Below are 50,451 nucleotides of genomic sequence, written 5' to 3' on the forward strand. Positions count from 1 at the left end.
ACGGGGCGGCTCACAGTTCTGGATGAGGAATCCGGGCGGCAGAATATCCTGTAAAACGCTTTGCGCCATCTGGCGCTGTTCAGAGGAATCGAGCTGAACCACTAAACCGTCATTAAGTGGCGTAATGCTTTTGATGTGGATCCCACGCTGGCTAAGCCCCTGATAAACAAAAAAGCCGTCAGGCAGCGAAATCCCTGCTTTAGCCGGGCGAATTTGCAGCGCATTGCCGTTGGCGGGGATCCGTGAAATAGCCAGCCCGATCATGGCAGCGGTGGCCAGCAGCATGATCATCACCGGCAAGAGAAGAGAACGTTTCATAAACCTGCGGCTCATTATGCGCTTTTGCCTTTGTTCTGGCGGTCGGCGTGTTTTTTACGCCACAGCACGACAATCGAACCGACCAGCCCGCCGACCAGCAACAGCACCGGCAATAACATCAGACAGTTCATCACCTGATCTTCGTATTTCAGGAACAGCGGCGTTTTACCGAGAAAATAGCCCAGCGAGGTCAGGATCATGATCCACAGGAATCCGCTGACCCAGTTGAAGAACTGAAAGCGGCTATTGCTCAGCCCGGATAAACCGGCGATGGTCGGCAACAGGGTGCGAACGAAGGCCAGAAAGCGCCCCACCAACAGAGCCGAAAGACCGTGTTTATGGAACAGCGCGTGGGCACGTTCGTGATAATGGACAGGCAAATGCCCGAGCCAGCTTTGGACTATCCGCGTATTGCCCAGCCATTTCCCCTGCACATAACTGAGCCAGCAACCCAGGCTGGCGGCGGTGGTGAGCAGGAAAATGGTGAGCGGGAAATTCATCGCGTCTTTGGCGATCAGCACGCCGACCAAAATTAACAGGCTGTCGCCGGGCAAAAACGCCGCAGGTAGCAGGCCGTTTTCAAGAAAGATGATCATGAATAAAATCAGGTACAGCGCCCAGACCAGGGAAGGGTCAGCCAGGGTTTTATAATCTTGTTGCCAGAGTGCATCGATGAGAGAACTGATAATTTCCATCTGTTTCCTAAAACTCCATCATGTTCAGTGAGTCAGCGAAATACATCAGCGGAGAAACTGTCTCGACGCTGCCTGTAAGACTGATGTTGGTCGCCTCTTCCCTGGCGTGCGGTCTGGTTGCGTGTCTTGTGCGTTCCTACGCGTCATTTTGCCGTGTTTCACCTGGCGCAAACGGGTAAGAAAAGTCGTCTAACTGTAACAAAATAACAATAGCTCAGACAGGTAAATATAGCGCGTCGGGGCCGATCATTTAAGCCTGAAGCACGTTATGGAAAAGGGTTTTACATTGACTGACACTACTCGACAGTGACTGACAGGGAAGGGAAGTTTCATGCAGAGGCAGGAAAATGGCAGGTTGGGAGAATGAACCTGCCGTAATGCGGCTTTATTTATTATTCACTAATGGCTGATCGAGATGAACCACCGGATTTTCTGAATACAGGTAACGGTCTACATTAAACTCGAAATCATCACTGGTGGCGCGGAAAAGCATTTGTTTGGTGTTTTCCAGATGCTGCCACATGGCCAGTTTTGCTGCGTGCGGATCGCGGCGGATCAACGCCTTGAGGATCAGGTCATGATCTTCACACCAGCTTTCGATCGACTTTTCGTCGATATGTTCATGCAACTTGCGCCAGTACGGATTGTGTAAGCGCTGGCTCCACATCTTTTCGACGATGGTGGCGAGTGCGCTGTTTTGCGTCGCCTGCGCCACCTGCACGTGAAATTTAAGATCCCATTCTGAATCACGGAACCGGTCTTCCTGCCGCGCATGCTCCTGAATTTCCATCAGGCGCATGATGTCCTGCTTGGTGACCTGCGTGGCGGCAAACTCCGCGATATTACTTTCAATCAACTGGCGCGCCTGCAATAACTCAAACGGACCCGCGGTGCCAAATTCACTGCCGCAGTCCGGCACGACCAGATGGCGTTGCTGGTTGGACATCACATGAATGCCCGACCCTTTACGGACTTCCACATAACCTTCCACTTCCAGCATGATTATCGCTTCGCGCACCACGGTACGGCTGACGTTCATTTCATCGGAAATCAGACGTTCGGCGGGAAGTTTCTCGCCAACCGGATAGACTCCGGTCTCAACGCGTTCCTTAAGCGTGGCAGCCAGTTGTTGATAAAGGCGTCTGGTGTCTGTGGATTCCATGTGAGTGCTCTTTAAAGTAGTGAACCTGCAACGAATGAGTCTGACAGATCCCGGGACCTGTTATACAAGTACCAGTATACGGTTTAAGAAGAGGGGATGCACCGTGCATTGGTCAGAAAGGCTGGGGGGATATCTCAGAAAAAGCAAAGCCCGGCAAAGGATCTTACCGGGCGGCAATCAGCGGATCAGGCTTTCGCGGTTTTTAGCGGAGCCGGAACAGGTTCTACTGCGGAACGGTTTTGCAATACTGTCCAGATGATGATGGCACCCAGCAAGTCGAAGACGGCGAGCGCCGCAAACAGCGGGCTGAAACCGATGGTATCGGCCAACGCACCAACGACCAGCGCAAACAGGGTACTTGCCGTCCAGGCGGCCATCCCCGTCAGTCCGTTAGCTGTCGCCACTTCGTTACGACCAAACACGTCAGAGGAGAGTGTAATCAGCGCGCCAGACAGTGACTGGTGAGCAAAGCCACCCACACACAATAAAGCGATAGCTGCGTACGGGCTGGTGAACAGGCCGATCATGCCAGGGCCTATCATCAGGACTGCACCCATGGTCACGACCATTTTTCTGGAAACGATCAGGTTCACTTTAAAATGTTTCTGGAAGAACGGCGGCAGATAACCACCAAGGATACAGCCGAGGTCAGCAAACAGCATCGGCATCCAGGCGAACATCGCGATTTCTTTCAGGTTGAAGCCATACACCTTGAACATAAACAGCGGGATCCAAGCGTTGAATGTACCCCAGGCCGGTTCAGCCAGAAAACGTGGCAGTGCGATACCCCAGAACTGACGGTTACGCAGGATATCCCAGGCAGACATTTTCTTGCCGTTGGTGGTTTGGTGCTGTGCTTCCTGACCTTCCAAAATGTAATCGCGTTCTTCGTTACTGAGTTTTTTCTGATCTTTCGGGTGTTTGTAGAGAACTAACCAACTGATCGCCCAAAGCATGCTGAGCGCACCGGTGATGACGAACGCGAGCTGCCAACTGTGCATGATGATGCACCAGACAACCAGCGGTGGCGCAATCATCCCGCCGATAGAAGAACCTACGTTAAAGTAACCGACGGCAATTGAACGTTCTTTTGCCGGGAACCATTCGCTGCTGGCTTTGAGGCCGGCAGGGATCATCGCGGCTTCTGCCATACCGACAGCACCACGCGCGATGGCGAGGCCACCCCAGCTGCTGGCCAGCGCGGTCGCCATACAGAAGATGGCCCACATGATGGCAAACATGGCGTAACCGACTTTGGTGCCCATCACGTCGAGAACATAACCGGCTACCGGCTGCATCAGGGTATAGCAGGCGGAATAGGCGGCGATAATATAAGAATATTGCTGTGTACTGATGTTGAGCTGACTCATCAGTGTCGGTGCTGCAGCGGCTATGGCGTTACGTGTTAAATAACCTAGTACAGTCCCGACGGTGACCAGCCCGATCATGTACCAGCGTAACCCTTTGATCTTACCCATTTAACTCACTCCCAGTAAATAATCCGGCAATGACAGCTAAGGCTGTCATCGCACATTTCGCGCCATCTGACTCAGCATGGGCTTCTGGCTTTTCCTTAAAGTGTTTTCCGGGAACATCGCCGCCAGAGGATTTCGCTGGGGGGAGCTGCCCGATGACTCACGCACTGCTTTATTCTTATCTGTGCGTAAGGGTCCGATGAACTTCCTGCACACCAGAACAACTGCTTCACCTTTCGGCTGACTGCACCTGAGAAGTGTTGTCCGGCAACAGCGAAAGGACGTGGCAGGTAATCTCTGACGCTCTTGTCCGGACGCAGCAAAGATAACTTGTCATACAGATTTAAAATTTGAATGACATCACAAAACCACATTTAAACTGTGTGCTTACTTAACTTTTTTAACTTCACTGTTATTTACTTGATTTTACAGACTTAATGGATTTTTTATCGACCGCCGTCACACTTTTAGCTGATTACGTAACAACCAGTACCGGAAAATTCAAACCAAAGTGGTGTAACAACTTTACGATTCGTTCACAAACGGGGAAAAGAGAGTTAAAACGGCTTTAGGCAAGCCATCAGCGGGTGGTGGGGATTGCTGGCAGAGAAATAACTTGTCATACCGATTTAAAGTTTGAGTGACATCACAAAATCACACTCGGAATGTGAGGATAATAGCGGCCAGTGCTTAAAGACTCTAAAGTTTTTGTTTTACAGAGAATTAGTATGTGTTTTATAACGGAAATCGCCCACTTTCGCACAAGAGTGCCCCTAAAAAGAGCTGGACGATAAACTGAATTGGTGTGATAACTTCGCACCATTGAGAGACAACTCTACAGAATTCATGATGAGGAACCTAAGATGGCGCAGTTTTTAACGGAAGACTTCCTTCTCGACACAGAATTCGCACGTCGCCTGTATCACGACTACGCGAAAGATGAGCCCATTTTCGACTACCACTGCCATTTGCCACCTGAGCTGATTGCCCAGGATTATCATTTTAAAAACATGTACGACGTATGGCTTAAAGGCGATCACTACAAATGGCGCGCGATGCGTACCAATGGTGTGCCTGAGCGTATGTGTACCGGTGATGCCACTGACCGCGAGAAGTTTGACGCCTGGGCGGCAACGGTTCCGCACACCATCGGAAACCCGCTGTACCACTGGACCCACCTCGAGCTGCGTCGTCCGTTCGGCATCACCGGTAAATTGCTTTCTCCGTCTACCGCAGGCGAAATCTGGGAGCGCGGCAATGCTTTGCTGGCGCAGGATGACTTTTCTGCCCGTGGCATCATGAAACAGATGAACGTGAAAATGGTCGGCACCACCGATGACCCTGTCGATTCTCTGGAACACCATAAAGCCGTGGCGCAGGACAGCAGTTTTGACATCAAAGTGCTGCCAAGCTGGCGTCCGGACAAAGCCTTCAACATTGAAGCAGCGACCTTCGTGGATTACATGAAGAAACTGGAAGCGGCCTCTGATGTGTCTATTAGCCGTTTCAGCGATCTGCGTGATGCCCTGAAAAAACGGATGGACCACTTCGCGGCGCACGGCTGCAAAGTTTCCGACCACGCGCTGGACGTTGTGGTGTACGGCGAAGCGGACGACGCGACGCTGGATGGCATTCTGGCCCGCCGCCTGAGCGGTGAAACGCCAACCCCGGCAGAAATCGCGCAGTTCAAAACCGGCGTTCTGCTGTATCTGGCTTCTGAATATCAGCGTCGCGAATGGGTACAGCAGTACCACATTGGCGCGCTGCGTAATAACAATACCCGGATGTTCCAGCTGATCGGTGCAGACGTCGGTTTCGATTCCATCAATGACCAGCCGCTGGCAGAACCGCTGTCCAAATTATTGGGTGCGCAGGGCATGGCTGGTGGCCTGCCGAAAACCATTCTGTACTGCCTGAACCCTCGTGATAACGAAGTGATCGGCACCATGGTCGGTAACTTCCAGGGTGAAGGGATGCCGGGCAAGATGCAGTTTGGTTCTGGCTGGTGGTTCAATGATCAGAAAGACGGCATGCAGCGCCAGATGACTCAGCTCGCCAACCTCGGTTTACTCAGCCGTTTCGTGGGCATGCTGACCGACAGCCGCAGCTTCCTGTCTTATACACGTCACGAATACTTCCGCCGCATTCTGTGCCAGATGATTGGCCGCTGGGTGGAAGAGGGCGAAGCGCCGGCAGATATCGAACTGCTGGGCAGCATGGTGAAAAATATCTGCTTCGACAACGCCAAACAGTATTTCCAGATTGAACTGAACTAAAAACGCACGACGGGGCGCAGGTTCCTGCGCTCCGATAATAAACAGAGCAATAACAACTAATTATCCCATTTAGCACGGCGGCCACAGGACACATTCTTTGTCCTCAAAGACCGGCGTCTGAGCAAATTAAGGTAAATGTGAGATGCAAAGGTTAAATCGCCGTGACTTTCCAGGCCGTCATCATCCCGACAAAATTATTCAGTTCGGTGAAGGTAACTTTTTGCGGGCGTTCGTTGACTGGCAAATCGACCTGTTAAATGAACATACCGATCTGAACGCCGGTATCGTGATCGTTCGCCCGATTGACACCGATTTTCCGCCTTCGCTCAGCACGCAGGATGGCCTGTACACCACCATCATCAGCGGCCTGAACGAGCAGGGCGAAACGGTGCGTGATACGCGCATCATTCGTTCCGTCAACCGCGAAATCAATATTTATCATCAGTTTGACGAGTATCTGGCGCTGGCGCGCGATCCCAATATCCGCTTTGTGTTTTCCAACACCACCGAAGCAGGGATCAGCTACGTCGAGAGCGATCGTCTGGAAGACGCGCCACCGGCCAGCTTCCCCGCCAAACTGACCCGTTTGCTGTTCGAGCGTTTCACTCACTTCTCTGGCGCTGCCGATAAAGGCTGGGTTTTACTGCCATGTGAACTGATCGACTACAACGGCGAAGCCTTGCAGGAACTGGTGCTGCGCTACGCACAACAGTGGGCATTACCTGCTTCCTTTACCCAATGGCTGGAAACCAGCAACACCTTCTGCTCAACGCTGGTTGACCGCATCGTGACCGGTTATCCACGCAGCGAAGTGGACAGTCTGCAGCAGGAACTGGGCTATCAGGACAGCTTTTTCGACAGCGCGGAACACTTCTATCTGTTCGTGATCCAGGGGCCGAAAAGTCTGGCTCAGGAGCTGCGTCTGGACAAACTGCCGCTGAACATTCGTTTGGTTGATGACATCAAACCGTACAAAGAACGCAAAGTGGCGATCCTCAACGGTGCGCATACCGCGCTGGTGCCGGTGGCATTTCTGTGTGGTCTGAACACCGTCGGCGAATCGATGAATGATGCGCAGTTAAGCCGCTATGTTGAGCTGGCTATTTCTGAAGAAATCTCGCCGGTACTGGATCTGCCGCAGGATGAACTGACCTCCTTCGCGCAGGCCGTGCTGAGCCGTTTCCGCAACCCGTTCATTCAGCTTCAGCTGTTGTCGATTGCCCTGAACGGCATGACTAAATACCGCACCCGTATTCTGCCGCAACTGCTGGCGAGTCAGGAAAAACATCAGATCCTGCCGCCACGCCTGACCTTCGCGTTGGCCGCGTTGCTGGCATTTTACCGCGGCGAACGTAATGGTGAAATCTATCCGTTGCAGGATGATGCCCACTGGCTGAGCCGTTTCTCAGAACTGTGGAGCAGCGTACGTAACGGCGAATTACCGCTGGCCGGGCTGGTGGAAACCGTGCTGGCCGATGAAGAACACTGGGGACGGGATCTCAACACCGTGCCTGGCCTGACCGCTAAAGTGACCGAACAGTTACAGGCGATCGAAGACCGTGGCATGCGCGATGCGCTGGCGGCTTACAGCTAAGAGGGCGACTATGCAAAGTATCATTCAAATTCATCCTGCTGATAACGTTGCCGTGGCACTGCGCGACATTGAAGCCGGTGAGCGCGTCGAAGCGGGCGATTATCAGGTCGTGTTGCCAGAAGCGGTTGCCCGTGGTCACAAATTTGCCCTGCGCCCGATTGTGGCCGGGGAAAATATTGTCAAATACGGCCTGCCGATTGGCCATGCGCTGTCCGTGATTGAACCGGGCGTGCATATCCATTCGCAAAACGGCAAAACCAATTTAAGCGATCTGGATCAGTACCAGTATCAGCCGGAGTTTGTGACCGTGCCTGAGCAGATGGCCGATCGCGAAGTCCAGATCTATCGCCGAAAAGACGGTCAGGTGGGGATCCGCAACGAGCTATGGTTAATCCCGACCGTCGGCTGTGTGAACGGTATCGCCCGTCAGATCCAGACGCGTTTTCTCAAAGAGACTAATGACGCAGAAGGCACCGACGGTGTTTATCTGTTCACGCATCCGTTTGGCTGTTCGCAGCTGGGTGACGATCACATTAATACCCGCACCATGCTGCAAAATATGGTGCGCCACCCGAACGCCGGTGCGGTGCTGGTAATCGGCCTGGGTTGTGAAAACAATCAGGTGGACGTATTCCGCGAGACGCTGGGTGACGTCGACGAAGACCGCGTGCGTTTCATGACGCTGCAAAAATTCGATGACGAAGTGGAAGCCGGTCTGGAGCGTCTGCGCGAGCTGTATGCCGTCATGCGTAATGACAAACGCGAGAGCGGTAAACTCAGCGAACTGAAGTTTGGTCTGGAATGCGGTGGCTCCGACGGACTGTCCGGTATCACCGCCAACCCGCTGCTGGGGCGCTTCTCTGACTATGTGATTGCTAACGGCGGCACCTCCGTGCTGACCGAAGTGCCGGAAATGTTTGGCGCAGAACGTATCCTGATGAGCCGTTGCCGTGACGAATCAACGTTTGAAAAAACCGTCCACATGGTGAACGACTTCAAGCAGTACTTCATCGAGCATAATCAGCCGATTTACGAAAACCCATCTCCGGGCAACAAAGCCGGGGGTATCACTACGCTGGAAGAGAAGTCGCTCGGTTGTACGCAGAAAGCCGGTCAAAGCCCGGTCATGGACGTACTGAAATACGGCGAACGCCTGACCACGCCTGGGCTTAACCTGCTCAGCGCGCCGGGTAACGATGCGGTGGCGACCAGCGCATTAGCCGGTGCCGGCTGCCACATGGTGCTGTTCAGCACCGGACGCGGCACGCCTTATGGCGGTTTCGTTCCGACGGTTAAACTGGCAACCAACAGCGAGCTCGCGGCGAAAAAACCACACTGGATCGATTTCGATGCCGGTCAGCTGATCCACGATGTCACCATGGATCAACTGCTGGGCGAATTTGTGGATCTGATCGTGGCGATCGCTGATGGCCGCAAAGCCAAAAACGAGCTGAATGATTTCCGTGAATTAGCGATTTTTAAAAGCGGTGTCACATTGTAACCCTGCGGCTTTATCGTTAGGATGAAACGGCGTTTCAATTATGAAGCGCCGTTTTTACGTTACAGCTTTGCGTAGCAGCGATACGTGAAAAAACGACGAAGTCTTCTACGCAGAGAGCCTGATAAATGACGTATTACTGGTTTGCCCAGTCGATTGGTGTGGTGGCTTTTGTTGTCGGCATCACCATGTTTTTCAACCGCAGCGATCGACGCTTCAAACAGCAACTTTCCGCCTACAGCGCCATTATCGGCGTGCATTTCCTGCTGATGGGCGCCGCACCCGCAGGCATGAGCGCCTTGCTCAACTCTATCCGTACCCTGATTTCCCTGCGCACCCGTAACCAGTGGATTATGGTGATTTTCATCGTCCTGACGCTGTTCTTAGGCCTGAGCCGCGCGCATCACTGGATGGAGTTATTGCCGGTCGGTGCCACCGTCGTCAGTACCTGGGCGCTGTTTCGCACCAGCGGGCTGACCACGCGCTGCATCATGTGGTGCTCAACCTGCTGCTGGGTGGCGCATAACGTCTGGCTCGGCTCGATTGGCGGCTCGCTTATCGAAGGCAGTTTCCTCGTCATGAACGGTTTTAACATCATTCGCTTCCGCCGCCTGCAACTGCGTGGCATCGATCCTTTCCTGGTGGAAAAGAAGATTGTGAAGAAGATGGATCAGAACAAAGCGGCGGAGTGAGATTTCACTCCGTCTCAGGAAAATTACTCTTCCAGCTTAAGCGGCGGCAGCTGCGCGAAGATGCTCAGCAAGCCTTCGCCCCAGCCTTTGCGGATCATGTCGAAATACGGGTGCGTTTCGGTGATCCGATATTGTTGCGCGGTACTGTAGCTGTCGGTTGGGTAGGTCAGGACGTCGAGCGGCAGACCGACGGACAGATTGCTGCGCAGCGTGGAATCCATTGAAATCAGCGCGCACTGCATCGCCTGATCCAGCGGGGTATCGAAGCTCAGCACGCGATCGATAATCGGCTTGCCGTATTTGCTTTCACCCACCTGAAAATAGGGCGTGTCGTGCGTGGCTTCGATGAAGTTGCCTTGCGGATAGATGTGGAACAGCCGCAGGCCTTCGCCCTTTATTTGCCCGCCGAGCAGCAGGTTGCAGCTGAAATCCGTGGTGCCGCCCTGATTCGCGCCGCTGTCGCGGGCAATCACTTCGCGCACCGTTTCACCGAGCAGGCTGGCGGCGTCATACATCGACGCCACGTTGAGCAGGTTTTCCCGTTGATCATCCAGACAGCGGCGATGGAGCAGACTGATAATGCTCTGTGTGGTCGCCAGATTTCCGGCACTTTGGAGCACCAGTACGCGTTCATCGCTTTGATGAAAAACGTGCAGTTTTCGGAAAGTGGAAATATGGTCCACCCCGGCATTGGTGCGCGAGTCTGATACAAACACCAGGCCAGAGGACAAGCGCATGGCCACACAGTAAGTCATAGAAAAATCTTCCTATTTCAAGCAGTCAGGATTATTGCGGAATGTCGAACATTTCGACCGCCGCGACAGTGCGCATGTCTTCGCATCCCCCACCTAACCGGATACCGCGAACCGGACATGCATCAAGATAATCTATGCCGATAGCCAGTTTCAAATGCTGATTGGGCTGGCAGGTATTATTCGTGACATCGAAGCTTTGCCAGCGGTCATCCAGCCAGGCTTCGGCCCACGCGTGCATCGCCACATGGGCGGAGTCTTGGGTATAGAGATAACCGCTGACGTAGCGCGCCGGAATGCCCAGACTACGGCAGCAGGCGAGGAAAACGTGGGTGTGATCCTGACACACGCCCTGCTGCGCAGAAAACGCTTGTGAGGCGCTGTCTTTTACCGTGGTGGTGCCTGGGCTGTAGGGCATTTTCAGCAACAGCTCACCCATCAGGCTGCACAGACTTTCGTGTTGTGCCTGTGGCCGGTAATAACGGTTGGCAAAATCGCGGATCGCGCCATCGGCCAGCGTCAGCGGGCTGGTGCGCAAAAACACCAGTGGCGAGAGATGCCCGCAGTTGTCGTCCTCGGTATTGTCTTCAATTTCGACCACGCCGTTAGCTTCAATGGTGATCGCCTGATGCGGCTGATCCAGCGTCAGCACATGCAGCACGTTGCCGTAAGCATCGAACGTGCGGGTGGCGTATTCCGGCAGCGTTAAATCCCATGACAGGATTTTCTGATGGCTGGAGTTCTGCGGCGTGAGGCGCAGATATTGCGTGCTGTGTTTGACCTGTTGCGCATAAGTGTAATGCGTCTGATGACTGACATTCAGTTTCATTATTGTGCCTCCAGATAGGTCTGATGGATGCTCTCTGCGATAGCGCCGGTCTGGTCGAGGAACTGCATCAACCAGGGGCTGAGACCCATTTCGACAATTTCTTCCATTTCGGTGAAGCGTAGCTGCGCGTGCAGGGTGTGAACGCGCCGGCGTGGCAGATTGCCCGCTGTACCGCCGATTTCTTCTAACTGCTCGGCCATAATTTCCACGCATGACAGCAGGGATCGCGGCAACTCACGGCGCAGGATCAGCAACTCGGCGATGCGCTTCTGGCTGAGTTGCTGTTTGTACAGTGTATGGAATGCCTCACGTGCACTGACGGCGCGCAGCAGCGTGTCCATCCGGTAATATTCGCGCACCGGATCTTCATCCGCGTTAAGCAGCTGATTTTTGGCATCCAGCAGGCGCGCAGTGCTGTCTGCACGTTCCAGCATGGTGCCGAGGCGGATGAAATTTTGGGCGTCGCTGCGCAGCAAAGTGCCGAACATCGCGCCACGGAACAGATGTGAGCGCTCCTTAACCCAGTCGAAGAAGGAATCCGCACCGGCGGAACCGACGCCCTGACGGCGGATCAGTTTCATCTCAATCCATGTGGCGTTGATGCTTTCCCAGACTTCAGAAGACAGGCTGCCGCGCACCGCGTGGGCGTTGTTCCACGCCATTTGCAGACAGCTGTAAATACTGCCGTGATTGATGTTATCGAGCGCGAAAAAGTTGAGCAGATTGCTCATGGTCAGCTGCGGATAATGTTCATTGAACAGCGTGCGGGTACCGGTCATGGTCAGCGGCACCAGCAGATCGTTATTTTCATCGCGCGCCATGACGTCACGGATCGACATCATCGACAGCTTGTTGGTGACGTCCAGCAGACGGGCGATATTCTCGGCGCGTTCCAGATAACGCGCCATCCAGTACAGCTCACTGGCGGTTCTGCTTAGCATGCGTCATCCTCCGTCGAATCTTCTTCTTCCAGCACCCAGGTATCTTTCGTCCCGCCGCCCTGCGATGAGTTGACCACCAGCGATCCTTCGGCCAGCGCCACGCGGGTTAAACCGCCGGGAACCAGACGGATCTCTGCGCCGGTGAGCGCGAAGGGCCGCAAATCGATATGGCGGGGTGCCAGACCATTTTCGACAAACGTCGGGCAGGTGGAGAGCGCGAGCGTTTCCTGTGCGATGTAATTTTCGGGGCGGGTTTTCAGTAAATCGCGAAAACGTGCCAGTTCCTCAAGGCTGGCCGTCGGGCCAATGAGCATGCCGTAACCGCCCGCGCCGTGAACCTCTTTCACCACCATTTTGTCCAGATTCGCCAGCACAAAAGACAGGTCAGATTGCTTACGGCATTGCCACGTTGGCACGTTATTGAGGATAGGATCTTCGCCCAGGTAGTAGCGGATCATCTCAGGCACGTAAGGGTAGATGGATTTATCGTCAGCAACGCCGGTGCCGATGGCATTCGCCAGCACCACGCCACCGGCGCGGTAGACCGACAGCAGGCCGGGTACGCCCAGCATGGAGTCGGCGCGAAACGCCAGCGGATCCAAAAACGCATCGTCGATGCGCCGGTAGATAACGTCGATCTTGCAGGGACCCGCGGTGGTACGCATCAGCACTGCACCGTCTTTAACGAACAAATCGGCGCTTTCAACCAGTTCAACGCCCATTTGCTGCGCAAGAAAACTGTGTTCGAAATAGGCACTGTTAAAACGCCCCGGTGTCAGCACGACGACAGTAGGATCGTTAACTGGCGTGCTTTCACGCAAAGTTTGCAGCAGATGAGAAGGGTAGCGCGAAACCGGTGCGATGCGCTGCTCGGCAAACAGCTCCGGGTACAACCGCATCATCATTTTGCGGTTTTCCATCATGTAGGAAACGCCGGACGGTGTGCGCAGGTTGTCCTCCAGCACGTAGTATTCACCATCGCCGCCGCGCACCATGTCGGTTCCGGCGATGTGAGCGTAGGTATCACGATGAAGATCGATGCCCTGCATACAAGGCTGATACTGATCGTTGGCCAGCACCTGTTCGGCAGGCACCAGTCCGGCTTTGAGTATTTTCTGGTCGTGATAAATATCATGCAGAAATGCGTTCAGCGCCTGAACCCGCTGGCGGATCCCGCGATCGAGCATTTTCCATTCCCCGGCGGGAATAATGCGCGGCACGCTGTCAAACGGGATCAGCCGCTCTGCGCCATCATCTTCGCCGTAAACATTAAAGGTAATCCCCACCCGGTGGAACAGCAGCGCTGCTTCCTCTTTTTTGCGCTGTACGGCCTGTTGATCGGCCTGCTGCAACCACTGCCAGTAAGCCTGATAATGGCTGCGGTGTTTCCCTTCAGCCATTAACATTTCATCAAAGAAGGGTGAATCGGAAAGGTCAATCTTAATCATCATCACCTCACAAACTGGACCGGCTGCAATTGAATCGTTCAATAACAATGAAGATCACGCATAAAGTGTGCCATCGTGCAAAATGGGTTGGAAATCGGGGAAAAAGTGGTTGGTCTGCCTTCTTCGGGTGCAACCGGTTTTCAAGCTGAGTCAAAAGAGTGCAGAAATGATTAGGTTACTGTAAGTATGATCTTTGATGAGGCAATTACCATTAATGATATGAAAACGGCAAAAAGCATATGGATACATTAATTATGTTTAGTATTTCCGCGCATCATCACATTCACATTTTCGGGATGCTGATATACACACACCCACAATTTCACCATGTGAATACAGTCTCCTCACACTCCGAAAAGCAGGATGCTTTTCACATGCCAACCAGGGACCGGAATGGATACACTTTCCCGCTATTCTCTTGATATCTGGAACAGCCCGTACAGTCTGGACGTGCTGAACTTTCGTGGCGAGGAACAGCTCAGCGAAACTTTTACCTACACTGTTGACGTCACCAGCCCCGAACCGGATATCGATGCCGCCTGGATGTTGCGCCAGTTCGCCAGCTTTACCATGGGCACGCCTTTACAGCCCGAACGCGCCGTGTACGGCGTTATCCGTGACTTTCAGCGCCTGTCGACCTCCGCCGACGAAACCCTGTACCGCCTTGAGCTGGTGCCGCGCCTGCGGCTGCTGGAAAACAGCACCAACAGCTTTATTTTTCAGAACCAGTCGGTGCCTGAAGTGGCGGAGTTTATCCTGCGCAAGCACGGGCTCGAGGGGCAGGATTTTGAGTTTCGCCTCAGCCAGACCTACCCCGACCGCGAGCTTATCACCCAGTGGGGCGAGACCGACCTGCAGTTTATAAAACGCATTCTGGCCGAGGTCGGTATCTGGTTTCGCTTTGAGGCGGACAACCGCCTGACGTGTGAAAAGGTGCTGTTCTGCGACGGCCCGGAGCAGTACCAGTTTGCTGTCACGCTCCCGTACTGCGAGCCTTCGGGGATGAGCGACGGCCAAACCGAAAGCGTCTGGGGGCTGAAAATCCACTGGAACGCCGTGACCGGCAAAATCTTCAAACGCGATTATAACTACCGCGAGGCGACCACGCCGCTGGACGCCAGCGCGCAGGTGCAAAGCGCTGCGCCGGTGACCGGAGAAAACTACCTGTACGCCAGACCTTACCGCGAGGCCGGTGAGGACGTGGACGCCGCCGCTGAAACCGGCGCGTTTTATGCCCGCATCCGGCATGAACGTAAACTGAATCATCAGTGCCGCATCTTTGCCCGCACCACCGGCAGCGGGCTGGCGCCGGGTCAGGTGCTGGAGCCGCAGACCTACCCGTTCAGCGACCTGCCGGAGGGCATCTTCATTACCCGCATCGTCGCCAAAGGCTCGCGCACCGACCACTTCCGCCTCAATATCTGGGGCATTGCGTACCGCGAAACGATTTGTTTTCGCCCCGAACCTCCGGCACGGCCGGTGCTCAGCGGCACGATACCGGCGCGGGTGGAAAGTCCGACAAAAGGCGACACCTACGCGTGGCTCGATAATCAGGGGCGTTACCGCGTGCGCATCAACGGCGACCGCGTCTCGGCGGATGCTGGTTATGCGTACCTGTGGGTGCGCCTCGCCAAACCGTATGGCGGCGACGGCTACGGCTGGCATATGCCGCTGACCGACGGCACCGAAGTGGCCATCGCCTTTGACGGCGGCGACCCCGATCGGCCTTATATCGCCGCCGCGCTGCATGACTCCGAACATCCCGACCACGTGACCGAACGGAACCACACCCGCAACGTCCTGCGCACCCCGTCAAATAACACGCTGCGGATGGAGGACCGGCGCGGTGAGGAGCACATCAAGCTCGCCACCGAATACGGCAAAACCCAGCTGAATACCGGGCATATCGTCGATGCGCAAAACAAGCCCCGTGGGCAAGGCTTCGAGCTGCGCACCGATGAACATGGCGTCCTGCGCGGCGGCAAGGGCGTCTTTCTCAGCGCGGACGCACAGCCGCAGGCACAGGGTCAGGTGCTGGATAACCGCGCGGCGATGGCTGAAATCGACTACCTGCAGCGTCAGGTGAAAGCACTGAGCCAGGCCGCCGCCGAAGCCAAAGCGCTGGAGGCCGACATCGCGGCGCAAATCGCCATGTTCAGCGAAAGGCTGAAGCCGATCAATCAGGTGGTGCTGGTCAGCGCCCCGGCAGGCATGGCGCTGACCAGCGGCGAGCACCTGCAACTGGCGGCGACCAAAAACATGATACTGAACGCCGGTAAAAATGCGGATATCGGGGTGATTAAGAACCTGACCGTCAACACCGGTGAGAGAATGGGCATCTTTGCCCTGAAGGGTGAAATGAGCCTGAAAGCCAGCGAAGGCAAGGTCGACGTTCAGGCGCAGAACAACCAGTTGTCGCTTGCGGCGGGCAAAAAACTCAGCATCACGGCGGTGGACGGCGACATCCTGTTCAGCGCGAAAAAGCACATCACGCTGATTGGCGGCGGCAGCTACCTCATCCTGCAGGACGGCAAAATTGAGTACGGCACGGCCGGTGAGTATTTCAGGAAAACGCCGCACACGGTGCTGACGGTTGTGGAAACGATGCCGCATGACTTTCCGTCGGTTCCTCCGGTGATCAGCGGATTAACGGAACAGGAAGCAGAGAATGAGCCTGCAAACGATATAACCCTCGCCGGGATTTCCTGAACACAGGGTATATATAACCTACGAATATCGCATTCAACATTACAGCAAGCGGAAAGCTGAACAAGGATGAACATATGTTATTAGCGCCCCCGATTTTATTTTCACAGCGAAAAACAGAAGCTAACGATGACTGGGTCAGGCGATGTATTCACGTCGATAAAAACAGGGACTTCCCCGTAAATAATCTCGGGGCCTGGCACGGTGGTGTGCATATTCCTCATACCGATGCGGGGGGGACTGCCAATCCGGTCAGGGCGATTGCGGAAGGAGAAATTGTCTTTTGTCGCTATCCTTCCGACAGAATTAGTGAGGATCCGTTGTGCTATCTGGGGGCGACAGACGACGGGGTGGTGCTATTGCGTCACACCTTGACGCTGGGTGACCCCGAAGTGAACATCGTTTTCTATTCGTTGTGTCAGCACCTGAAACAGGTGAGAAGGAATGTTCTGGAGGGCGTGGGAACCCCCATTAAAAAAGGCACGATATTAGGCACATCCGGACGCGTAGACGGCAAGAACGGATTCCATTTTCAGATTTGCTGTGATGATAAGAACCTGCAAAAGCTTGCGGGGAGAAGCACAGGCAATCTTGATATCAGCAAACCTGGGCGCAGCGATATCACCTATGGTGATAAGCATTATTATTTACCCTCAGGCACGCCTTTTATGGCCGCTCCTGACGAAAAGAAAGCGACAAGACCCCCGCTGTATATCAGCGACACTGAGCTTTTCGTCACTTTTACGGATAAGAAGGTCTTTACCCGTCAGGAAAATCCGGCAGGTAGCAGCATTTACACGAAGCTCAGTGAGGCGGGTGTCCGTTTGCCCGCCGCACCGGCAAGGGATTACGGCGAAACAGTGACCTGGAATGAAGCTGAATGGATTTGTGCTAATTATCCCGGCGGTTCGGGGTGGGTGAAAATGACTGCACCGGGTATTAATCAATACTCTGATGCTGATTTTCCTCACTGGATGGGGTGGTCACTTGTTGATGATGACAGTAATGCAGACAGCCAGTGTGATTCACCGGTTATTCAGCAATGGCAGCAACAAATAAAAGATGAAAAAAGTTTAAAAGAAAAATATTTTTACGCGATTTGCCGGTTCCCGTTTGAATGGGATGAAACCACTCTTGACTCACGGTTCAATTGGTTAAAGCAGGATAATAAATTCGTGCAACCTGCTTTTAATCCTCCTTCCTGGGATAAATTTATTAATCATGCCAATGCACTCAGCTTTTTTGACAAATTAACTGCTGACGCTCGGACAGCATTATCAGATCGGATCTGGCACTTCAATCCTGCTGCTTTTATTACGCATATCAATAAGGCCTCACAGGTTGAGTATATTGCTGTGGTTGGGACGCAAATACATGCTGACCCAGCAAATAAACTGTCTTTTATCGGTCAGGCGGTAAGGTATATGAGAAGGTATAAGGCTATTGAAAGTAATTCTAAGTATACAATATTGGTTTTTGATATCGGGTATAAATCTGAACATTTTAAATTACTTGAACTATCATGTAGGAAATTCGGCTTTGAGTATAAAAAGGTTGATGGTAGTTTCGAATTTTTTGCCCACTTAAATAATGGTAGTGACAGGAGCATTATACCAGTAAAACAGCTCTCTGTTTTTTGTCACGGGTTGCCCAGTGAGTTTGCATTCGGTTATGGGTATCCTGATGCAGAAAGGTTGAGTGTAAATTTACATAATTTCACAGAAATTCAATCTGATATTTTCAATCAATCAGGAAGGATTAATTCGTATGCATGTCGTACAGCTATGGGGAGAATTGACGGTCATAGCGAATTCGAATTGACACCTCAAGAGGAAGACAGTTTAGCTCAAAAAATGGCGGAATATTTTAATATCCCCGTTAGTGCATATGTCGTCAGGAGTGATTATGCAGACACATGGGGTTCAAAATTACAACGCTTTGCTCATAAATTAAATAAGATGGACTGGTTTGAGGAATTGTCTTTAGAAAGAGCTGAGAACATAAAATATTGTGGTGCTGCCTATAATATTGATGGGGCATTGAATGATGTTGGAGTAGGTACTACGCCCTATAATCTTTCAAAGGAATATAAGGATTATCTTCCAAAATGAAAGTAAATATTAAAATAGCACTGGGGTTGGTTTTTTTATTGCTAGGCCTATATTATATTTGGCCAAGATTTATTATATCTTCTGGCCCATTAGGCTATAAAGCGGTTGATTCATATAGTAAGGGCTATTATATAAATTGTGAAATAGACACACTATATAAAAAGGATGGGGCTGGAATGAGTATAATGGATAGGGAGTGGATCGAAAATAACTTAGAAAACATTTATAAGATTAGTTTGTTAGAATTTGATACAAATGGGGATGCATTAAAAATAATAAGCGCACCGCATTGGGTTAACAGTTTTATTTATAATTACAGCATATTTAATGAAGATGGTATTTTAACTGACACGTATGAAAGTATTATTAAAATCAATGGGATTTATTATAGGTTCGATTATACTTTGATTCCTGGCGAGGTTGAAAAGGGAAGATTGTCAAGTTATCCTCCAACAAAAAGAAAAACTGATTATAGCTATGGCTTTTATGTGAATTTAGCAAAAAAAAGTTGCTCACATCCGCAATGATGTTAATTAAAGTCATTGTCAGGTGTTGATTTCGGCAAAAAAAACCAGCCCGAAGGCTGGCTCATCAAAACCTGATGCTTTCGCGAATTAACGGCGAACAGCGATGGCTTCGATTTCGATTTTTACGTCTTTTGGCAGACGGGCAACTTCAACGCATGAACGCGCAGGGAAAGGTGCTTTATGCTCGGTAAAGAATGCTTCGTAAGTGGCATTAACGGTGGCGAAATCATTCAGATCTTTCACGAAAACGGTAGTTTTCACGATATCTGAGACTTTCAGGCCAGCGGCTTCGACGATAGCCTGCACATTTTCCAGTGACTGACGCGCCTGAGCGGCGATGTCTTCGGCGACGGCACCGGTTTTAGGATCCACAGGGATCTGACCGGAGGTGATGATCATGCTGCCCAGATCCACGCCCTGAACATAAGGACCGATGGCGGCTGGAGCGTTTTCAGTACTGATTTCGCGGGACATAATGTCTCCTGATTATTGAGTAGTTGGAACGAGATTCGCGCCAGTATAATCGGTCAGTCGTTGTTGAGCACGACCTGATGCTCAAACTCTTTCTCGCAATACTTACATTTCAGATGCACGCCGTCAGCGCGCTGTTTCACCGCAAAGCTCGAATCCACCGGCTCAAAACGACTGATGCAATTGCCATTCGGGCAACGCAGCACGCCGACGATCCGGTCCGGAAGCGTCGGCATCAGCTTCTTCACCACTTCGTAATCATCAATGCGGTTCACCGTCGCGCGCGGAGCGTAGACCGCCAGCTGATTGACCTGTTCATCGGTCAGGAAGGTGTTCTCGATTTTGATGATGTCTTTGCGGCCAAGTTCACCGGACGGCAGATTCAGGCCGACGGTCACGCGCTGTTCCGTCTGGGTAAATTTGAACAGCGACAGCAATTTAAACCCAACCTGCGCCGGAATATGGTCGATGACCGTGCCGCATTTGATCGCTTCAACCTGAAGTTTATTGTCGTGAGTCATAGTCGTTTTCTCCTCAAGTTTACTGTGCAGTATCTGCGTTCAGAACCAGCGCCAGCAATGCCTGACGCGCGAAAATTCCGTTACCGGCCTGCTGGAAATACCAGGCGTAAGGCGTCTTATCAACGTCCGGGGTGATTTCGTCGATGCGCGGCAGCGGGTGCAGAACTTTCAGGTGCGGCTGTGCGTCCGCCAGATCGGCGGCGCGCAACACAAACTGGGCTTTGACGTTGGCGTACTCGGACGGATCCAGACGCTCTTTCTGCACACGGGTCATGTACAAAATGTCAATTTCCGGCACTACTTCGTCAATGCTGCTATGCAGACTGTATTCAATGCCTTTCTCTTCAAGCAGCGCCAGAATGTATCCCGGCATCGCCAGCGCGTCGGGCGCGATGAAGTAGAAACGGTTACCGTTGAATTTCGCCAGTGCCTGCGCCAGAGAGTGGACGGTGCGACCATATTTCAAATCGCCGACCATCGCGATTTTGATGTTATCCAGACGCCCCTGGGTTTCCTGAATGGTAAACAAATCCAGCAGCGTCTGCGTCGGATGCTGGTTCGCGCCGTCACCGGCGTTAAGAACCGGAATGCCGCCGGAGAATTCTGTCGCCAGGCGCGCCGCGCCTTCCTGCGGATGGCGCATCACGATGGCATCGACGTAGGTGCTGATGACCGAAATGGTGTCGGCCAGCGTTTCACCTTTTTTGCCGAGCGAAGTGTTGCTGCTGTCGGAAAATCCAACCACCGATGCGCCGAGGCGATGCATGGAAGTCTCGAAGGACAGACGCGTTCGTGTTGAGGCTTCGAAGAAACAGCTGGCGATCACTTTGTGTTTCAGGAGCTCGGGCTGCGGCGTGGCTTTCAGGCTGGCGGCGGTGTCTAGCACCAGCTCCAGCTCTTCGCGGCTGAGATCGTTGATTGAAATGATGTCTTTTTGATACAGCGGGTTCGCCATCGTCATTCTCCTGTTTCTTTGTTCTTAAAAGATGCGCTTTCCGACAGGTGCGCACTCAAATTTCAGACAAAAAAAAGCCCCTGCAATGAGGGGCCTTTCTTTTTGATCAACTGAACGCTGACCGGCAATACAACGGAAGAACAACGGCAGCGGGCTGCCTGATGGCACGGCGTTTGGTCGATCGTCTGAGCGCAAAACGTGGCAATTGTTCATGGGTTCTCCCGGCAAATTGTGGCGCATTATACGCGCGTAACCGACGACATCAAGCGGAAAAATCACTCACAGGCAATCGGTTGGCTGCGCGCCTCTTCGCAGGTGAAAACTGTTAACTGGATCAAATGGCGGACAACCGCAGTGCTTTATCATGAGACGACATTGAAACATCATTTCATTTTTAACTTAACGAAGGGAAACTCATGATCACCGGCAACATTCATCAACTGCACTTAGTGCCTTATCTGCCCGCCGCATTGCGCGAAGCCATCGAGTTCGTTAAACAGAACATCACCGCCGACACCTCGCTGGGTAAACACGATATCTGCGGCGACGACGTATTTGTACTGATTTCTAATGATTCCACCGCGCCCCAGGCGGAGCGCCGCGCCGAATTCCATGCGCGTTATCTGGATATCCAGATTGTCCTGAACGGCACCGAAGGGATGACGTTTAGCAACTTACCGGCGGGTTATGTCGATACTGACTGGCTGGCTGATAAAGACATCGCGTTTCTCGCCGCCGGCGAACAGGAAAAAACCATGATCATGCAGGCCGGTGACTTCGTGGTGTTCTATCCTGGCGAAGTCCATAAACCGCTGTGCGCCGTCGGCGAACCGGCCAACGTGCGCAAAGCCGTGGTCAAAATGGACGTCAGCGTTTTACCCGTTTAAGTTTTTGTGGGTTAGCGCTTACTTCGCTTAAATAACTTCATCCGCCAGCGACGCAGCCTGCCAAGACGTTCTGGCGCTTTCAGTTTATGTTTGATCCACACCACCTGCCATGGTTGGAGTCGCGTCTGGCCGGCGAACGCGTTTCCGCTGATCAGATCCTTACCTTCCACTGCCAGTTTCAGTACCTGTGAATGGCTGCTGATGTTGAACACGCAGGTAATGCGATCCTCGGTTTTTGGATCATAACGCTCCATCGCAAACAGCGATTTTCCGAGATCAAAAACCCGCTGACCGGCCTGCGGAGAGAACGCAGGATGGGCGCGGCGGTGCTTAATCAGGTCCTGCAATCCGTTGAATATGCGGGCGCGCAGGCCGTCTTTTTTCTCCAGCTCGGCTTCAAGCTTGTCCAGATCCAGCTTTTTGCGATTAATACGCCGGTTGATGCCCGACTGGTGCATCCCCTCGAGATCGTTTTCACTGCCCAGCAGGCTGTGGATATAAATTGCCGGCACGCCGATGAATGACAGCAACAGCGCCTGCGCCGCCAGGAACTTGCGCGCTTTCATCTCGATGTCATCTTCCGGCTCTGTCAGGGCGCTCAGGTAATTAATATTCAGCTCGTAAGGCGAATGGGTGCCGTCACCGTTGTCTTTATAGGAGACGCGACCTTCTTTGCGCAGCGTTTCCTGCGCCATATATTTACGCTCATCATCACTGAGAAAGGTTTCGGTCGGGCGTAAGCCGATGCCGTCGTGGCTGGCAAGAAAGTTAAAATACGTCGTCTCGGGGTAGCGCGCTTCGGCATTCAGGCTTTGCGCCCACTTTGTCAGCGTGGTGGTGTCTTCGCGTAAAAAAGCGTGCAGCGTCAGCGGCGGCAATGGGAACTGATACACCATGTGCGCCTCATCGCCTTCTCCGAAATAGCTGATATTTTCGTGATGTGGCACGTTGGTTTCTGTGATGAGCCGCGTGCCGGGGATCACCTCATCCAGGATGGTGCGCCACACTTTGATGATGTTGTGCGCCTGAGGCATGTGAATGCATGACGTGCCCACTTCCTTCCAGATATAACCAATTGCATCGAGTCGGATCGACTGCCCGCCGCTGGCCGCGTATTGCAGCAGCACATCGATGCTTTCCAGCAGTACCTGCGGATTTTTAAAATTGATATCCACCTGATCTTCGCTGAACGTCGTCCACAGATAGGGCTCGGTGCCGTCGGCTTTGATAAACGGCGTCAGCAGCGGCGAGGCGCGGGGGCGAACGACGCGGCTGTAATCAAGCTCGGGATTGGAGGCAATAAAGTAATTTTGGTAGTACGGATCGTCGTGCAGATAACCTTTCATCCAGTCGCTTGAGCGCGAGATGTGGTTGATCACGCAGTCAAACATCAGATTAAAGTTTTCAGAAAGGTGGTGAATATCCGACCAGCCGCCGAGATTTTCGTCGATCCGCCGATAGTCGATCACGCTGAAGCCGTCGTCCGAGCTGTACGGGTACATCGGCAAAATATGAATATCGCTGATGATTTCACGCAGATACGTATTGGCAAAATGATTGAGCGTCGCCAGCGGCGGCTGTTCGCCGTGGCGCAGGTTATCGCCGTAGGTGATGAGATAAATATTTGTGCCATCGACCCAGTGCGTGGTGCGATGTTTGCCGTAGTTCCATTTGTCGGCGAGATGCAGGATTTTTTTCAGCAGATCGGCGATGTGTTCTCTGGGGTAAATCCTGCTTAGCAGGCTTTCCAGTCGCAGGACATACTCAAGATTAACTGAGCTCATATCGGTTCCTTCTTACTGCGTTACTGTTTTTCTGATGGAGTGATAAAACCAACGCGCTGTAAAAAGGTTAGTTGAAAATGAAGGGCTGTGAAGGCAAAAAGGGGAGATAGCAGAGGATTCTGGCGTAAAAATGCGGCATCATCCGGGAAAAACGCGAATGATGCCGGGATGAATTATTCCGTGCCGAGGGTGGCCACCATCACGGCTTTGATGGTGTGCAGACGGTTCTCCGCCTGATCAAACACCACGCTGTGCGCCGATTCAAACACCTCATCGGTCACTTCCATACCGCCGTTCAGGCCATACTCTTGTGCCATCTGTTTGCCGAGCGACGTCTGATCGTCATGGAAAGCGGGCAGGCAGTGCAGGAACTTGACGTTTGGGTTGCCGGTCATCGCCAGCATCGCGCTGTTGACCTGATAAGGGCGCAGCAGGGTGATGCGTTCCTTCCAGGCTTCTTTCGGCTCGCCCATCGACACCCAGACGTCGGTATACAGGAAATCCGCATCTTTCACGCCGGTTGCGATATCCTCGGTCAGGGTAATCTTGCCGCCGTTTTCGGTGGCGAGATGCTGGCAGGTCGCGACCAGTTCAGCGTCCGGCCAGCAGACTGATGGCGCGACAAGGCGTAAATCCAGTCCGCACAGCGCCGCGGCTTCCAGCAGCGAGTTCCCCATATTGTTGCGGGTATCCCCCAGATAGGCGAGACGCATCCCTTTCAGCGGCTGATCGGGCAAGTGTTCCTGCATGGTCAGCAGGTCAGCCAGAAGCTGCGTCGGGTGGAATTCGTTGGTTAAGCCATTCCACACCGGTACACCGGCGAATTCCGCCAGCGTTTCAACGTTATCCTGCCCAAAACCGCGATACTGAATACCGTCGTACATTCTGCCAAGTACGCGGGCGGTATCTTTCATCGACTCCTTATGGCCGATCTGGCTGCCGCTCGGGCCGAGATAAGTGACTTTCGCCCCCTGATCGTATGCGGCAACTTCGAAAGAGCATCGTGTGCGGGTTGAGTCTTTTTCGAAGATGAGCGCGATGTTTTTGCCTTGCAGGCGGGCTTTTTCGGTGCCGTTTTTCTTTGCTGCTTTGAGTTCAGCGGAGAGTTTCAGCAGGGACGAAATCTCTGACGGGGTAAAATCCAGTAACCTGAGAAAATGACGTTTACTCAACAAACTCATGATGTCGCTCCATAGCGCGTAAGCATTTCGGATTGAATTAAAATTCAATTTATCTGGATGAATATGCAATTACAACCCTGAAGTAAAAACTTTGTCGTTGTTTATAGTGGAGGCTGGCCCTGCGGTGTGTGAAAATAGACTACAAACGTCACATTGATTGAGGACAGAGAAATGGCAAACCGTGAATTGCTGGAAGAACAACGTGAAGAAACTCGCTTAATCATCGAAGAACTGCTGGATGATGGCAGTGATCCTGACGCGCTTTACACCATCGAACACCACTTATCTTCAGAGAAGTTTGAAGTGCTGGAGAAAGCGGTCGTTGAAGCGTTCAAACTGGGTTATGAAGTTTCCGACCCGGAAGAGCTGGAAGCGGAAGACGGTACTGTCATGATGTGCTGCGACGTGATCAGCGAAGTTGCGCTGAATGCAGAACTGATCGACACCCAGGTTGAGCAACTGATGAATCTGGCTGAAACCAACGGCGTAAACTACGACGGCTGGGGTACTTACTTCGAAGGCGATGACGACGAAGAGGGTGAAGAAGGCGAAGATGAAGATTTCATCGATGAAGATGATGACGGTAAACGTCATTGATTGAGTCGGGCTTCTGAATTTCGATTCATGAAGAAAGAAAAGGCTGCCGGAGACGGTGGCCTTTTTTGTTTGTGCATGACAGTCCCCTTTGTGACTCCCTTCGCATTAAGCAAATTTCATAAACCCTAAGTGAAATATGGTTAAATTCAATACAACGGCTAAAAGCTAACATACCAATTCTGAAAGTTATTCTACCTCATGGTATGGAGTCAGATTATGGCAGCCGTAAAGAAATTGTCTGTTATAGAAAAACTCGGTTTTGGTATGGGAGATGCCGCGTGCGGGATCGTTTATTCCTCCGTCACGATGTTTCTGACGTACTTTTATACGGATATCTACGGTCTCTCCGCCGCAGCTGTCGGGGTGATGTTTCTGGTTACACGCATTCTCGATGCTGTCAGCGATCCGCTCACCGGGATTGTCGCCGACCGCGTAAAAACACGTTGGGGGCATTTTCGTCCGTGGCTGATTTGGTTTGCGATCCCTTACGCGGTATTGGCGGTCATGACCTTCACCACGCCGGATTTCGGGCATTCGGGCAAACTACTTTACGCCTACATTACGTATTCACTGCTGATGCTGTGCTACACGTTTATCAATATTCCTTACTGCGCGCTGGGCGGTGTGATCACCTCGGATGATAAAGACCGGCTCTCCGCGCAATCCTACCGTTTTACGATTTCCTCTCTGGCCGGTTTGCTGGTTTCCGTCGGGACATTGTGGCTGGTGGATTATTTTGGGAAAGAGGATTTGCAGGCTGGATATCAGGCAACAATGGCGGTGATGGGCGTCATCGCCATTTGTATGTTGGTGTTTTGTTTTTGCTTCACCAAAGAACGCATCACCGCTGAGGATACTCGACATGTCTCGGTGCGTAGTGATTTAAAGAATCTGCTGTCGAATGACCAGTGGCGGATTGTTGCCATCATCACCTTTTTCTCCAGCATGGCGGGCGTCATGCGCAGTTCGGCGACGCTGTATTACGCGACCTATCTGATGCTGGATAAAGGACAAAGTCTGGTGAGTGGTACGGCGATGAAAAGCACGTTTATTACCACCAGCGTGGTCGGTACGATATTCGGGGCGATGGCGGCGGGGTATTTTGCCAGGCGCTTTAGTACGCTGACGATGTTTAAAAATATCAATCTGCTGCTGGTTCTGGCGGGTGTCGTGATGTTCTTTGTGCCGCCGAAATTCTTGCCGGTTATTTTTCCGCTGTATTTCATTATTGGTTTTTTACACCAGATGTATCAGCCGTTTAAATGGAACATGATGGCAAATGCAGCGGATTACGGAGAATGGAAAACCGGACGGCGGATCACCGGATTATCCTTCTCCGGTAACTTATTCGCCTTAAAACTCGGCATGGCGTTTGCCGGTGCGTTGGTCGGATTTTCTCTCGGTTGGTTTGGTTACCATGCAGGCGCAGAAACCCAAACCGCGCTAGCCACTACCGGTATTATTGGTCTGCTGACTGTCGGCCCCTCAATTTCTTATCTGATCCTCTATTTCCTCGCCCGTTTCTACAAACTCGATGATGCCACGATGAAAAATATCCAACACGATCTGGCGAAACGAAGCGTGGAGATTGCCCGCGAACAGGAAAACGAAGCCGGTCATATGGCCCCTGTGATGGCCGTTAAATAATGGAGAACCTCGGTATGGCGATAGCAATCCAACATGATGGGATCGCAGATTCAGACGACGGACGCTACCAGAATCCGATCCTGCATGCTGACTATTCTGATCCGGATATTGTCTGCGTGGGCGATGATATTTATATGGTCGCCTCAAGCTTTAACCATATTCCAGGCCTGCCGGTTTTGCATTCAACGGATCTGGTTAACTGGACTCTCGTCAATCACGTCGTGCCACGGATTAATTATCCGGCTTACGACAGCGTACAGCCCGGAAAAGGGATCTGGGCACCCAGCATTCGTTATCACAACGGGCTGTTCTGGGTGTTTTATAGCATGCCGGATGAAGGCATTTTTATGTCTTACGCCGAAGATCCGCTGAAAGCCTGGAGTGAGCCACATTGCATTAAAGCGGTAAAAGGCTGGATCGACCCCTGTCCGTTCTGGGATGACGACGGGCGGGCGTGGCTGGTGCATGCGTTTGCTCACAGTCGGTCCGGTATCAAGCATCAGTTACAGCTGTGCGAATTGTCCCCCGATGCGACATCATTGCTCGATCAAGGCCAGATCATTTTTGATGGTACGGTCTCTCACCCGACAATCGAAGGGCCAAAGGTGTATCAGCGTCACGGTTGGTATTACATTTTTGCGCCCGCCGGAGGTGTTGAGAGCGGCTGGCAGACGGTACTTCGCTCCCGTGAGATAACCGGTCCGTTCGAGAGCCGCGACGTTTTACATCAGGGGACATCCAAAGTAAATGGCCCGCACCAGGGCGGTTGGGTGGAATTGAAAAATGGCGAGTGCTGGTTTGTGCATTTTCAGGATGCGGCACACGCTGGCCGTATTGTGCATCTGCAACCGATGCGCTGGAATCAGGATGACTGGCCGGAAATTGGCGAACAAGTGGATGCCCAAGGACTCGGACAGCCGGTATCGGTTTATGCAAAACCTGCTGGTTGTTCATCTGGTTGGCCCTGCGCTCCACAAACGTCTGACGACTTTGCCGAAGGCCGCTTCGGGCTGCAATGGCAATGGCAGGCGAACCCGCAAAGTCACTGGGTGAAACCGTCTGCGGCTGGACTGAGGCTGGCGTGTTTACCCTCCGGGCCGCGAGCGTTGTACGACACGCCGCAACTGTTGCTTCAAAAGTTCTCTGCGCCACAATTTACCGTCACCACACGCATTACCCCTCACTTTAGCCACGACGGTGAGCAGAGCGGGTTGATCGTCTATGGCGAAAGGTATGGCGCGGTATCCGTGTGTCAGCAGCAGGGCGAAAACAGGTTGGTGTTTGATTTCGGATGGATGAGCGATAAAGGCGAACTGAGCCAGCGAAGAACTGTGCTGGCAGCTTTGCGGCACGGGCATGCGGTGTTTATCAGGGTGAACGTCTTATCGCATGGCGTCTGCTGTTTCTCCTTCAAACAGGATGAGGCAGAAGACTGGAAAACCGTTGAACCTCAATTTGCCGCGTCAGCCGGAAAATGGGTCGGCGCGAAAATCGGTATTTATTCTGTCTCGTCGGCGGTGAACGCTGAAGCGGGATACGGCGAATTTGCGTATTTCGAGATGAAGGCGGAATAATTCCAAACAAAGCCAGCCCGTGCAGGGCTGGCTGTCATTTTCTTAAAGTACTTCGCCGTTGCTGCCAATCACTTTCTGATACCAGCCGAAGCTCTCTTTTTTGGAGCGCGCCATGGTGCCGGTGCCGTCGTCGTTTTTGTCGACGTGGATGAAGCCGTAGCGTTTGCTGTACTGGCCGGTGGTGAAGGACACGCAGTCGATGCAACCCCAGGGGGTGTAGCCCATCAGCTCGACGCCGTCTTCCAGCACGGCCTTCTTCATTTGCTCAATGTGAGCTTTCAGATAAGCGATGCGGTAATCATCGTGAACCATACCGTCGTCAGCCACTTTGTCGATCGCGCCAAAACCATTTTCGACGATGAACAGTGGTTTCTGATAACGCTCATACAGAATATTCAGCGTATAGCGCAGGCCAACCGGGTCAATCTGCCAACCCCAGTCGGAGGCTTTGACGTGCGGGTTAGGTACGCTGCCCGCGAAGCCGGACAAGCCGTTATCATCACTCGGGTTGTGCGCCGAAATCGCGTTGCTCATGTAATAGCTCAGGCCGATGTAATCAGCGCAACCCTCGCGCAGCGCCTGCAAATCGCCGTCTTCCATTTTGATGTTAAAGCCACGACGTTCCCACTCTTTCAGCGCATACGCCGGGTAGTAGCCGCGCATGTGGACGTCGCTGAACAGGAAGCGCTCGTGCATCGCTTCGACGGAATACATCACGTCGTCCGGATGGCAGGAGAACGGATACAGCGGCACCATGGCGATCATGCAGCCGATCTGGAAATCAGGGTTGATCTCGTGGCCGAGTTTGACCACTTTGGCGCTGGCCACGAACTGGTGATGCAGCACCTGATACATGGTTTCTTCAGGGTTTTCCTGCTCGGTGAAGACCACGCCGGAACAGCAATAACCGAACAACGGATACTGCCAGTTACGCTGGTTGTTGATCTCGTTGAAGGTCATCCAGTATTTAACTTTGCCTTTGTAGCGCTCCATCACCACCTGACTAAAGCGCACAAAGAAATCCACCACCTGACGGTTTTTCCAGCCGCCATACTCTTTCACCAGATGCCACGGCATTTCGAAGTGGGAGAGGGTGATGACCGGCTGGATGTTGTGTTTGAGCAGCTCATCAAACATATCGTCGTAGAATTGCAGACCGGCTTCGTTCGGCTGTAATTCGTCACCGTTCGGGAAGATGCGCGTCCAGGCAATCGACGTGCGGAAGCATTTGAAGCCCATTTCGGCGAACAGTGCGATGTCTTCTTTGTAATGGGAATAGAAATCCACGGCTTCATGATTCGGATAGCTGTAGCCTTCGAGCACGCCGTCGGTCATTACGCGGTCAACGCCGTGCGCGCCGCCGGAAAGCACGTCACAAATGCTGACGCCTTTACCGCCTTTATTCCAGCCGCCTTCAACCTGATGCGCCGCAACCGCGCCGCCCCATAAAAACTCTTTTGGTAACTGATGGCTCATTTCGTTCTCCCTTAATGTTTGATGCGGGCGGAGACCTCCGCCCTTTACACGGGTATTTCAGATTTAATTCATTTCTGCCTGCGTGGCACGTCTAGCTTCTGCCTGAACCTTTTTGGTGGCGACGACGTCTGGCTCATCTTTGAAGCCAACCAGCCAGGTGAACAGAGCACCGAGGACAAAGGCGACGCTTATCGACAGCAGGAAGCCAAGGAACTGTGGCATGTGGCCTTCTTTGAAGAAGACCGGCAGCACGGCGATGCCGGGCAGGCAGTAGCTCCAGGACACGGCATTGAAGGAGCCGGCTATCGCGCCGCCGATGCCGCCCGCGACGCAACTGCACAAGAAGGGTTTTTTCAGACGCAGCGCGACGCCGTAAATGGCTGGTTCGGTGATGCCGAACAACCCGGTGACGCCAGCGGAAAGAGAAATGCCTTTCATCTCGCGGCTGCGGGTTTTCAGGTAAACGCCAAACATGCTGCCGGTCATCGCGAAGACGGCGGAAGCCTGCAGGCCGGTAAAGGTGTCGTAGCCCAGCGTTGCGTAGTTGCCGACAGTGACCGGCGTAATGCCCCAGTGGACGCCCAGTGTAACCAGCGGTTGCCAGAATGCACCGACGAAGAATCCGGCCACGGTCGGGCTGAGGTGGTAAAGATAGTTATAAACGCCACCAATCGCGCCGCCAATAAGATTGCCTACCGGCCCGAAGACCAGCAACGTCATCGGTACCATAATGGCGATACAAAACATCGGGGTAAACAGGTTACGGATAACGATCGGCAGCACTTTATTGAAGAAACGTTCAATGTATGACATCGCCCAGACCATCAGAATGACAGGGATCACCGAGGCGGTGTAACTGAGGTATTTCACCGGTATGCCAAGAAAATCGAGCGTTGGCGCGGCGATGGGAATACCAACCACGTCCGTCAGGATGCGGGCGATTTCCGGGTTATTCACCGCTTCACGCATTAATTGCTGCATGGCCGGATCGGCTGAGTTGATGGACGTAATCTTAAACGCCGTCAGCATGTTCATGTAATCCGGGCTTATCAGCGCACAGGCGGTAATCACTGCGGTGAACGGATTGACGTTGAATTTTTTCGCCGCGGTGAAAGCGATCATGACCGGCAGGAAGGTAAACGCCGTCCATGAAACAAAGTTAAGAATACGGTAGGTGCCGCTGTTGGCGTCCATGATGCCGACCGCAGCGAGGAAAGAGATAATCCCCTGTAAAATACCGCAGGCGGCGAGTTGATAAAGGAATGGCGTGAAAATGCTGGAGATGACGTCCATGACGCGGCTGACAATGCCGACGTTCGGCGCAGAAACCGGCGCGTTTTCATCTATGTGAATAAGCTTCAGCACCTGTTTGTAGGCATCGCTGACGTGGTTGCCGATCACCACCTGCATCTGGCCTCCGGCCTCGATAACAGTAATCACGCCTTTTACGCGTTTTAATTCTTCTTTCTCGACGGCGCTATTATCTTTCAGAACAAAGCGTAAGCGTGTGGCGCAATGTGTGATGCTAATCACATTATTTTCTCCGCCGATATATTTAACAATATCCTGAGCTGTCTGAGCGTAATCAATAGCCATTATTTATTATTCTCCTGCCGGGGTGTACAGAGATGATGTTTTATTTTTTTAATTGCTGGCAGGAGTGTAGCAAAAGAAAGGATGATGTCACGATATAACAAAAAACAGGGTTAGGAATATGTCACAAGTTTAAAACACCTTGTTTTTTCATTGCGCTGCGTCACGTTTTATTAAAGGTAATTTCTTGCCGATGGTCTCGATAATATAAAGTACCGGGATCTGCGTGGTAATATTATATTGACCTTCAAGCACGATTTGCGGCATATGATAAGAGATGTTCAGATCGGCCATCCGCGCCAGCGTTGAGTTCTCGCTGTTGGTCAGGCTGATAATCTTGCAGTTATGCTGGCTGAACTGGGTGGCAAAACGCAGGACTTCTTCTGTTTCACCGGAGACTGAAAGAATAATAGCGATAGCGTCTTTATACATATCGCTGTTGATCGGAAAATAAGGGTCATCAATAAAGGTGCTGAATTTACCGACATTCGAGAAAAAACGTGCGCTGTATTTACCCAGTGAGCCGGATGTTCCCACGCCGACAAATATAATGCGCTGTGCATTAGCAATTTGTATCGCGGCCTGATCTAATAATTCATCAAATTCACTGTTATTAATACTTTTGAAATAACTGATTATTTCGCTGATGCCGAATGACACAGGCGGTTTTTCTTCATGTTCTAAAAACAGTTTAAAACGGATGCGAAATTCCGAGTAGCCGTCGCAATCCATTTTTTTACAGAACCGTAGCACCGTGGTGGTGGACACTCCAGAGGCGTCCGCCAGTTCACGGATAGTCATGTACATCACTTTGTCGCCATTTTTGACGATGTAGTTATAAACCGTCAGTTCCAGTTCGTTTAACGCGGAAATGGCTTTGTGAGTGAACATGTTGCTGCCTGTCAGATAATGGAAAGCGAAAACGCAGTTACAGGTATTTTATCATCGTCACTTCGCAATCGACATGACCTGTATTCCCCATTGCGCCATCAATGTGCTGGAAACCGAGACGCTCGTACAGCGCGATAGCCTGGGTCAGACTGGCAGTGGTTTCCAGGTAGCAGCGGGCAAACCCCTGCTGGCGTGCATGGTCAATGGCCTGAAGCGCCAGACGTTTCGCCAGTCCCTGACCGCGCAGCGAAGGCATGAAGTACATCTTCTGCAACTCGCACAAATCGTCCTCAGCGCCTGACAGCGGGGCCATACCGCCACCACCGGCGACAACGCCGTCCAGCTCCACCACCCAGTAAGCACAGCGCGGCTGGCTGTAGCTTTCGTACAAATGGTCCAGGTTTGGGTCAGCCACGGTATAACCTTTATCTGCCGTGAGGCCAAATTCGGCGGACACGTGACGGATCACACTGGCGATCGCAGCATTATCTTCAGGGCGGATCGGGCGCACCAGGACGCTGACAGGGAGGGAGGTCGTCATGTTACTCACTCAATTTCCACTATAGGCAATCAAACAGACCGTTTTAATACCATTTTAGGGCGTGCAGATGCAACGCTGCCGTCCCCTCATCGTTCTAATACTTATCCCAAATGAGAATTTTTTTCATCTGAATTGTAAAGATTTTATTGCTTGATTGTATACGTGCGTGATTAAATATTCAGCGTTACACCAAGCACTACGCCTCTTTCTTCATTATAAGAGAGACGGTTTCTCATTCCTTTCAGGACGAAAGATAAAAATGTCTGATAATAATCAACACAACGATAGCCTGCATCAGGTTCGTTTTCATGGTAAGGGCGGGGAATATTTCGCAATCTGGCTGGTGAATGCTTTACTGACCATCGTCACTTTGGGGATTTATTCTGCGTGGGCGACAGTACGCCGTCGTCGTTATTTTCTGGGTAATACTGAAATAAATGGTGATCGCTTTGATTATCACGCCAGGCCAATTCAAATATTGAAAGGGCGTTTATTGGTGATCGCCGGTATTATTGTATTCTATATTTTAGCAGCGTTAATGCCGAAGCTGGCGTTGCTGTTCGTACTGGCATTTTTTGCTTTGCTGCCGTGGGTGATTGTCCGCAGTTGGCGTTACAATGCGATTATGACCAGTTACCGTGGCGTGCGTTTTAACTATCACTGCAAAGTGGGCCGTGCTTACTGGACCATGTACCTGTGCCCGATCCTGCTGATGCTGGCGCTGTATATTCCCATTATGTTTGTGGTATTGATCGCCGTTCAAAGTGCCAGTATCAGCGCGATATTGCTGAGCATGGTGTTGGTGGCTGTGGCATTAGTGCCGGGTGTTGCTGCGGTGCAGGGTATTATCAGCGCAATGACACATGATTTATACGTCAATAATATGTTCTTCGGAAAGACGGCGTTTCGCGCCGAATTGAAGAAGGCGGCCTTTATTAAATACAGCCTGCTGGGCATTTTATTATTCCTGCCGTTCCTGATTTTTGCCTTCTGGCTGATGGGCTCGTTCTTCACGACGATATACCAGATGGTCTTAATGGGCGGCATGTCTGATGAAATGGCCGCCGCGATGCTGATGAGCAATATGTTCGATTTCTTCTTTGCCATCGTCATTCTTCTGGTCGGTTCGCTGGTGGTTGCCAGCTACCAGGTGGTCGCGGTTCGCAATTACGTGTTTAACCAGACACGTATCGGCGACGGTGTAAAACTGCATTCCTCCATGAAAACGCTGTCCTATCTGGGGCTGCTGTTCACCAACGCGCTGATCGTGGTGTTCTCACTGGGTCTGGCAACGCCGGTGGCCCATGTGCGTTCTGCGCGTTACGTGGCCGCATCAACGGCTGTTTCTGGCGACCTGTCGTTGCTGGACGTTCAGGCGCACGGCGACTCTGCCAATACGGCTGTTGCGGAAGAAGTGGCGCAGGCATTTGATCTTGGTGTCGGTCTGTAACACATGAATATTGAAGGCTTTTATCAGCCTCCGGGACGGGCAGCGCGTGAGGCTGCCCGCCTTTTTCTGGAAAACGGGCAGTTTGTGACGCTGGATACGCCTGAATCACAAACCCGCTTTACCCTCAGTGAGATTGACGTTTCTGATGCGCTGGGCACCATTCCCTTGTTTCTTACGTTCCCCGACGGAAGCCGTTTTGTTCCCGCTGATGATGCAGCGTTTCGCCACTGGTTACTCAAACATCGCAAGCCGGGCTGGGTCTATCGTATGGAAAGCCATAAACGTGGCGTTGTCCTTACGCTGCTGGCGACCTGTCTGCTGATCGTTTTCTACGTCTATGGATTACTGCCGTGGGCCAGCAATGCGATTGCGCTGCGCATTCCGACCACGATTGAGCAAAACCTCGGTCGTCATACGATGACGCTTCTCCGGGCCAGTGATTTTCAGGATTCAGCGTTACCGCCAGATCGGCAGAAAGCGCTTCAGGTTCTGTTCAGCCAGGTAACGCCGCCGTCGTTGCGCAATGACCGGACACCAGTCAGCCTGAAACTGATGAATATTCCCGATGTGGCCAATGCGTTTATGCTGTCTGACGGCACGCTGGTCCTCAGCGACAATCTGGTCGCCCTCAGCCCCGGCGATGACGCGCTGGCGGCGGTGATGCTGCATGAGATAGGTCATCACGTTTACCGTCATCCGATGCGCATGCTGGTGCGTTCTTCGCTGGTTTCGCTGACGCTGTTGTGGATGACCGGTGATGTCAGCGGTATCGGCGATACTTTGCTGCAAACCGCGTCTCTTGCCAATGAGTTGCAGTTCTCACGCGGTATGGAACGCGATGCGGATGACTGGGCGATTGCGGAAATGAAGCGGGAAGGGCGTTCACTTGAGCAGATGGCGCAAATGTATTCGCTGCTCGTAGCAAAATCGCAGAAAGAAGAAATCAGTGACAGCAGCCTGCCTGACTGGCTGAGTACGCACCCGGCGATGCAGTCGCGGGTGGAACATATTCGGGATGCCGCAAGGCAATAGCAGGTTTTAAATCACTGAATCTGATGCATAAAAAAGGCCGCTTGCGCGGCCTTCGTCATTTCAGGCATTCATCAACATTACAGCGCAGCGATAGTCGCTTTCTGTTCTGCAATTTTGATTTTGGCTTCGCCACAGGCTGCCAGACGGTCACGTTCTTTCGCGACAACGGCTTCTGGCGCACGCGCCACAAAACCTTCGTTAGACAGTTTGCCTTCGATAGAGGCAATCTCACCGTCTAGTTTCGCCATCTCTTTGTCCAGCCGCGCCAGTTCGGCGTCTTTATCAATCAGACCGGCCATTGGGATCAGCAGCTCAGCGCCTTCCACCAGTTTGGTGACGGACACTGGGCCTTTGTCGCCAGCAGACAGAATGGTGATGGATTCCAGACGCGCCAGAGACTGAATGAAGCTCAGGTTCTGTTCCACACGACGCTGTGCATCAGCACTTGCACCGCGCAGCAGCAGTTCCAGCGGCTTGGCCGGAGACAGGTTCATCTCGGCACGCACGTTACGGATAGCGATGATCGCCTGCTTGATCCACTCGAGATCGGCCAGCGCCAGTTCGTCTGCTTTCGCCGCGTCAAACTCAGGGAAAGGTTGCAGCATGATGGTCTCAGCCGTGATGCCTTTCAGTGATTTCACGCGCTGCCAGATGGTTTCTGTGATGAACGGAATGATCGGGTGCGCAAGACGCAGCAGACCTTCCAGCACTTCCACCAGCGTATGACGGGTGCCGCGCAGTTGTGCTTCGCTGCCGCCGTTCATGACCGGTTTGGTGAGTTCCAGATACCAGTCGCAGAACTGGTTCCATGTGAATTCATACAGAATGCTGGCGGCCAGATCGAAGCGGTAAGTATCCATCGCGTCGCGGTAGGCTTTCACTGTACGGTTATATTCCGCGAGGATCCAGCGGTCAGCCAGTGACAGCTCGAGTTCGCCGCCGTTCAGACCACAATCCTGATCTTCTGTGTTCATCAGCACAAAGCGGCTGGCGTTCCAGAGTTTGTTACAGAAGTTGCGGTAACCCTCAAGGCGCTTCATGTCCCAGTTGATGTCACGGCCTGTAGAAGCCAGCGCCGCCAGCGTGAAGCGCAGGGCGTCAGTGCCGTGCGGTTCGATGCCGTTCGGGAACTGCTTCTCGGTGCGCTTGCGGATTTTCTCAGCCAGCTGCGGCTGCATCATGTTGCCGGTACGTTTTTCCAGCAGGTCTTCCAGCGAGATACCGTCGATCATATCCAGCGGATCGATGACGTTACCTTTCGACTTGGACATTTTCTGCCCTTCGTCATCGCGGATAAGCCCGGTCATGTAAACGGTGTTAAACGGCACCTGCGGTTTACCGTTTTCGTCTTTCACGAAGTGCATGGTCATCATGATCATGCGCGCGATCCAGAAGAAGATGATGTCGAAGCCGCTGACTACTACGCTTGAAGGGTGGAAGGCTTTGAGATCAGGCGTCTGTTCTGGCCAGCCCAGCGTGGAGAACGTCCACAGACCGGAAGAGAACCAGGTATCGAGCACGTCTTCATCTTGTGTCAGCACCACGTCTGCACCCAGATTGTTTTCGCTGCGTACTTCCGCTTCATCACGGCCAACGAACACGTTGCCTTCGGCGTCATACCACGCCGGAATACGGTGTCCCCACCACAGCTGACGGGAAATACACCAGTCCTGAATGTCACGCATCCAACTGAAGTACATGTTCTCGTACTGTTTTGGTACGAACTGAATTTCGCCCGTTTCTACGGCTTCCACCGCAACTTTCGCCAGCGGCGCCGTACGCACGTACCACTGGTCGGTCAGCATTGGCTCGATCACCACGCCGCCACGGTCGCCATAAGGCACGGTCAAATCGTGAGGTTTGATCTCTTCGAGCAGGCCGGCTTCTTCAAACGCCGCCACCACGGCTTTACGCGCTGCAAAGCGCTCAAGGCCACGGAACTGCTCTGGAATGTCGTTGCTGCACGCGTCGCTTTCTTCACCGTTGGTGTCGAACACCTCAGCGGTCTGACGGATATCGCCGTCGAACGTCAGGATATTGATCATCGGCAGGCCGTGACGTTTACCGACTTCATAGTCGTTAAAGTCGTGCGCCGGGGTGATCTTCACACAGCCGGTGCCTTTTTCCATGTCGGCGTGTTCATCACCCAGAATTGGAATGCGACGACCAACCAGCGGCAGAATGATCTCTTTGCCGATCAGGTCTTTGTAACGCGGATCTTCCGGGTTCACTGCCACGCCGGTATCACCGAGTACGGTTTCCGGACGGGTGGTGGCGACCACCAGATAATCTTTACCTTCAGCCGTTTTCGCGCCGTCAGCCAGCGGATAACGCAGATGCCACATGGATCCTTTGGACTCGCGGTTTTCGACTTCGAGGTCAGAAATCGCGGTGCGCAGTTTCGGATCCCAGTTCACCAGACGTTTGCCACGGTAAATCAGGTCTTCTTTGTACAGACGGACAAATACTTCGCGTACGGCGTTGGACAAGCCTTCGTCCATGGTGAAGCGCTCGCGCTCCCAGTCCACGGAGTCGCCGAGACGGCGCATCTGGCGGGTGATGGTGCCGCCAGACTCTGCTTTCCAGTCCCAGATTTTGTCGATGAATGCTTCACGGCCGTAGTCGTGGCGGGTTTTGCCTTCCTCAGCAGCGATCTTACGCTCAACCACCATTTGCGTTGCGATACCCGCATGGTCAGTCCCCGCCTGCCACAGGGTGTTTTTACCCTGCATGCGCTGATAGCGGATCATGGCGTCCATGATGGTTTGCTGGAAAGCATGACCCATGTGCAAGCTGCCGGTTACGTTCGGCGGCGGGATCATGATGGCAAAGCTTTCTTTACTGGTATCACCATGTGGCTTGAAATAGCCCTGTTGTTCCCAGTGCTCGTAAAGCGGCTGCTCGATGTCTTGCGGGTTATATGTCTTATCCATTTCGCTTCGTATTTTCGTCGGTCGATGTGGTGACTGAGGGCGGCGTGGCCGTCGTCAAAGAGAAACCCACGCTGCGATAGGCTTTGTAGCGTTCGCGCGCAAGTTGTTTAAGGGAATCTTCGTAAGGAACGAAGTCTACCACTTCATGGAAAGCAGTAGCAAAATCTGCAAACTCAGGTAAAAGGCTGATCAGCAGGTCGCGCGGCGCATTGCCCCGCTTGCCCGGCCAGCAGAGCTCCACCGGTGCGCCAAAACGCGGGCCTTCCCCCGCCAGATTGTGCGGCACGAAGTGGGTCGGATCGCGCTTCCAGAGTGCTTCATCCAGACGCTCGGCCTGTGCCTGACTTTCACAAGCCAGCAGGACACGTTTGCCCATCCGGTAACGTTCAGCGGCGACCTGACAGGCCAGCGCTTCGTGCGAGCTGAGCTCGCCACTGGCATCCGGCGCATCGAGAAGAAAGAAGGTTGCCTGTTTCATGATGAGTTCACTGTGCTGCTGAGAAAAAACAGGGGCGCAACTGGGTGCGCCCGCCTGTGAAGGGTTTGGCGAACCAAACCCTGATTGTCAAAATTATACCTTATTTGACGGGTGAATCAGATCATTCATCACCGTCAAGACCGGCACGGTTCAGCAGGAACTGTGCGAGCAGGGCGACAGGACGACCGGTTGCGCCTTTATTTTTACCTGAACGCCACGCCGTACCGGCGATGTCCAGATGCGCCCAGCTGTATTTACGGGTGAAGCGCGACAGGAAGCAACCGGCGGTGATAGCACCACCCGCACGGCCACCGATGTTCGCCATATCCGCAAAGTTGGAATCCAGCTGTTCCTGATACTCATCAGCCAGCGGCAGACGCCATGCGCGGTCACCCGCCTGTTCAGATGCGCCGATAAGCTCATGCGCCAGCGGATTGTGGTTCGACAGCAAACCGGTGATGTGATGGCCAAGGGCGATCACACAGGCACCGGTCAGCGTGGCGACGTCAATCACCAGCTCAGGATCGAAACGTTCAACGTAAGTCAGCGCATCGCACAGTACCAGACGGCCTTCGGCATCAGTATTGAGCACCTCGACGGTCTGGCCGGACATTGACGTCAGCACATCGCCCGGACGGAACGCCTGACCGCCAGGCATGTTTTCACAGCCTGCCAGCACGCCCACGACGTTGAGTGGCAGATTCAGTTCGGCAACCACGCGCATTGCGCCATAGACCGCTGCTGCGCCGCACATGTCGTACTTCATTTCATCCATGTCAGCCGCAGGCTTGATGGAAATACCGCCGGAATCGAAGGTCAGGCCTTTACCGACGAGCACGATAGGCTTAGCGTCCGGATTCGGATTGCCCTTATATTCCATCACCGACATCAGCGATTCGTTTTTCGAACCCTGACCAACGGCCAGATAGGCATTCATCCCCAGCTCTTTCATCTGCTGTTCGCCGATGACGCGCGTGGTGATGTTGGTGCTGAACGCGTCGGCAAGCTGACGCGCCTGCGATGCCAGATAAGCGGCATTACAGATGTTAGGTGGCATGTTGCCGAGGTCTTTCGCCGCTTTGATACCGGCAGACACCGCCAGACCGTGCTGGATGGCGCGCTCACCGCTGGTCAGTTCACGGCGCGTGGGCACGTTGAAGACCATTTTACGCAGCGGACGGCGCGGTTCGACTTTGTTGCTTTTCAGCTGGTCGAAGGTATAAAGCGATTCTTTGGAGGTTTCGACCGCCTGACGCACTTTCCAATAAGTATTACGCCCTTTTACATGCAGCTCTGTGAGGAAGCAAACGGCCTCCATAGAACCGGTGTCGTTGAGGGTGTTGATCGTTTTCTGGATAACTTGTTTGTACTGGCGCTCATCCAGTTCGCGTTCTTTGCCACAGCCAATCAGCAAAATGCGTTCTGAAAGAATATTCGGTACATGATGCAGCAACAGGGTCTGGCCCACTTTGCCTTCAAGTTCGCCACGGCGAAGCAGGGCGCTGATGTAGCCATCACTGATTTTATCGAGTTGTTCGGCAATCGGTGACAGACGGCGAGGTTCGAAAACGCCGACTACAATACAGGCACTGCGTTGTTTTTCCGGGCTACCGCTTTTTACGCTGAACTCCATGCACTCTCCTGAATCTTAAAGACAAGGGCGGGAGGTACGGCTAGAATGGGTCGCCGGAGACACTCTCCCGTCATTGTGTTAACGACCTGTGTTAACCTTAAACGGCGTTAGTTTTTATTTTGGCGGCTATAAGCATGTTCCTATAGGACACCCCAATTCTCGGTGTTGTAATACTATTTTAGCTGTGAAGGTTGCCATATGATGAGAATAAATGACGGATTAGCGATGAAACTAGCGATTTTCCTTCAAAAAGACAAGTTTTCACAGGCGTATTAAGCGTGATCATCATTAGATATCTGGTTAGGGAAACCTTCAAGAGCCAATTTGCCATTCTCTTCATTCTGCTTCTCATCTTCTTTTGTCAGAAGCTGGTCAGAGTGCTTGGAGCGGCAGTCGATGGCGATATCCCAACAAATTTAGTTCTGTCACTTCTGGGTTTAGGTATTCCGGAAATGGCGCAGCTTATTCTTCCTCTCAGCCTTTTCCTCGGCTTACTGATGACGCTCGGGAAACTGTATACCGACAGTGAAATCACAGTCATGCACGCCTGTGGTCTCGGAAAACGGTCACTGGTCATCGCTGCACTGGTTTTGGCGTTATTTACCTCAGTTTTCGCCGGCATCAACGCTATCTGGCTCAGCCCCTGGTCATCCAAGCATCAGGATGCGGTTCTGGCGGAAGCTAAAGCCAACCCGAGCATGGCGGCGATGGTTGAAGGCCAGTTCCAGCAGGCGCAGAACGGCAATGCCGTGCTGTTCGTCGGCAACGTGAAGGGCAAAGAATTCCATAACGTTTTCCTGGCGCAGCTTCGTCCGAGTGGTAACCAGCGTCCTTCCGTCGTGGTGGCTGATAAAGGCCACATGCTGCAGCGCCCGGACGGTTCTCAGGTTGTCACCCTGGATCAGGGAACCCGCTACGAAGGAACCGCGCTGCTCCGAGACTTCCGTATTACCGATTTCACCGACTATCTCGCCGTGATCGGCCATCAGACCGTGCAGCTTGACCCGAATGAGTCCGATCAGATGACCATGACGCAACTGTGGCACTCCGATGAACCGGAAGCGCGTGCAGAGCTGAACTGGCGCTTAACGCTGATCGTGTCAGTCTTCATCATGGCGCTGTTAGTGGTTCCGCTGAGTGTGGTAAACCCGCGTCAGGGTCGCGTACTGAGTATGTTACCGGCGATTCTGCTTTATCTGATTTTCTTCCTGCTGCAAACCTCGCTGCGCTCTAACGGCGCCAAAGGCAAGCTGGATCCGATGATTTGGATGTGGGGAACGAACCTGGTCTACTTCGGGCTGGCATTGATTCTGAATGCATGGGATACGTTGCCGGTTCGTAAGTTCCGCGCACGCTTGAGAGGAGCAGCCTGATGTTTGGCGTATTAGACCGGTACATCGGTCGCACTATCTTCAACACCATCATGATGACGCTTTTCATGCTGGTGTCACTCTCTGGCATCATCAAGTTTGTCGACCAGTTGCGTAAAGTCGGGCAGGGCGGATATTCAGCGGCGGGCGCAGGGCTTTACACCTTACTCAGCGTGCCAAAAGATATCGAAATCTTCTTCCCGATGGCGGCACTGCTGGGCGCATTGCTGGGTCTGGGTACGCTGGCAACGCGCAGTGAGCTGGTGGTGATGCAGGCTTCTGGTTTCACCCGTATGCAGATTGCTGCATCGGTGATGAAAACCGCGATCCCGCTGGTGCTGCTGACCATGGCAATTGGTGAGTGGGTAGCACCGCAGGGCGAACAGATGGCGCGTAATTACCGTGCGCAGCAGATGTACGGCGGCTCACTGCTTTCTACTCAGAACGGATTGTGGGCGAAAGACGGTCATGACTTTATCTATATCGAACGCGTGGCGGGCGAGAAAGAGCTGACTGGCGTGAACATCTACCATTTTGATAACGAGAATAAACTTCAGTCTGTGCGTTATGCCTCGTCCGCGACCTTCGATAACGGCGAGTGGAAATTGTCGCAGGTGGATGAATCCGACCTGACCGACAAGCTGCAAATCACCGGTTCCCAGACGCTGACCGGCGTGTGGAAGACTAACCTGACTCCGGACAAGCTGGGCGTCGTGGCGCTCGACCCGGATGCGCTGTCGATAAGCGGCCTCTACAACTACGTGAAATACCTGAAGCAGAGCGGGCAGGAGTCCAAACGTTATCAGCTCAACATGTGGAGCAAAATCTTCTCTCCACTGTCTGTTGCGGTGATGATGCTGATGGCGCTTTCGTTCATCTTCGGCCCGCTGCGCAGTGTACCGATGGGTGTGCGCGTGGTAACAGGGATTTGCTTCGGTTTCCTGTTCTATGTACTTGACCAGATTTTCGGTCCGCTGAGCCTGGTTTACAGCATTCCGCCGATATTAGGCGCGCTGTTGCCAAGCGGATTATTCTTCGTCATCAGCATGTATTTGCTGTTGAAGAAGAAGTAAACCGCCGCGTCAGAGACAAAAAAAGCAGGCTGAGCCTGCTTTTTTTACGTCTGTCTGTTGGCATCTGAACTGTCAGAGTTCGTTATTTCGCACCAGCTCGGCGACCAGATCGTTAACGCCATCGCTCATGTTTTTGAACTTGGTCAGCTCGCTGCGGGTGACCACAACGAACACGCCAATACCGCGCTGCGGTACCATCGCGACGTAGGTAATAAAGCCACCGCCGCCACCGGTTTTCTGGATGATGCGCGGCAGCAACGGGGTGGGCGCCATCGTTACCCATCCCATGCCCAGTGAGTCCGCCATGCCCGGTACGTCCATGCCTTTCAGCGACACTAAATCAGAACGTTTGTAGTACATCTTCTGCGCCATTTCGGCGGTAGTCGTGCGCTGCCCGAGGAACTGACGCATCCAGCGGCCCATGTCGGCTGGCGTGGAATACAGCCCGCCGCTGCCCGCTGCGGCAATAGTGTTGATGCAAGGGCTTGGACGCAGCCCGACCATCAGCCGTGAACACTGGCTGGCGTTAGGCGTCAGTGTGGTATCAGTCATCCCTAGCGGCTGGGTAATCTGTTCGCGTAGCAGCTGCGGATAGGGTTTATTGGCCGCTTTCGATAACGCATCGGAAAGCAGGTCAAACGCCAGATTTGAGTAAGACGCACGGGCACCCGGTGGGACGGTCAGTTTAGCAACGCTCAGCCAGTTCCAGCGATCGCTTTTGGTCGGCCAGGTAAAGACATTACGATGTGCCACGCCGCCCGGCTGCTCACGCGGCAGACCGCTGGTGTGTGTCGCCAGATTCAGCAACGTGATCGGATTGGTGCCGCTGTAACCTGGCACGCGGGCGCCGGCTGGCGCGTATTTACGCAGCGGGTCATTAATACTGACTTTGCCCTGCTGCGCCATTTTGACCAGCACTTCACTGGTGATGAGCTTGGTCAGCGAGGCGATGCGCACCACGGAGTCTTCACGCGGGCGCACATCGGAACCGGGGCGGGTTTCGCCAAAACTGCGGAAAACTTGTTGATTGTTATCCACCACCACCAGCGCCATTCCCATAGCGCCGCTGCCGTAAAAAATGTGTTCTGCATGGTCATCCACGACCTGCGACGCCAGACGCGCATTCTGCTGCGCATAGCTCCATAAAGGCGTACTGGCAAAGGCCAGCGCGAGGAGCGAAAGAGAGATTTTTTTCAACAAGCGGATATCCATCAACAGGCCATTAAGAATTTGTGATTTGTATACTAATGCGAAGTTTGAAAAACGGCATGGGAAAAAAGCGCTCAATCCTAAGATATTTGTCAGCAAAACCCTCTCGCAACGCGCCCAGTGCCTGTTTTTTCAACACTTAAACCGAACAAGGCGGGATAAGTATTGCGTGACCTGCTGGGCTGGGTATAATGCCCACGTTTTCCGCATACTACTTTCTGTGCCGAAGTGGCGAAATCGGTAGACGCAGTTGACTCAAAATCAACCGCCGCAAGGCGTGCCGGTTCGATTCCGGCCTTCGGCACCAACAGTATGTAAATAGACCTCAACTGAGGTCTTTTTTTATGTCTAAAATCCAGTCCCCGCAAGGCTCCTCTCGCTTTTTCAGTCAACATAAGTCAACCTGATTCAATCTACATCAACTTACTGATGCGGGTACAAATGCGGGTATATCCCGGTTCGATAATGTTTGTACCCACACAGACCCTTGAAAGGATACTCAACATGGCTCTGAGTGATGTGAAGGTTCGTACGGCCAAGCCTGAAGCAAAAGCTTATAAACTTACTGATGGCGACGGCATGGTTTTGCTGGTTCACCCGAACGGTTCTAAATATTGGCGACTGCGTTATCGCTTCGGCGGTAAAGAGAAGATGCTGGCGTTGGGGAAATACCCTGAAGTGTCATTGGCTGATGCCAGGGTACGACGTGAAGAAGCCCGCAAGCATTTAGCTAATGGTGTCGATCCCAGTGAGAATAAGAAAGCCGTTAAGGTAGAACAAGAGCAGGAAGTGATAACTTTTGAAGTGGTAGCCAGAGACTGGCACGCAAGTAATCAGAAGTGGTCTGAGGCGCACAGTGCACGAGTTCTGAAGAGCCTGGAGGATAACCTCTTTGCTGCGATTGGTTCGAGAAATATCGCTGAGCTAAAAACAAGAGATTTACTCACGCCCATTAAAGCCGTAGAGATGTCTGGACGTCTTGAAGTGGCGGCCCGTCTACAACAACGAACAACAGCAATTATGCGATTTGCCGTGCAGAGCGGTTTAATCGACTATAACCCCGCACAAGAGATCGCTGGAGCCGTTGCCACAGCTAAACGACAGCATGGTGCTGCGCTAGAACTTAATCGCATTCCTGAACTACTTCACCGTATCGACACATATACCGGCAGACCACTAACACGCTTAGCTGTCGAGCTGACGTTGTTAGTCTTCATTCGATCTAGCGAGTTACGTTTTGCTCGCTGGTCAGAAGTAGATTTTGAAACTGCAATGTGTACGATTCCGGGAGAGCGTGAGCCTTTGGAAGGTGTGAAGCATTCACATCGAGGATCGAAAATGCGTACTCCTCATCTTGTTCCTTTATCCCGCCAGGCTGTGACCATTCTGGAAAAGATCAAAAGCATGAGTGGAAACCGAGAGCTGATTTTCGTTGGTGATCACGATCCGCGTAAGCCGATGAGTGAGAATACGGTGAATAAGGCTCTGCGAGTGATGGGATACGATACGAAGGTTGAGGTTTGCGGGCATGGTTTCAGGACAATGGCTTGTAGTTCGTTGATTGAGTCGGGTTTGTGGTCGAAGGATGCTGTAGAGAGGCAGATGAGTCACCAGGAACGTAACTCGGTGCGCGCGGCTTATATTCATAAGGCCGAGCATTTGGGGGAGCGTAGGCTGATGTTGCAGTGGTGGGCGGATTATCTGGATGTGAATCGGGTTGAAGGGGTTAGTCCGTTTGATTTTGGAAGACAAAAAAGTAACAAGAATTAACCGAATGTGGAACGAAAACAATTTGGAGTAAGAAATATTTGCTGAGTTAACTGTGTTAATATACAGTAATAATAGGTAAATACTAATGACATTGATCGTACCCAATCATTAATGATCAGAGAATTTTAGATGGAAAATTTAAAAGGTTTTAATTTCATAGACTTATTTGCGGGCTTAGGTGGTTTTCATCTGGCTCTTAGAAAGCTTGGTGGCACATGTGTTTTTGCTGCCGAATGGAAAAAAAACCTGCAGGATTTATACGAAATCAATTTTAATATACGCCCTGCGGGTGATATTACTGAAGTTACTATCGATAATATACCTAACCATGATGTATTAACAGCTGGTTTCCCATGCCAACCATTTTCAAAAGCAGGGGAGCAATTAGGGTTCGAGTGTACGAAGCAAGGGAGTTTATTCTTTAATGTAGTCAATATTTTAGAATGTAAAAGACCTCATTATTTTATATTAGAGAATGTCCCGAATTTATTGAAGCATGATAATGGCAAAACTTGGATAAAAATACAAAAGCTTCTTGGTAGTGAAGGGCTGGGATACCATATTGATGCGGCAAAACTGTCGCCTCATAATTTCGGTATACCTCAAATTCGAGAACGTATATATATTGTTGGCTCTTTGGAACCACTATCGGAATTCAAATGGCCTAAACTAACAGAAGTTGAAACTTCAATAGATAGTATTTTGGATGATTATCCTGCTGAGGCTAAACCTCTTTCTTCACAAGTAGAAGAATGTTTGGGTGTATGGGATGCTTTCCTTAAAGCTTGCCCTAAAAATGTGCAACTACCATCGTTTCCTCTTTGGTCGATGGAATGGGGAGCAACGTATCCCTTTGAAAATGAAACACCATATTCAAGGAAAATACGACTAGGCTTAAATGGGCTCAAAGGCTTTAAAGGAAGTCATGGTCAAAAATTGGGCTATCTTAGAAATATTGAAGAAAGATGGGCTGCACTTCCTAGTCACGCAAGAACTGAAGATATGACTTTTCCAAAGTGGAAGAGAGATTTTCTTCGACAAAATAGAAAATTTTATCAGGACAATAAAGAATGGATAGATGCATGGCTGCCTTCAATTCTTAAGTTCCCTTCCAGTTTGCAAAAACTTGAATGGAATGTTCAGGGTGGCGAACATAATATCTGGTCTTATGTTTTACAATTTAGAGCTTCTGGAGTACGGGTAAAACGTAGGACTACTGCCCCAAGTCTTATAGCAATGACTGATACTCAAGTCCCTATAATTGCTTGGCAGAAACGTTATATGACTCCAAGAGAATGTGCTCGACTTCAAAGTTTAGAAGATTTAAAAGAGTTACCAGCTAGCCAAACGCAAGCCTTTCAGGCGCTAGGAAATGCTGTAAATTCTCAAGTGGTAGAGCACGTTGCTAAAGCACTTCTTTGTAAACAAACTATTGAAACATACGATACTGATGATATTGTAAAACGAGTAAAAAGTCTTTGCGAAAAGGAGGTTGCGTAAAATGAACTCCCATGAAGAGTTACTTGCCCCAATTGAAATTAGGCCTGAAGTTAATATACTTTCTGTATTAAGGCATCTTAACTATAAGCCGTGGTACGCTATTGCTGAATTTATTGATAATGCTATTCAAAGCTCAATAGCGAATAAAGATAAGCTTAATGATGCTAATAGTAATGCCTTCAAACTCAAAATTGATATTCGTTTAGATGCTACCCTGCCAGGGCAATTAATAATATGTGATAATGCCGCTGGAATTTCAACATCTGATTTCCCTCGCGCTTTCAGAACGGCGCAGTTACCCGATGATCGTACTGGACTCTCTGAGTTTGGTATGGGGATGAAAAGTGCCGCCTGTTGGTTTTCTGATTGTTGGAATGTTAGGACTAAAGCAATTGGTGAGAAAGTTGAAAGAAGTATAACTTTTGATGTTAAGAAAATTGTCGATGAAAATATTGATAATTTGAATACACAAACTAATGAAGTAGATGCAAATTATCACTATACAGTTGTTTCTTTGAGAAGGCTACATCATATACCTCAAGGAAGAACCATAGGAAAAATCAAAGAACATTTGTGTAGTATCTATCGTGTATTCCTAAGAGATGGGAATTTAGAAATAAATTTTAATGGAGAGCCTTTATGTTATAAATCTCCATCTATTCTCAAAGCACTAAAGTATATCTCTCCGGGGATAGTTGATAAAAGTTGTACTGAACCAATTGAATGGCGGAAAGATATAAAATTAGACTTGGGTAATGGACTTTTTGTAAAAGGTTTTGTAGCGCTCAGGGAAATTGGTTCAACGCATTATGCTGGATTTGCTCTATTTAGACGAGGTCGATTAATTATTGGAAGTTCGGATGAAACATATCGGCCAGAATATATTTTTAAAAGAACAAATAGTTTTCAATATCAAAGGCTATTTGGTGAACTCTATGTAGAAGGTTTCGAGGTTAGCCATACAAAAGATGGTTTCCGTTGGGAGGGGTATGAAGATATTTTTCTCGAGCGATTACGTGAAGAAATAGAAAATCCTCCATTAGACCTGATATCACAAGCTGAAAATTATCGTTCGCTCCCCACTAGAAAATCTATTGAAAAGCAAGCCGAATTAGCAACGGCAGTTGTTGCTGAATATATTGAGAATAATATTACTCCATTATTAACTGAGATAAAAGAGCACCCAGAAGAGCCTTCAGTAATTATGCAGGAAATGGCTCAGAGTTCATTGCAAGCATCTGAAAAAATAGTTAAGGTTTACGATGGTTCTTTCCAATGGGTGATTACTTTACGTACATCTGTTGATCCAGCTAGAGATGAGTGGGTTTCAATGGCGAAAATGCAGGAGGAAAAAAGTGATAATACGAATAGAATAAGGCGTTTGTTTATTGATCTATCATTAGCTCATCCATTTTCTACTAAGTTTCTTGGAACGTCTAATGAGAATATTGAACTATTCCTCCGCATAGCATCTGTAGTTTGTATATCACTTATTTTATCTGAGGATATTACTGGCGAGTCACCTGAAAGTTTCTTACATCATTTTAACTATCTACTACGAGGAGCGCTTACGCGTACGGTTTTTGAAAATGACAACATCGATTAAGATCATTAATAAAATACTTCCTCCTCTTCGGTGGGAGCCAAAACGTGGCGATGTCACAGAAGAGTTCCTACAAAGTAAATCTAAAGATCAAAATGGGCCAAGCTATAGTGACTTGACTGATGGCGAGAGTTCCATCCTCCAAGAAGCTCAACGAATATTAGGTCGGTGTTTACCACCAGAGGAAGTATCTGGTAGAGAGACTGGGTTAGTTGTGGGTTATGTTCAAAGTGGGAAAACATTATCATTTGAAACAGTTATTTCTTTAGCTCGGGATAACTGTTATGGAATGGTGATTGTTTTTGCTGGAACAAAAACAAATCTTCGAGAGCAATCAGAGGAGAGACTAATTAAGGATCTAGGTATTGATGAAGGTGAAAATTGGTATCATTTCTCAAATCCGAAAGGTGTTGCCAGTCAAATAAAAGACAGAATTGACTCTTGGAAAAAAAGGCCGATAAAGAAAAGAGCAGTGTTAATTACTGTCTTGAAACAAAGTGTACATCTTGAAAATCTATCAAGTGTTCTAGAAAACCTTCCTTTAGAGCAAGTTCCTGTTCTAATTATTGATGATGAGAGTGATCAGGCTAGTTTAAATACCTTAGCTGCTAAAATTCGCGCAGCGAAAGAGGATGAAACATCCAAAAGCACAATTTATGATCGGATTTGTAATGTCCGAGATAGGCTCCCACATCATTCATATTTGCAATATACAGCTACACCACAAGCAAATCTTTTAATCGCCCAGACAGATTTGCTTAACCCCAACTTTGCGGAATTAGTGACTCCAGGTCCAGCTTATACTGGGGGTAAAGATTTTTTTAAAAAAAAATCAAGCTTAGTAATTGATATTCCTTCATCAGAAGTCCCAAATAAAGACCACATTGTTATAGCGCCCCCTAAAAGTCTACTTAAAGCCCTGCGATATTTTTTATTAGTGGCTGCTTGTAGTGGTCAACAAAAACTGGCCACAGCTTTAGAGTTTTTCCAGAACAATCGTTCTGATTCATTCGGCGTCAAACCACCATTATATTGATGAGGTCTGAGCTGGCTGTAATATCCTGTGATGTAATTCGTTATTGCCGTGCTGGCTTCGCTAAAATTCGCGTAGCCATTATCCGGTACCCACTCTGTTTTCAGGCTTCTGAAGAACCGTTCCATTGGACTGTTATCCCAGCAATTTCCCCGGCGACTCAGGCTTTGCTTTATCTGATATCTCCACAGTAACTGTCTGAAATTCCTGCTGGTATAGTGACTG

At 51.4% G+C, this 50,451-nt stretch carries 41 protein-coding genes and 1 tRNA gene (1 of these 42 cut by a window edge); 20 read left to right on the top strand and 22 right to left on the bottom strand.

The features are described from left to right. From mzrA to TU92_RS21340, 4 genes are all read right to left on the bottom strand, one after another. Window positions 1–318: the 5' portion of an EnvZ/OmpR regulon moderator MzrA gene (mzrA, locus tag TU92_RS21325; RefSeq protein ID WP_425272544.1), read on the bottom strand. Its footprint begins 51 nt before the window's first position; 318 of the gene's 369 nt are visible here — the first part of the coding sequence; it begins with the start codon at window positions 316–318; the stop codon falls past the left edge of the window. A 14-nt stretch (window positions 319–332) separates the two neighbouring features. After that, window positions 333–1,013 carry a DedA family protein gene (locus TU92_RS21330; RefSeq protein WP_112169265.1) on the bottom strand — a complete coding sequence of 227 codons (681 nt, stop codon included), beginning with the start codon at window positions 1,011–1,013 and terminating at the stop codon, window positions 333–335. Between the two features lie 385 nt (window positions 1,014–1,398). Then, window positions 1,399–2,175: a transcriptional regulator ExuR gene (exuR, locus tag TU92_RS21335; protein WP_112169267.1), complete on the bottom strand. Its 777-nt coding sequence runs from the start codon at window positions 2,173–2,175 to the stop codon at window positions 1,399–1,401. Between the two features lie 185 nt (window positions 2,176–2,360). Next, a complete protein-coding gene (locus TU92_RS21340; protein WP_112169269.1) occupies window positions 2,361–3,653 on the bottom strand; it encodes an MFS transporter in 1,293 nt (430 codons plus the stop codon). Window positions 3,654–4,513: 860 nt separating this feature from the next. On the opposite strand from TU92_RS21340, the gene uxaC reads away from it, so the two are divergent. From uxaC to TU92_RS21360, 4 genes are all read left to right on the top strand, one after another. After that, a complete protein-coding gene (gene uxaC / locus TU92_RS21345; RefSeq protein ID WP_112169271.1) occupies window positions 4,514–5,926 on the top strand; it encodes a glucuronate isomerase in 1,413 nt (470 codons plus the stop codon). Window positions 5,927–6,068: 142 nt separating this feature from the next. Next, window positions 6,069–7,520: a tagaturonate reductase gene (locus TU92_RS21350; protein WP_112169273.1), complete on the top strand. Its 1,452-nt coding sequence runs from the start codon at window positions 6,069–6,071 to the stop codon at window positions 7,518–7,520. A gap of 10 nt (window positions 7,521–7,530) precedes the next feature. After that, complete coding sequence (locus TU92_RS21355) at window positions 7,531–9,021, top strand: UxaA family hydrolase (RefSeq protein ID WP_112169275.1); 1,491 nt, start codon at window positions 7,531–7,533, stop codon at window positions 9,019–9,021. Between the two features lie 125 nt (window positions 9,022–9,146). Continuing rightward, window positions 9,147–9,710 carry a YgjV family protein gene (locus tag TU92_RS21360; protein ID WP_112169277.1) on the top strand — a complete coding sequence of 188 codons (564 nt, stop codon included), beginning with the start codon at window positions 9,147–9,149 and terminating at the stop codon, window positions 9,708–9,710. Between the two features lie 23 nt (window positions 9,711–9,733). Here TU92_RS21360 and TU92_RS21365 read toward each other — a convergent pair whose 3' ends face one another. Genes TU92_RS21365 through TU92_RS21380 form a run of 4 tightly spaced genes read right to left on the bottom strand, consistent with a single transcriptional unit; the run spans window position 9,734 to window position 13,680 of the window. Then, the gene (locus TU92_RS21365; RefSeq protein ID WP_112169279.1) at window positions 9,734–10,465 is read right to left on the bottom strand and encodes a proteasome-type protease; all 732 of its coding nucleotides are present in this window, start codon (window positions 10,463–10,465) and stop codon (window positions 9,734–9,736) included. Between the two features lie 31 nt (window positions 10,466–10,496). Continuing rightward, on the bottom strand, window positions 10,497–11,291 hold the full coding sequence (locus TU92_RS21370; RefSeq protein ID WP_112169281.1) for a transglutaminase family protein: 795 nt from the start codon (window positions 11,289–11,291) through the stop codon (window positions 10,497–10,499). Further along, the gene (locus tag TU92_RS21375) at window positions 11,291–12,232 is read right to left on the bottom strand and encodes an alpha-E domain-containing protein (RefSeq protein ID WP_112169283.1); all 942 of its coding nucleotides are present in this window, start codon (window positions 12,230–12,232) and stop codon (window positions 11,291–11,293) included. The genes TU92_RS21370 and TU92_RS21375 overlap by 1 nt, the downstream gene beginning before the upstream one ends. Continuing rightward, complete coding sequence (locus TU92_RS21380; RefSeq protein WP_112169348.1) at window positions 12,226–13,680, bottom strand: circularly permuted type 2 ATP-grasp protein; 1,455 nt, start codon at window positions 13,678–13,680, stop codon at window positions 12,226–12,228. The genes TU92_RS21375 and TU92_RS21380 overlap by 7 nt, the downstream gene beginning before the upstream one ends. Window positions 13,681–14,073: 393 nt before the next feature. Between TU92_RS21380 and TU92_RS21385 the strand changes: the two genes are divergently transcribed. The 3 genes from TU92_RS21385 to TU92_RS21395 all read left to right on the top strand — a co-directional run bounded on the left by TU92_RS21385 (window position 14,074) and on the right by TU92_RS21395 (window position 19,024). Next, window positions 14,074–16,389 carry a type VI secretion system Vgr family protein gene (locus TU92_RS21385; protein ID WP_112169285.1) on the top strand — a complete coding sequence of 772 codons (2,316 nt, stop codon included), beginning with the start codon at window positions 14,074–14,076 and terminating at the stop codon, window positions 16,387–16,389. Between the two features lie 74 nt (window positions 16,390–16,463). Beyond that, a complete protein-coding gene (locus tag TU92_RS21390) occupies window positions 16,464–18,497 on the top strand; it encodes a M23 family metallopeptidase (RefSeq protein ID WP_112169287.1) in 2,034 nt (677 codons plus the stop codon). Next, window positions 18,494–19,024 (top strand): hypothetical protein, encoded by a 531-nt coding sequence (locus TU92_RS21395; RefSeq protein ID WP_112169289.1) that lies wholly within the window; start codon window positions 18,494–18,496, stop codon window positions 19,022–19,024. Before TU92_RS21390 ends, TU92_RS21395 begins: the two co-directional genes overlap by 4 nt. Window positions 19,025–19,111: 87 nt before the next feature. On the opposite strand, the gene ridA is transcribed toward TU92_RS21395, so the two are convergent. Genes ridA through pyrB form a run of 3 tightly spaced genes read right to left on the bottom strand, consistent with a single transcriptional unit; the run spans window position 19,112 to window position 20,971 of the window. After that, window positions 19,112–19,498: a 2-iminobutanoate/2-iminopropanoate deaminase gene (gene ridA, locus TU92_RS21400; protein ID WP_112169291.1), complete on the bottom strand. Its 387-nt coding sequence runs from the start codon at window positions 19,496–19,498 to the stop codon at window positions 19,112–19,114. Between the two features lie 53 nt (window positions 19,499–19,551). Further along, entirely contained in the window at window positions 19,552–20,016 is a 465-nt protein-coding gene (gene pyrI / locus TU92_RS21405) for an aspartate carbamoyltransferase regulatory subunit (protein ID WP_056776493.1), read from the bottom strand. A gap of 19 nt (window positions 20,017–20,035) precedes the next feature. Further along, window positions 20,036–20,971 (bottom strand): aspartate carbamoyltransferase, encoded by a 936-nt coding sequence (gene pyrB / locus TU92_RS21410; protein WP_112169293.1) that lies wholly within the window; start codon window positions 20,969–20,971, stop codon window positions 20,036–20,038. Between the two features lie 416 nt (window positions 20,972–21,387). Between pyrB and TU92_RS21425 the strand changes: the two genes are divergently transcribed. Next, the gene (locus tag TU92_RS21425) at window positions 21,388–21,858 is read left to right on the top strand and encodes a NanQ anomerase/TabA/YiaL family protein (RefSeq protein WP_112169299.1); all 471 of its coding nucleotides are present in this window, start codon (window positions 21,388–21,390) and stop codon (window positions 21,856–21,858) included. Window positions 21,859–21,869: 11 nt separating this feature from the next. Here the strand turns inward: TU92_RS21425 and TU92_RS21430 are convergent, their stop codons facing one another. Next, window positions 21,870–23,642 carry a sugar phosphorylase gene (locus TU92_RS21430; RefSeq protein WP_112169301.1) on the bottom strand — a complete coding sequence of 591 codons (1,773 nt, stop codon included), beginning with the start codon at window positions 23,640–23,642 and terminating at the stop codon, window positions 21,870–21,872. Window positions 23,643–23,815: 173 nt separating this feature from the next. Beyond that, entirely contained in the window at window positions 23,816–24,823 is a 1,008-nt protein-coding gene (gene argF / locus TU92_RS21435; protein ID WP_112169303.1) for an ornithine carbamoyltransferase, read from the bottom strand. Window positions 24,824–24,994: 171 nt separating this feature from the next. On the opposite strand from argF, the gene rraB reads away from it, so the two are divergent. From rraB to TU92_RS21450, 3 genes are all read left to right on the top strand, one after another. After that, window positions 24,995–25,420, top strand: coding sequence for a ribonuclease E inhibitor RraB (rraB, locus tag TU92_RS21440; protein ID WP_112169305.1), 426 nt, complete (start codon window positions 24,995–24,997; stop codon window positions 25,418–25,420). 216 nt (window positions 25,421–25,636) lie between these two features. Beyond that, complete coding sequence (locus TU92_RS21445; protein WP_112169307.1) at window positions 25,637–27,067, top strand: glycoside-pentoside-hexuronide (GPH):cation symporter; 1,431 nt, start codon at window positions 25,637–25,639, stop codon at window positions 27,065–27,067. A 14-nt stretch (window positions 27,068–27,081) separates the two neighbouring features. After that, window positions 27,082–28,641, top strand: a complete 1,560-nt coding sequence (locus tag TU92_RS21450) for a glycoside hydrolase family 43 protein (RefSeq protein WP_112169309.1) — start codon at window positions 27,082–27,084, stop codon at window positions 28,639–28,641. Window positions 28,642–28,683: 42 nt separating this feature from the next. Here the strand turns inward: TU92_RS21450 and TU92_RS21455 are convergent, their stop codons facing one another. The 4 genes from TU92_RS21455 to TU92_RS21470 form a co-directional block, all read right to left on the bottom strand. Next, window positions 28,684–30,117 (bottom strand): 6-phospho-beta-glucosidase, encoded by a 1,434-nt coding sequence (locus tag TU92_RS21455; protein ID WP_112169311.1) that lies wholly within the window; start codon window positions 30,115–30,117, stop codon window positions 28,684–28,686. A gap of 63 nt (window positions 30,118–30,180) precedes the next feature. Further along, complete coding sequence (locus TU92_RS21460) at window positions 30,181–31,713, bottom strand: PTS transporter subunit EIIC (RefSeq protein WP_112169313.1); 1,533 nt, start codon at window positions 31,711–31,713, stop codon at window positions 30,181–30,183. Window positions 31,714–31,860: 147 nt separating this feature from the next. After that, window positions 31,861–32,601 carry a MurR/RpiR family transcriptional regulator gene (locus TU92_RS21465; RefSeq protein WP_112169315.1) on the bottom strand — a complete coding sequence of 247 codons (741 nt, stop codon included), beginning with the start codon at window positions 32,599–32,601 and terminating at the stop codon, window positions 31,861–31,863. A gap of 37 nt (window positions 32,602–32,638) precedes the next feature. Beyond that, window positions 32,639–33,142, bottom strand: a complete 504-nt coding sequence (locus TU92_RS21470; RefSeq protein WP_112169317.1) for a GNAT family N-acetyltransferase — start codon at window positions 33,140–33,142, stop codon at window positions 32,639–32,641. Window positions 33,143–33,401: 259 nt separating this feature from the next. Between TU92_RS21470 and TU92_RS21475 the strand changes: the two genes are divergently transcribed. Beyond that, on the top strand, window positions 33,402–34,592 hold the full coding sequence (locus TU92_RS21475) for a YjgN family protein (protein ID WP_112169319.1): 1,191 nt from the start codon (window positions 33,402–33,404) through the stop codon (window positions 34,590–34,592). 3 nt (window positions 34,593–34,595) lie between these two features. Continuing rightward, window positions 34,596–35,624 (top strand): M48 family metallopeptidase, encoded by a 1,029-nt coding sequence (locus TU92_RS21480; RefSeq protein ID WP_112169321.1) that lies wholly within the window; start codon window positions 34,596–34,598, stop codon window positions 35,622–35,624. Between the two features lie 77 nt (window positions 35,625–35,701). Here the strand turns inward: TU92_RS21480 and TU92_RS21485 are convergent, their stop codons facing one another. From TU92_RS21485 to pepA, 3 genes are all read right to left on the bottom strand, one after another. Continuing rightward, window positions 35,702–38,557, bottom strand: coding sequence for a valine--tRNA ligase (locus TU92_RS21485; protein WP_112169323.1), 2,856 nt, complete (start codon window positions 38,555–38,557; stop codon window positions 35,702–35,704). Further along, window positions 38,550–39,035 (bottom strand): DNA polymerase III subunit chi, encoded by a 486-nt coding sequence (locus TU92_RS21490; protein ID WP_112169325.1) that lies wholly within the window; start codon window positions 39,033–39,035, stop codon window positions 38,550–38,552. The genes TU92_RS21485 and TU92_RS21490 overlap by 8 nt, the downstream gene beginning before the upstream one ends. Before the next feature lie 121 nt (window positions 39,036–39,156). Beyond that, on the bottom strand, window positions 39,157–40,668 hold the full coding sequence (pepA, locus tag TU92_RS21495) for a leucyl aminopeptidase (RefSeq protein ID WP_112169327.1): 1,512 nt from the start codon (window positions 40,666–40,668) through the stop codon (window positions 39,157–39,159). A gap of 278 nt (window positions 40,669–40,946) precedes the next feature. Between pepA and lptF the strand changes: the two genes are divergently transcribed. Both lptF and lptG read left to right on the top strand, forming a co-directional pair. After that, window positions 40,947–42,041, top strand: coding sequence for an LPS export ABC transporter permease LptF (gene lptF, locus TU92_RS21505; RefSeq protein ID WP_112169331.1), 1,095 nt, complete (start codon window positions 40,947–40,949; stop codon window positions 42,039–42,041). Beyond that, entirely contained in the window at window positions 42,041–43,111 is a 1,071-nt protein-coding gene (lptG, locus tag TU92_RS21510) for an LPS export ABC transporter permease LptG (protein ID WP_112169333.1), read from the top strand. Before lptF ends, lptG begins: the two co-directional genes overlap by 1 nt. Before the next feature lie 72 nt (window positions 43,112–43,183). Here lptG and ampH read toward each other — a convergent pair whose 3' ends face one another. Beyond that, complete coding sequence (gene ampH / locus TU92_RS21515; RefSeq protein ID WP_112169335.1) at window positions 43,184–44,323, bottom strand: D-alanyl-D-alanine-carboxypeptidase/endopeptidase AmpH; 1,140 nt, start codon at window positions 44,321–44,323, stop codon at window positions 43,184–43,186. A gap of 219 nt (window positions 44,324–44,542) precedes the next feature. Between ampH and TU92_RS21520 the strand changes: the two genes are divergently transcribed. The 5 genes from TU92_RS21520 to TU92_RS22255 all read left to right on the top strand — a co-directional run bounded on the left by TU92_RS21520 (window position 44,543) and on the right by TU92_RS22255 (window position 50,229). Beyond that, window positions 44,543–44,627: transfer RNA gene (locus TU92_RS21520), tRNA-Leu, on the top strand. A 197-nt stretch (window positions 44,628–44,824) separates the two neighbouring features. Next, window positions 44,825–46,090, top strand: coding sequence for a tyrosine-type recombinase/integrase (locus TU92_RS21525; protein ID WP_112169337.1), 1,266 nt, complete (start codon window positions 44,825–44,827; stop codon window positions 46,088–46,090). 129 nt (window positions 46,091–46,219) lie between these two features. After that, complete coding sequence (locus TU92_RS21530) at window positions 46,220–47,590, top strand: DNA cytosine methyltransferase (RefSeq protein WP_112169339.1); 1,371 nt, start codon at window positions 46,220–46,222, stop codon at window positions 47,588–47,590. 1 nt (window position 47,591) lies between these two features. Beyond that, on the top strand, window positions 47,592–49,196 hold the full coding sequence (locus TU92_RS21535) for an ATP-binding protein (RefSeq protein ID WP_112169341.1): 1,605 nt from the start codon (window positions 47,592–47,594) through the stop codon (window positions 49,194–49,196). Next, a complete protein-coding gene (locus tag TU92_RS22255) occupies window positions 49,180–50,229 on the top strand; it encodes a hypothetical protein (protein ID WP_136627597.1) in 1,050 nt (349 codons plus the stop codon). Before TU92_RS21535 ends, TU92_RS22255 begins: the two co-directional genes overlap by 17 nt. Here TU92_RS22255 and TU92_RS21540 read toward each other — a convergent pair. After that, window positions 50,148–50,451: integrase core domain-containing protein (locus TU92_RS21540; RefSeq protein WP_136627598.1), on the bottom strand; the 304-nt coding region annotated here is incomplete at its 5' end. The two genes, TU92_RS22255 and TU92_RS21540, sit on opposite strands and share 82 nt — an antisense overlap.

The sequence above is a fragment of the Rahnella inusitata genome, assembly GCF_003263515.1.
Classification (GTDB): domain Bacteria; phylum Pseudomonadota; class Gammaproteobacteria; order Enterobacterales; family Enterobacteriaceae; genus Rahnella; species Rahnella inusitata.

Excerpts from the sequence above, each read along its gene's own strand:
- TU92_RS21355 (WP_112169275.1), top strand. The coding sequence starts at position 7,531 with ATGCAAAGTATCATTCAAATTCATCCTGCTGATAACGTTGCCGTGGCA.
- TU92_RS21450 (WP_112169309.1), top strand. The coding sequence starts at position 27,082 with ATGGCGATAGCAATCCAACATGATGGGATCGCAGATTCAGACGACGGA.
- TU92_RS21370 (WP_112169281.1), bottom strand. The coding sequence starts at position 11,291 with ATGAAACTGAATGTCAGTCATCAGACGCATTACACTTATGCGCAACAG.
- TU92_RS21375 (WP_112169283.1), bottom strand. The coding sequence starts at position 12,232 with ATGCTAAGCAGAACCGCCAGTGAGCTGTACTGGATGGCGCGTTATCTG.
- pyrB (WP_112169293.1), bottom strand. The coding sequence starts at position 20,971 with ATGGCGAACCCGCTGTATCAAAAAGACATCATTTCAATCAACGATCTC.
- TU92_RS21330 (WP_112169265.1), bottom strand. The coding sequence starts at position 1,013 with ATGGAAATTATCAGTTCTCTCATCGATGCACTCTGGCAACAAGATTAT.
- TU92_RS21525 (WP_112169337.1), top strand. The coding sequence starts at position 44,825 with ATGGCTCTGAGTGATGTGAAGGTTCGTACGGCCAAGCCTGAAGCAAAA.
- TU92_RS21465 (WP_112169315.1), bottom strand. The coding sequence starts at position 32,601 with ATGTTCACTCACAAAGCCATTTCCGCGTTAAACGAACTGGAACTGACG.
- TU92_RS21445 (WP_112169307.1), top strand. The coding sequence starts at position 25,637 with ATGGCAGCCGTAAAGAAATTGTCTGTTATAGAAAAACTCGGTTTTGGT.
- TU92_RS21395 (WP_112169289.1), top strand. The coding sequence starts at position 18,494 with ATGAAAGTAAATATTAAAATAGCACTGGGGTTGGTTTTTTTATTGCTA.
- pyrI (WP_056776493.1), bottom strand. The coding sequence starts at position 20,016 with ATGACTCACGACAATAAACTTCAGGTTGAAGCGATCAAATGCGGCACG.
- uxaC (WP_112169271.1), top strand. The coding sequence starts at position 4,514 with ATGGCGCAGTTTTTAACGGAAGACTTCCTTCTCGACACAGAATTCGCA.
- TU92_RS21535 (WP_112169341.1), top strand. The coding sequence starts at position 47,592 with ATGAACTCCCATGAAGAGTTACTTGCCCCAATTGAAATTAGGCCTGAA.
- lptG (WP_112169333.1), top strand. The coding sequence starts at position 42,041 with ATGTTTGGCGTATTAGACCGGTACATCGGTCGCACTATCTTCAACACC.
- TU92_RS21425 (WP_112169299.1), top strand. The coding sequence starts at position 21,388 with ATGATCACCGGCAACATTCATCAACTGCACTTAGTGCCTTATCTGCCC.
- TU92_RS21365 (WP_112169279.1), bottom strand. The coding sequence starts at position 10,465 with ATGACTTACTGTGTGGCCATGCGCTTGTCCTCTGGCCTGGTGTTTGTA.
- TU92_RS21340 (WP_112169269.1), bottom strand. The coding sequence starts at position 3,653 with ATGGGTAAGATCAAAGGGTTACGCTGGTACATGATCGGGCTGGTCACC.
- TU92_RS21385 (WP_112169285.1), top strand. The coding sequence starts at position 14,074 with ATGGATACACTTTCCCGCTATTCTCTTGATATCTGGAACAGCCCGTAC.
- TU92_RS21455 (WP_112169311.1), bottom strand. The coding sequence starts at position 30,117 with ATGAGCCATCAGTTACCAAAAGAGTTTTTATGGGGCGGCGCGGTTGCG.
- TU92_RS21380 (WP_112169348.1), bottom strand. The coding sequence starts at position 13,680 with ATGATTAAGATTGACCTTTCCGATTCACCCTTCTTTGATGAAATGTTA.
- TU92_RS21530 (WP_112169339.1), top strand. The coding sequence starts at position 46,220 with ATGGAAAATTTAAAAGGTTTTAATTTCATAGACTTATTTGCGGGCTTA.
- TU92_RS21490 (WP_112169325.1), bottom strand. The coding sequence starts at position 39,035 with ATGAAACAGGCAACCTTCTTTCTTCTCGATGCGCCGGATGCCAGTGGC.
- TU92_RS21485 (WP_112169323.1), bottom strand. The coding sequence starts at position 38,557 with ATGGATAAGACATATAACCCGCAAGACATCGAGCAGCCGCTTTACGAG.
- exuR (WP_112169267.1), bottom strand. The coding sequence starts at position 2,175 with ATGGAATCCACAGACACCAGACGCCTTTATCAACAACTGGCTGCCACG.
- TU92_RS22255 (WP_136627597.1), top strand. The coding sequence starts at position 49,180 with ATGACAACATCGATTAAGATCATTAATAAAATACTTCCTCCTCTTCGG.
- pepA (WP_112169327.1), bottom strand. The coding sequence starts at position 40,668 with ATGGAGTTCAGCGTAAAAAGCGGTAGCCCGGAAAAACAACGCAGTGCC.
- TU92_RS21475 (WP_112169319.1), top strand. The coding sequence starts at position 33,402 with ATGTCTGATAATAATCAACACAACGATAGCCTGCATCAGGTTCGTTTT.
- ampH (WP_112169335.1), bottom strand. The coding sequence starts at position 44,323 with ATGGATATCCGCTTGTTGAAAAAAATCTCTCTTTCGCTCCTCGCGCTG.
- TU92_RS21480 (WP_112169321.1), top strand. The coding sequence starts at position 34,596 with ATGAATATTGAAGGCTTTTATCAGCCTCCGGGACGGGCAGCGCGTGAG.
- TU92_RS21430 (WP_112169301.1), bottom strand. The coding sequence starts at position 23,642 with ATGAGCTCAGTTAATCTTGAGTATGTCCTGCGACTGGAAAGCCTGCTA.
- TU92_RS21390 (WP_112169287.1), top strand. The coding sequence starts at position 16,464 with ATGTTATTAGCGCCCCCGATTTTATTTTCACAGCGAAAAACAGAAGCT.
- argF (WP_112169303.1), bottom strand. The coding sequence starts at position 24,823 with ATGAGTTTGTTGAGTAAACGTCATTTTCTCAGGTTACTGGATTTTACC.
- TU92_RS21470 (WP_112169317.1), bottom strand. The coding sequence starts at position 33,142 with ATGACGACCTCCCTCCCTGTCAGCGTCCTGGTGCGCCCGATCCGCCCT.
- TU92_RS21460 (WP_112169313.1), bottom strand. The coding sequence starts at position 31,713 with ATGGCTATTGATTACGCTCAGACAGCTCAGGATATTGTTAAATATATC.
- TU92_RS21360 (WP_112169277.1), top strand. The coding sequence starts at position 9,147 with ATGACGTATTACTGGTTTGCCCAGTCGATTGGTGTGGTGGCTTTTGTT.
- rraB (WP_112169305.1), top strand. The coding sequence starts at position 24,995 with ATGGCAAACCGTGAATTGCTGGAAGAACAACGTGAAGAAACTCGCTTA.
- ridA (WP_112169291.1), bottom strand. The coding sequence starts at position 19,498 with ATGTCCCGCGAAATCAGTACTGAAAACGCTCCAGCCGCCATCGGTCCT.
- TU92_RS21350 (WP_112169273.1), top strand. The coding sequence starts at position 6,069 with ATGCAAAGGTTAAATCGCCGTGACTTTCCAGGCCGTCATCATCCCGAC.